General features: G+C 38.4%; 43 protein-coding genes, 2 tRNA genes and 1 rRNA gene. 42 read left to right on the top strand and 4 right to left on the bottom strand.

Translation table 11 applies throughout. From position 1 onward, the window contains the following. The 11 genes from rrf to rsmI all read left to right on the top strand — a co-directional run. Window positions 1–70, top strand: a 5S ribosomal RNA gene (gene rrf / locus AC4D4A_RS18750); the annotation flags it as partial. Window positions 71–952: 882 nt separating this feature from the next. Continuing rightward, complete coding sequence (locus tag AC4D4A_RS18745; RefSeq protein ID WP_490997224.1) at window positions 953–1,162, top strand: sigma factor G inhibitor Gin; 210 nt, start codon at window positions 953–955, stop codon at window positions 1,160–1,162. Between the two features lie 98 nt (window positions 1,163–1,260). Then, window positions 1,261–2,709 carry an aminotransferase class I/II-fold pyridoxal phosphate-dependent enzyme gene (locus AC4D4A_RS18740; RefSeq protein WP_490997223.1) on the top strand — a complete coding sequence of 483 codons (1,449 nt, stop codon included), beginning with the start codon at window positions 1,261–1,263 and terminating at the stop codon, window positions 2,707–2,709. A gap of 7 nt (window positions 2,710–2,716) precedes the next feature. After that, window positions 2,717–3,397 (top strand): dTMP kinase, encoded by a 681-nt coding sequence (gene tmk, locus AC4D4A_RS18735; protein ID WP_490997226.1) that lies wholly within the window; start codon window positions 2,717–2,719, stop codon window positions 3,395–3,397. Window positions 3,398–3,530: 133 nt separating this feature from the next. Next, window positions 3,531–3,860 (top strand): cyclic di-AMP receptor DarA, encoded by a 330-nt coding sequence (gene darA / locus AC4D4A_RS18730; protein WP_490997222.1) that lies wholly within the window; start codon window positions 3,531–3,533, stop codon window positions 3,858–3,860. Between the two features lie 38 nt (window positions 3,861–3,898). After that, window positions 3,899–4,903 carry a DNA polymerase III subunit delta' gene (gene holB / locus AC4D4A_RS18725; RefSeq protein ID WP_490997221.1) on the top strand — a complete coding sequence of 335 codons (1,005 nt, stop codon included), beginning with the start codon at window positions 3,899–3,901 and terminating at the stop codon, window positions 4,901–4,903. Beyond that, a complete protein-coding gene (locus AC4D4A_RS18720; RefSeq protein WP_066103211.1) occupies window positions 4,896–5,723 on the top strand; it encodes a PSP1 domain-containing protein in 828 nt (275 codons plus the stop codon). The genes holB and AC4D4A_RS18720 overlap by 8 nt, the downstream gene beginning before the upstream one ends. Window positions 5,724–5,740: 17 nt before the next feature. Continuing rightward, the gene (gene yabA / locus AC4D4A_RS18715) at window positions 5,741–6,097 is read left to right on the top strand and encodes a DNA replication initiation control protein YabA (protein WP_490997220.1); all 357 of its coding nucleotides are present in this window, start codon (window positions 5,741–5,743) and stop codon (window positions 6,095–6,097) included. A gap of 79 nt (window positions 6,098–6,176) precedes the next feature. After that, window positions 6,177–6,920, top strand: a complete 744-nt coding sequence (locus AC4D4A_RS18710; RefSeq protein ID WP_490997219.1) for a tRNA1(Val) (adenine(37)-N6)-methyltransferase — start codon at window positions 6,177–6,179, stop codon at window positions 6,918–6,920. Then, window positions 6,907–7,191, top strand: a complete 285-nt coding sequence (locus tag AC4D4A_RS18705; RefSeq protein ID WP_490997218.1) for a GIY-YIG nuclease family protein — start codon at window positions 6,907–6,909, stop codon at window positions 7,189–7,191. The genes AC4D4A_RS18710 and AC4D4A_RS18705 overlap by 14 nt, the downstream gene beginning before the upstream one ends. Continuing rightward, entirely contained in the window at window positions 7,169–8,056 is an 888-nt protein-coding gene (gene rsmI, locus AC4D4A_RS18700; protein WP_490997217.1) for a 16S rRNA (cytidine(1402)-2'-O)-methyltransferase, read from the top strand. Before AC4D4A_RS18705 ends, rsmI begins: the two co-directional genes overlap by 23 nt. 38 nt (window positions 8,057–8,094) lie before the next feature. Here the strand turns inward: rsmI and abrB are convergent, their stop codons facing one another. After that, window positions 8,095–8,388: a transition state genes transcriptional regulator AbrB gene (gene abrB / locus AC4D4A_RS18695; protein WP_490997225.1), complete on the bottom strand. Its 294-nt coding sequence runs from the start codon at window positions 8,386–8,388 to the stop codon at window positions 8,095–8,097. A gap of 503 nt (window positions 8,389–8,891) precedes the next feature. Here abrB and metG point away from each other — a divergent pair. The 25 genes from metG (at window position 8,892) to AC4D4A_RS18570 (ending at window position 33,511) form a co-directional block, all read left to right on the top strand. After that, entirely contained in the window at window positions 8,892–10,859 is a 1,968-nt protein-coding gene (gene metG, locus AC4D4A_RS18690; protein WP_490997216.1) for a methionine--tRNA ligase, read from the top strand. A gap of 93 nt (window positions 10,860–10,952) precedes the next feature. Continuing rightward, window positions 10,953–11,720 (top strand): TatD family hydrolase, encoded by a 768-nt coding sequence (locus AC4D4A_RS18685; RefSeq protein WP_490997215.1) that lies wholly within the window; start codon window positions 10,953–10,955, stop codon window positions 11,718–11,720. Window positions 11,721–11,892: 172 nt separating this feature from the next. Continuing rightward, complete coding sequence (locus tag AC4D4A_RS18680) at window positions 11,893–13,110, top strand: resuscitation-promoting factor (protein ID WP_490997214.1); 1,218 nt, start codon at window positions 11,893–11,895, stop codon at window positions 13,108–13,110. 163 nt (window positions 13,111–13,273) lie between these two features. Next, window positions 13,274–13,834, top strand: a complete 561-nt coding sequence (gene rnmV, locus AC4D4A_RS18675) for a ribonuclease M5 (RefSeq protein WP_490997213.1) — start codon at window positions 13,274–13,276, stop codon at window positions 13,832–13,834. Further along, window positions 13,827–14,708: a 16S rRNA (adenine(1518)-N(6)/adenine(1519)-N(6))-dimethyltransferase RsmA gene (rsmA, locus tag AC4D4A_RS18670; RefSeq protein ID WP_490997212.1), complete on the top strand. Its 882-nt coding sequence runs from the start codon at window positions 13,827–13,829 to the stop codon at window positions 14,706–14,708. Before rnmV ends, rsmA begins: the two co-directional genes overlap by 8 nt. Before the next feature lie 131 nt (window positions 14,709–14,839). Further along, window positions 14,840–15,736, top strand: coding sequence for a sporulation peptidase YabG (yabG, locus tag AC4D4A_RS18665; protein ID WP_490997211.1), 897 nt, complete (start codon window positions 14,840–14,842; stop codon window positions 15,734–15,736). A gap of 485 nt (window positions 15,737–16,221) precedes the next feature. Further along, window positions 16,222–16,479 (top strand): biofilm formation stimulator Veg, encoded by a 258-nt coding sequence (gene veg / locus AC4D4A_RS18660; RefSeq protein WP_066103179.1) that lies wholly within the window; start codon window positions 16,222–16,224, stop codon window positions 16,477–16,479. Window positions 16,480–16,616: 137 nt separating this feature from the next. After that, on the top strand, window positions 16,617–16,772 hold the full coding sequence (locus AC4D4A_RS18655) for a small, acid-soluble spore protein, alpha/beta type (RefSeq protein WP_066103234.1): 156 nt from the start codon (window positions 16,617–16,619) through the stop codon (window positions 16,770–16,772). A gap of 188 nt (window positions 16,773–16,960) precedes the next feature. Next, entirely contained in the window at window positions 16,961–17,830 is an 870-nt protein-coding gene (gene ispE / locus AC4D4A_RS18650) for a 4-(cytidine 5'-diphospho)-2-C-methyl-D-erythritol kinase (protein ID WP_490997210.1), read from the top strand. A 53-nt stretch (window positions 17,831–17,883) separates the two neighbouring features. Next, window positions 17,884–18,705, top strand: coding sequence for a pur operon repressor (purR, locus tag AC4D4A_RS18645; protein WP_490997209.1), 822 nt, complete (start codon window positions 17,884–17,886; stop codon window positions 18,703–18,705). Between the two features lie 168 nt (window positions 18,706–18,873). Then, window positions 18,874–19,167, top strand: coding sequence for a septation regulator SpoVG (gene spoVG, locus AC4D4A_RS18640; RefSeq protein WP_066103170.1), 294 nt, complete (start codon window positions 18,874–18,876; stop codon window positions 19,165–19,167). A gap of 205 nt (window positions 19,168–19,372) precedes the next feature. Next, window positions 19,373–20,746, top strand: a complete 1,374-nt coding sequence (gene glmU, locus AC4D4A_RS18635; RefSeq protein ID WP_490997208.1) for a bifunctional UDP-N-acetylglucosamine diphosphorylase/glucosamine-1-phosphate N-acetyltransferase GlmU — start codon at window positions 19,373–19,375, stop codon at window positions 20,744–20,746. A gap of 15 nt (window positions 20,747–20,761) precedes the next feature. Further along, window positions 20,762–21,715 (top strand): ribose-phosphate diphosphokinase, encoded by a 954-nt coding sequence (locus AC4D4A_RS18630; RefSeq protein WP_066103164.1) that lies wholly within the window; start codon window positions 20,762–20,764, stop codon window positions 21,713–21,715. Window positions 21,716–21,857: 142 nt separating this feature from the next. Continuing rightward, window positions 21,858–22,466, top strand: a complete 609-nt coding sequence (locus tag AC4D4A_RS18625) for a 50S ribosomal protein L25/general stress protein Ctc (protein ID WP_490997207.1) — start codon at window positions 21,858–21,860, stop codon at window positions 22,464–22,466. Window positions 22,467–22,678: 212 nt separating this feature from the next. Beyond that, window positions 22,679–23,242, top strand: a complete 564-nt coding sequence (pth, locus tag AC4D4A_RS18620) for an aminoacyl-tRNA hydrolase (protein ID WP_490997206.1) — start codon at window positions 22,679–22,681, stop codon at window positions 23,240–23,242. 78 nt (window positions 23,243–23,320) lie between these two features. After that, on the top strand, window positions 23,321–23,551 hold the full coding sequence (locus AC4D4A_RS18615; protein WP_490997205.1) for an anti-sigma-F factor Fin: 231 nt from the start codon (window positions 23,321–23,323) through the stop codon (window positions 23,549–23,551). Between the two features lie 117 nt (window positions 23,552–23,668). After that, window positions 23,669–27,205, top strand: a complete 3,537-nt coding sequence (gene mfd / locus AC4D4A_RS18610; protein WP_490997204.1) for a transcription-repair coupling factor — start codon at window positions 23,669–23,671, stop codon at window positions 27,203–27,205. A gap of 199 nt (window positions 27,206–27,404) precedes the next feature. Then, window positions 27,405–27,941 (top strand): stage V sporulation protein T, encoded by a 537-nt coding sequence (gene spoVT / locus AC4D4A_RS18605; protein WP_490997203.1) that lies wholly within the window; start codon window positions 27,405–27,407, stop codon window positions 27,939–27,941. A 180-nt stretch (window positions 27,942–28,121) separates the two neighbouring features. Beyond that, the gene (locus AC4D4A_RS18600) at window positions 28,122–29,738 is read left to right on the top strand and encodes a putative polysaccharide biosynthesis protein (RefSeq protein WP_490997202.1); all 1,617 of its coding nucleotides are present in this window, start codon (window positions 28,122–28,124) and stop codon (window positions 29,736–29,738) included. A gap of 12 nt (window positions 29,739–29,750) precedes the next feature. After that, window positions 29,751–31,214, top strand: coding sequence for a bifunctional methyltransferase/pyrophosphohydrolase YabN (yabN, locus tag AC4D4A_RS18595; RefSeq protein ID WP_490997201.1), 1,464 nt, complete (start codon window positions 29,751–29,753; stop codon window positions 31,212–31,214). A gap of 26 nt (window positions 31,215–31,240) precedes the next feature. Then, the gene (locus AC4D4A_RS18590; RefSeq protein ID WP_066103147.1) at window positions 31,241–31,507 is read left to right on the top strand and encodes an RNA-binding S4 domain-containing protein; all 267 of its coding nucleotides are present in this window, start codon (window positions 31,241–31,243) and stop codon (window positions 31,505–31,507) included. A 64-nt stretch (window positions 31,508–31,571) separates the two neighbouring features. Beyond that, window positions 31,572–31,877: a sporulation protein YabP gene (yabP, locus tag AC4D4A_RS18585; protein WP_490997200.1), complete on the top strand. Its 306-nt coding sequence runs from the start codon at window positions 31,572–31,574 to the stop codon at window positions 31,875–31,877. Continuing rightward, the gene (yabQ, locus tag AC4D4A_RS18580; RefSeq protein ID WP_490997199.1) at window positions 31,874–32,524 is read left to right on the top strand and encodes a spore cortex biosynthesis protein YabQ; all 651 of its coding nucleotides are present in this window, start codon (window positions 31,874–31,876) and stop codon (window positions 32,522–32,524) included. Before yabP ends, yabQ begins: the two co-directional genes overlap by 4 nt. 13 nt (window positions 32,525–32,537) lie before the next feature. Continuing rightward, entirely contained in the window at window positions 32,538–32,924 is a 387-nt protein-coding gene (locus AC4D4A_RS18575) for an FtsB family cell division protein (RefSeq protein WP_490997198.1), read from the top strand. A gap of 107 nt (window positions 32,925–33,031) precedes the next feature. Then, window positions 33,032–33,511 carry a S1 domain-containing RNA-binding protein gene (locus AC4D4A_RS18570; protein WP_490997197.1) on the top strand — a complete coding sequence of 160 codons (480 nt, stop codon included), beginning with the start codon at window positions 33,032–33,034 and terminating at the stop codon, window positions 33,509–33,511. Between the two features lie 331 nt (window positions 33,512–33,842). Here AC4D4A_RS18570 and AC4D4A_RS18565 read toward each other — a convergent pair. The 3 genes from AC4D4A_RS18565 to AC4D4A_RS18555 form a co-directional block, all read right to left on the bottom strand. After that, a tRNA-Glu gene (locus tag AC4D4A_RS18565) sits at window positions 33,843–33,914 on the bottom strand. Window positions 33,915–33,921: 7 nt separating this feature from the next. Further along, window positions 33,922–33,995: transfer RNA gene (locus AC4D4A_RS18560), tRNA-Met, on the bottom strand. Window positions 33,996–34,114: 119 nt separating this feature from the next. Beyond that, complete coding sequence (locus tag AC4D4A_RS18555; RefSeq protein ID WP_490997196.1) at window positions 34,115–34,240, bottom strand: hypothetical protein; 126 nt, start codon at window positions 34,238–34,240, stop codon at window positions 34,115–34,117. A gap of 72 nt (window positions 34,241–34,312) precedes the next feature. Here AC4D4A_RS18555 and spoIIE point away from each other — a divergent pair, with 72 nt between their 5' ends. From spoIIE to ftsH, 6 genes are all read left to right on the top strand, one after another. Then, complete coding sequence (spoIIE, locus tag AC4D4A_RS18550) at window positions 34,313–36,793, top strand: stage II sporulation protein E (protein ID WP_490997195.1); 2,481 nt, start codon at window positions 34,313–34,315, stop codon at window positions 36,791–36,793. Window positions 36,794–36,872: 79 nt separating this feature from the next. Continuing rightward, the gene (locus AC4D4A_RS18545) at window positions 36,873–37,607 is read left to right on the top strand and encodes a VWA domain-containing protein (RefSeq protein ID WP_490997194.1); all 735 of its coding nucleotides are present in this window, start codon (window positions 36,873–36,875) and stop codon (window positions 37,605–37,607) included. Next, complete coding sequence (prkT, locus tag AC4D4A_RS18540) at window positions 37,579–38,547, top strand: serine/threonine protein kinase PrkT (RefSeq protein WP_490997193.1); 969 nt, start codon at window positions 37,579–37,581, stop codon at window positions 38,545–38,547. The genes AC4D4A_RS18545 and prkT overlap by 29 nt, the downstream gene beginning before the upstream one ends. Before the next feature lie 123 nt (window positions 38,548–38,670). Further along, complete coding sequence (gene tilS, locus AC4D4A_RS18535) at window positions 38,671–40,056, top strand: tRNA lysidine(34) synthetase TilS (protein WP_490997192.1); 1,386 nt, start codon at window positions 38,671–38,673, stop codon at window positions 40,054–40,056. 23 nt (window positions 40,057–40,079) lie between these two features. Next, a complete protein-coding gene (gene hpt / locus AC4D4A_RS18530; RefSeq protein WP_066103117.1) occupies window positions 40,080–40,631 on the top strand; it encodes a hypoxanthine phosphoribosyltransferase in 552 nt (183 codons plus the stop codon). Between the two features lie 126 nt (window positions 40,632–40,757). Next, window positions 40,758–42,743: an ATP-dependent zinc metalloprotease FtsH gene (ftsH, locus tag AC4D4A_RS18525; RefSeq protein ID WP_490997191.1), complete on the top strand. Its 1,986-nt coding sequence runs from the start codon at window positions 40,758–40,760 to the stop codon at window positions 42,741–42,743. Window positions 42,744–42,974 lie beyond the last annotated feature (231 nt).

The following is a 42,974-nucleotide window of genomic DNA, read 5'->3' as shown; positions in this document are numbered from 1 at the left end:
GGAAGTTAAGCTCTTCAGCGCCGATGGTAGTTGGGACGCGAGTCCCTGTGAGAGTAGGACGTTGCCGGGCAATACAGAAACCAGTTCAGTTTATGAGCTGGTTTTTTTGTGCGGTTTTTTAGGGGTCAAGAGAGATCATGGATACTTGTTAGGGCTGGATGGATGAGGACTCGGGAGAGATTAGACTTGTCGTCAAGGGGACTACCCTAACGACGTGCGAAAGCTATGAGACAGCTGCGCTATTTTGAGTCTATCCAATACCTATGGTAAATCTATGCCCAGTCTACACCCGGGTAAAGTTACATGGAAGGTAGGAGAAGTGTGCGGGAAAGTAAAACTATCCTCGACCTATGAAGCACCTATGCCGGACCTATACCCGGGTAAAGGTGGCTGAAAGGTAGGTGAAGTGTGGAGGAAAGCAGCTATCCCCCGCCTATGAGCTACCTATGCCTGATCTATACCGGGGTAAAGGTGCTTCATAGGTGTGTGAAGTATGGAGGAAAGCAGCTATCCCCCACCTATGAGCTACCTATGCCTGATCTATACCGGGGTAAAGGTGCCTGAAAGGTGTGTGAAGTATGGAGGAAAGCAGCTATGCTCCACCTATGAGGCAGCTATGCCCGACCTATCACCTACCCACTCCCCACTTATCCCCGGAGTAAAGATACGACAAATACCAATGGTATGCCTTTACCACGGATTAGGTAATTAAAGCTACAAATAGTTGAGCCAGGCCAATTTCAAGAAACGCACCCTAGGATTTTGCTACAACATACCACCCATGAATTGCAAAGGTTTCTATATGAATTATTCCTCAAAGATATTTATATGTTGGACATTTTGAAAGACATACAACGAAATTCAGATATGGGCATACAATGATATATGAATTTTAAATATTGTATACAATTTGAGGCCGGGGGCGATACTAAGAGGTATGGAGGTGTAGTAAATGGCCAACTGCGAGCGTGAAACAAATAATCATCTTGAAGAAGAATGTGCAATCTGTGAATCGACGAAAAAAAAGGGAATGCATCTATATAATATTTTTATTTGCTCGGAATGTGAGGATGTGTTAATTCATACAGAAACAAATGACCCTTTGTATAATGAACATGTAGAGAAGTTGAAAAAAATGAACATTTCCAGTATTTACTCATAAAACTTGAATACCGATATACTCCATCCTTATAATATAGTCAGCTGGCCCCTTCAACCGGAAGGAGCCTTTTTATTTGTTGGAAGAGGAGGCGTGTATGAGTGGGGGAAAAAGTAATTAAAGTACCAATATTAGATATGCTGGAGAAACACCGAAATAAGAAGTCCATATCCATGCATGTTCCAGGCCATAAAAATGGTGTTGTTCTGCCTATTGAAGCGCCTCAGAGTTTTAGTTCAGTCCTGTCATGGGATGTGACAGAACTTGCAGGATTAGATGATCTACATGAACCAGAAGAAGGTATTAAAGAGGCTGAAGTATTATTAGCGAAGTTTTATCAGACTAAAAAAAGTTACTTTCTTGTGAATGGAACCACTGTCGGTAATCTTGCGATGATCTTGGCTAGTATTGAGCCTGGAGATAAGGTACTTGTACAAAGGAATTGCCATAAATCCGTGATGAATGGATTAAAACTAGCTAAAGCTAACCCAGTATTTCTGACGCCGGTTATAGAATCTGGTATTTCAATTGGTGTTCCATATGAAACAATTTATAATAGTTTGAATGATCATTTGGATGTGAAAGCAATTATTCTTACATATCCTAATTATTATGGGTTGGGAGCAGATCTGGCATCTTTCATTAAGCAAGCTCATGAAAAGGGTATTCTAGTTTTAGTTGATGAAGCACACGGTGCCCACTTTGCGGCTGGTTCTCCTTTTCCACCATCAGCTGTCAGTATGGGAGCAGATATAGTTGTTCACTCAGCTCACAAAACACTGCCTGCGATGACAATGGGCTCCTATTTACATATAAACAGTGAATTGGTAAACCAATATCGTGTAGAAGAGTACTTAAGAGTGCTGCAATCAAGCAGCCCATCTTATCCAATTATGTTGTCTCTTGATTTAGCGAGAGCTTATTTAGAGAGCTATTCTGAAAAGGATAAGGAATATTTAATCGAACAAATTATGTCTTTTAAACAGTATTTACGGAAGCATGAGGAACTGTGCATTTTCGAATCAGAAAACAGCGATATTCAGGATCCATTAAAGCTTGTTCTCTATCATAAAAATGGACTATCAGGCTTTGAATTGCAAAAATTAATGGAGCGAGCAGGCATTTATTCAGAGCTCGCAGATGAGCGGCATGTATTGCTTGTTCTGCCTTTATTAAAGAAGGATCAACCATATTCTTTTGAGGAGATCATACAAAGGCTAGAAAGGATAAATTGGATTACAGGAGAACGAACACTGGTAAGCCTGGCCAGTAATCCACCGAAGAATGATCAACAACATATAGAGACTGTCTTGGCAATGTCTTATGAGGAAATGGATAGAATGCCGCGGAAAAGAATTTCTCTTGCTCATGCCTGTGGAGAAATCTCAGCAGAAACGATTATTCCATATCCTCCTGGTGTTCCGCTCATTCAAAAGGGAGAGATTATTACCTATGACATGGTTCAGGCATGCACATCTTTACTAAATCAGGGGGCTAAAATCCAAGGAGGAGTTTATTTAAAGCAACAGCAAATTGAGGTCTTTGCGTAAGTCACATATGATATACTATCTAGTAGTTACAATATTGGAGGTTACTGCCTTGAAACGTGGAGTTTTTATATCTGTAGAGGGTCCTGAAGGGGCTGGGAAAACGACCGTACTAGCAAAAGTGGGAGAGCAGCTTGAAAAGGAAGGCTACTCAATTGTACTGACAAGAGAACCTGGTGGAATTCCTATAGCAGAACAGATCCGACAGGTCATCTTAAATCCTGATCATACTGAAATGGATTCCAGGACAGAAGCACTGTTATATGCAGCAGCGCGCAGACAGCATCTTATGGAGAAGGTGGTACCTGCATTAGATAAAGGCTGTATTGTCTTATGTGATCGCTTTGTAGATAGCTCATTAGCTTATCAGGGGTATGCAAGAGGTCTTGGGATAGAGGAAGTCAGAGAGATCAATCGCTTTGCTATACAGGATACCATGCCAGAACTTACATTGTTCTTTATGATTGATCCTGAAATTGGCTTGAAGAGAATTGAAAATCATAAAAGTCGGGAAATAAATCGTTTGGATCTTGAGAAGCTCAATTTCCACCAAAAAGTATACGAGGGCTATCAACTATTAATAAAAAATGAACCTGATAGAATAAAGGTAATTGATGCAAATCAAAGCTTTGAAGAAGTTTATCAAGAAACTCTTCAACAAATTCGGACATATATTGACAGGAGACCTTAAGGCAAATGCTTTAAGGTTTTATATTTATCACTTGAATTGCTTTATGGTTACAGAATAACTGGTATAATGGATAAGTAAAGCTTAAATACGCACCGCCATTTTTTCTTTATAATCCTTATGGGAGGTTTTAGCCATGAAACTTATAATAGCAGTAGTACAAGATAAAGATAGTACTAAATTATTAGGTGATTTGGTCGACAATAACTTCCGAGCAACTAAGTTGGCCACAACTGGAGGATTTTTAAAATCCGGTAATACTACTTTTTTGATAGGTACCGAGGAATTAAGGGTGAATAAGGCTCTTGAAATCATAAAGAAGAACTGCAAATCCAGAGAGCAGTTTGTAGCACCAGTTACTCCAATGGGTGGTAATACAGACTCTTATGTACCTTATCCAGTAGAGGTTGAGGTAGGAGGAGCAACAGTTTTTGTAATGCCGGTAGATAAGTTTTACCAATTTTAACAATTGTTACAGTCAGTGAGGATTGAGAGGAAATAAGCATGATAAACACGTGGGATCAATTAGCCAATCAACAACCAAGAGTATCAACAATGCTCAAAAATAGCCTAATGAAGAATCGTGTGGCCCATGCTTATCTTTTTGAAGGAGAGCGTGGTACCGGTAAAAAGGATACAAGTATTCTTCTGGCTAAATCTTTATTTTGCCTTAACCGAGAAGACGGTTTTCTTCCCTGTGAGGAATGTACAAATTGTAAAAAAATTGACCATAAAAACCATGCGGATGTCCATGTTATTGAACCGGATGGTTTATCGATAAAAAAGGAACAAATTCGATTGCTTCATGAGGAGTTTCAAAAGAAGGCAGTTGAGTCATCACAAAAAGTATACATTATTACGCATGCACATAAAATGACTGCTTCTGCGGCTAATAGTTTATTGAAATTTTTAGAAGAACCTCATGCAGGGACAACAATTATTTTGCTTACAGATCAAATTCACCGCATGCTTTCAACCATCCTATCCCGTTGCCAAACGTTATCCTTTATGCCGTTAAATCCCAAGGAATTAAGTAAGCAGTTAATACAGGCAGGAGTACCTGTCACGAAGGCTCCCTTGATTGCGAGTTTGACGAATAGTGTCGAGGAAGGTTTGTCGTTAAATGAGGATGAGTGGTTTGCACAAGCTCAAAAAATAGTGGTAAAATTATTTGAAGCAATGAAAAATCCTGTGGATGGTATTATGGTCATTCAGGAGAGTTGGCTTTCGCATTTTAAAGAAAGAGAACAGACAGAAATAGGCTTAATGCTCCTATTGAATATATATCGTGATCTCCTTTATATACAGCTGGATAAGCCGGAAGAGATTGTATACAAAGATATGGAGGAAAGGCTTCGCCAATTGGCCATTCAGCATTCCCAAAAAAAATTGGCGTATCAAATGAATCAAATATTAGAGTCAAAACGAAAAATTTCGGCTAATATAAACCCACAGCTGTTAATGGAGCAGCTTGTGCTTAACCTTCAGGAGGGGTTTACACTTGTATGATGTTGTAGGAGTCCGCTTTAAAAAGGCGGGTAAAATATATTATTTTGACCCAGGTGATTTGGAAATAGCCAAGGATGAATACATCATAGTTGAGACAGTACGCGGAGTTGAGTTTGGAAAAGCTGTTATACCTAGAAAGCAGGTTGGGGAAAATGATGTAGTTCTGCCCCTGAAAAAAGTTATTCGAATAGCTGATGAAAAAGACCGGCTGATTGTGGATGAAAATAAACAAATCGCTGAACAGGCATTTCAAGTATGCAGTGAAAAAGTGGTTGAGCATCGTTTGGAAATGAAGCTTGTAGATGTTGAATATACTTTTGATCGTAATAAAGTTATTTTTTATTTCACAGCAGATGGACGAGTTGATTTTCGTGAGCTGGTTAAGGATCTGGCAGCTATTTTCCGAACACGTATTGAATTAAGACAGATTGGTGTCAGGGATGAGGCGAAAATGCTTGGAGGCATTGGACCTTGTGGAAGGATGTTATGTTGTTCTACATTTCTTGGAGACTTTGAACCAGTCTCCATTAAAATGGCTAAAGACCAAAACTTATCATTGAATCCAACGAAAATCTCGGGTCTATGCGGGCGCTTGATGTGCTGTTTAAAATATGAGAATGATGAATATGAGAGCGCAAAAGAGCAGCTTCCAGATTTGGGAGAGTACGTGGTTACACCAGTGGGTCGCGGTAAAGTAATCGGTCTTAACATTCTTGAAAAAATCATGCAAATAGAATTGCAGGGTAAGGAACGAGTAGTTGAATATACGCTGGATGAGATGATGGAGGAAGGCACCTTCTCGATTCAAGCCACAGATTAATAAGGTGGTGGGTGTTGATGAATAAAAAGGAAATTTTCGATTCGGTTAGCAGTATGGAAGCTCAAATTGGAGATTTGTATAAGCAACTTGGAGAGTTAAAAGAACATCTCGCAGAAATATTAGAAGAAAATAATTCCCTCAAGTTAGAAAATGAAAATGTTAGACGCCGCTTGCTGGATTTGGAAAAGACAAAGCCTGCGATTTCTCAGAAAAAGCAAGCAAAAAAAGGCAATAAGCTAATGGATGTCGGAGAGGGCTACGATAATTTAGCGAGACTATATCAAGAAGGTTTCCATATTTGTAATCTGCACTTTGGAAGTCCACGTAAAGATGGGGATTGCCTGTTTTGTCTTTCATTTTTAAATAAGAAGTAAAGATAGTCTTTCCTATCGATAGGAAAGACTATTTTTATAATTGATTTTTTACTGTATATAGGTAGGAGCGGATTGTAGAGTGTATATATTAAAAGATGATGAGCGTCTGGATTATTTATTGGGAGAGCCACTTAGGATTATTCAAAGCCCGAGTGTCTTTTCTTTTTCATTGGATGCTGTTTTATTATCTAAATTTGTATATGTTCCCATTCAAAAAGGGAATTTAGTTGATTTATGTTCTGGAAATGGTGTCATTCCACTCTTGCTCAGTACACGCACCAAGGGTCGTATATACGGAGTGGAGATACAGGAGCGTCTATATGATATGGCCGTCAGGAGTATAGGCTACAATAAGCTGGATGATAGAATTGAAATGTACCATGAGGATCTAAATAACATCATTCCGATCCTCGGCCATGATAAATACGATGTTGTCACCTGTAATCCACCGTATTTTTTGACGCCTGCGAAGGAAATTCAAAATGAGAATGAACATTTCGCGATAGCCAGGCATGAAATTAAATGTACATTGGAGGATGTAATCAGAGTGAGCAGCCAGCTTTTAAAGAATGGCGGTAAAGCAGCCTTTGTTCATAGACCCGGTAGGCTGCTTGATATTTTAACGTTAATGAGAAAGTATAGATTAGAACCAAAACGTCTTCAATTTGTGTATCCAAAGGCAAATAAAGAGGCAAATACAATTCTAATTGAAGGAATAAAAGGCGGTAATCCTGACTTAAAATTATTGCCCCCATTAATTGTGTATGATGAAAATAATGAGTATACAAAAGAGCTGAGAACAATCATCAATGGACAAGAATAATCACTACTTTTATGTACTTGAATGTGCGGACGGCAGTTATTATGCTGGGTATACAAATGATTTATATAAGAGAGTGAATACACATAATGATGGGAAAGGTGCCAAATATACACGAGGGAGAAGGCCTGTGGTGCTTCGCTATGTCGAGGAGTATCAGACAAAGACAGAGGCTATGCAGGCTGAGTATCGCTTTAAACAGCTAAGCAGGAGCGCCAAGGAAAGGATCGTACAAATGGGAGGAACAGACAATGAAGGCCCAAAAAAGTTTTGAAAAGGAGAATGAAGCAGTTCTCTATTTAGTACCAACACCAATCGGTAATTTAGATGATATGACATTTCGCACAATAAATATCCTCAAGCAGGCAGATTTAATTGCGGCAGAGGATACTAGGAATACCAAAAAACTGTGTAATCACTTTGATATTCAGACACCGTTAGTCAGTTATCACGAGCATAATATGAATCAGAGCGGGGAATCCTTGATTGAGAAAATGAAAAGTGGAAAACAAATTGCCCTCGTAAGCGATGCTGGAATGCCTGCCATTTCAGATCCTGGTTATGAATTAGTCCAGTCCTGCATAGAGGAGGACATAAAGGTCGTATCATTACCAGGTGCAAATGCGGCCTTAACGGCACTGATTGCTTCAGGTATAGTCCCGCAGCCATTTTATTTCTATGGATTTTTAAATCGAAGCCGTAAAGAGAAAAAGAAAGAGCTGGAGCGATTAAAAATAAAGGATTCAACCATAATCTTCTATGAATCTCCCCACCGATTAAAGGAAACACTTACGATAATGTATGAGTTTTTTGGAAATCGAAAAATAGTATTGGCAAGAGAGCTGACAAAAAAGTTCGAGGAATATATTCGAGGGACACTGTCAGAGATTATAGAATGGGCTAATGAACATGAAATACGCGGTGAGTTTGTGATTATAACCGAGGGATCTGATAGGCAAGAGGCAGATGATCAAGGAACAGCCTGGTGGACAGAGATGGAATTGAAAGAGCATGTCGATTTTTATATTGAATCTGAGAACCGCAAACCGAATGATGCGATAAAGATGGTAGCAAAAGACAGGAATCTTCAAAAAAGAGAAGTTTATCAAGCTTACCATGTTGATAAAAATGAAGAATAAAAACAATTAAAAAGCTCCCCATTAGGGAAGCTTTTTAATTAGTTGCTTACAACATGCAAGTTGTCTTGGATTTCTTTAAGAAGCTGTTCTGCTCCTTCACGGCTAAGGATTAATTTACCGTCAGCAAGAGTGAAGTTGTTGTCGGATACTTCACCTGTAACTTGGCAAGTCATATTCGGCTTATATTTTTTTAGAATAATTTTTTCATCGTCAACATAAATTTCTAAAGCATCTTTTTCAGCGATTCCTAAAGTACGACGAAGCTCAATTGGAATTACCACCCGTCCAAGCTCATCTACTTTACGTACAATACCTGTGGATTTCATAAAAATACTCCTCTCATAGTAAAATATTTTTTTAATAAAATTCGTCATTATTCGACAAAATTTAAGGATGTTTTCATAATACCAAGCATTCCCAAAACCGTCAATGTTTTTGGATTGCATAATAATAGTAGTTTATTCCATATTTAGTGAGGTTTTATGAAAAAAACAGTAAAAAAACGATATAAATTTACATAAATATACATTAAATGAATCATTTACATGGATAAATTGACGATAAATTATAAAAGATTCAAAATAAAACAAATATATTTTGTGCTCAATTGTATTTTTATTACAAAATTAAATATATTCATATAATTAATACACCTTGTCTACAATAATTAATTGTGAAAAAGCTTTCAATATATATGTGTAATAAAATTTTCCAAAAGCGCCCTAGGTTCATATGTATAAAAATAATTGAAATTCCTTTATAATGTACTATTATGTAATGCATTTATAGGCAAATCTTACGTACTTTATTGCAAGGCCTTTAAGGAGTGGAAAAGATGAAGGAAAAATTAAATACTTTTTATATTACTACCCCAATCTACTATCCAAGTGGAAATCTTCATATTGGACATGCATATACGACAGTTGCAGGAGATGCAATGGCTCGTTATAAGAGAATGCGCGGATATGATGTTATGTACCTAACTGGTACAGATGAACATGGGCAAAAGATTCAGCAAAAGGCAGAAGAAAAAGGAATTAGCCCGCAGGAATATGTTGATGGTATGATCAGAGACATCAAAATACTATGGAACAAGCTTGATATTTCTTATGATGATTTCATTAGAACCACTGAAGAAAGACATAAGAAGGTTGTTGAGAAGATTTTTAAACGCTTGCTTGATCAGGGCGATATTTATCTTGATCAATATGAAGGCTGGTATTGCACTCCATGTGAATCATTTTTCACAGATCGTCAGGTAGAAGAGGGCAATTGTCCTGATTGTGGACGTCCAGTTGAAAAGGTAAAAGAAGAATCCTACTTCTTTAAAATGAGTAAATATGCTGACCGATTATTAAAGTTTTACGAAGAGAACCCTGAGTTCATTCAACCGGAGTCACGCAAAAATGAGATGATTAACAACTTCTTAAAGCCTGGTTTAGAGGATTTAGCTGTTTCCAGAACAACTTTTGACTGGGGCATAAAGGTGCCGGGTGATCCTAAGCATGTTATCTATGTTTGGATTGATGCATTATCTAATTATATTACGGCTTTAGGTTACGGTACTGATGATGACTCCAAGTACATGAATTATTGGCCGGCAGATGTCCATTTGGTTGGTAAGGAAATCGTTCGTTTCCATACTATTTACTGGCCAATCATGTTAATGGCACTTGATCTACCTCTTCCTAAAAAAGTATTTGCACATGGCTGGCTATTAATGAAAGACGGCAAAATGTCCAAATCTAAAGGGAATGTTGTAGATCCTGTAACGCTCATAGATCGATATGGTTTGGATGCCCTTCGTTATTACTTATTGCGTGAGGTTCCATTCGGAGCGGATGGCGTATTTACTCCAGAAGGCTTCGTTGAAAGAATTAACTTTGATTTAGCCAATGACCTTGGAAACTTATTGAACAGAACTGTTGCGATGATTAATAAGTACTTTGATGGAAAAATACCAGCTTATAAAGGGTCAGAGCGTGAATTTGATCAGCAGCTGCTGCAGGCTAATAAGGAAACGGTAGTAAAATATGAAGAGGCAATGGATGATATGCAATTCTCTGTTGCGTTGTCTACTATATGGCAATTGGTAAGCCGCACAAATAAATACATTGATGAAACTCAACCATGGGCCTTAGCGAAAGATGAAGCTAAAGTTGACGAGTTGGCATCTGTAATGGTTCATTTAGCAGAATCCTTAAGAAGAGTTGCTATCATGCTGAAGCCATTCCTAACTGTAACTCCTGAAAAGATTTTTGAACAATTGGATTGTCAGGATCCTTTGTTACAAAGCTGGGATAGCTTGAAAGAGTTCGGATTGATCTCTGAAAATTCAACTGTTAAAAAAGGACAGCCTATCTTCCCTCGACTGGATATGGAGGAAGAAGTAACTTATATTAAGGAAGCGATGCAGAGTACTGCACCAGCCGCACCGGTCCAAGAAGCGAAAAAGGAAATCGCACAACCTAAAGAGGTAGAAGAGATTACGATTGATGATTTCAAAAAGGTAGAGCTCAGAGTAGCTCAAGTAATAAAGGCTGAGCCCGTACCAAAAGCAGACAAACTGTTAAAACTTCAATTAGATCTTGGATATGAGCAGCGTCAGGTTGTTTCTGGCATTGCGGAGCATTACAAACCAGAAGAATTGACTGGTAAGAAAGTTATTTGCGTAACGAATTTAAAACCGGTTAAACTTCGTGGTGTATTATCTCAAGGGATGATTTTAGCAGGAAGTCTTGATGGTCAATTGGCATTGGCCTCTATTGCAGAATCCTTACCAAATGGGGCACAGGTTAAATAATTTAATTTGAACGTAGGGATGTTACATGTGAAACATCCCTATTGTTTTGGGTATAGAGTGATATTCTAGGCAAATGGTAAAGGAGTGCTAACATTGTTATTTGATACACATGTGCATTTAAATGATGAGCAATTTGATAATGATTTGGAAGAAGTTATCAGTCGAGCCAAAGCGAATGGCGTGGAGAAGGTTATCGTTGTTGGTTTTGATGAGAAGACCATTAAACGAGCCATGGAGTTAATAGAGACTTATGACTTTATGTATGCAGCGATTGGTTGGCATCCGGTAGATGCAATCGATCTAACTGATGAATATCTTGAATGGATTGAAGAGCTGACCAAGCATCCAAAAGTGGTGGCAATTGGAGAAATAGGCTTAGACTATCATTGGGACAAATCACCGAAGGATATCCAAAAGGATGTATTCCGCCGTCAGATTCGTCTTGCTAAAAAACTTAAGCTTCCTATCATCATTCATAACAGGGATGCTACAGAGGACGTAGTAGAGATCCTTAAGGAAGAGCATGCAGAAGAAGTTGGCGGAATTATGCATTGCTTTAGCGGCAGTGTGGAAACGGCACAGGTATGCTTAGACATGAATTTTTATATTTCTTTAGGCGGACCGGTTACATTTAAAAATGCAGTTAAACCAAAAGAGGTTGCAAAGGCTGTGCCTTTAGAAAGATTATTGATTGAAACCGATTGTCCTTATTTGGCCCCTCATCCGTTTAGAGGGAAACGAAATGAACCAGGCTATGTCAAACTTGTTGCTGAGGAAATAGCAAGGCTGAAAGAGGTTTCTTATGAGGAAGTTGCTGAAGCAACAATGAATAATGCCAAAACGCTTTTTAAATTGATTTAAAGACAGATTTCCCCCATTTTACTGAGAAAATATATGTATATGGATAGGTAGATTGGATGTCATTAACTGCCTCGATGTAATACTTACTCTGATAAGCATGAGAGCGGTATTATTTGACAAGGCTATTTATATATTTATATAATGCATTCAGTGAAAAGGGGGTAATTTTTTCGTGAATAAATACATGAAAAACCTATTTTCCAGGCCGCGGCAAACGCCAAAGGTAATATTAATGATGACTAGTATCGCTGTATTTCTAATAGCTTCCGGAGTTTTATTTTTTGAAGGAACAAAGAAGACAGTGGCACTGAGCCTGGATGGAGAAAAGCAAAAGGTAAAAACCCATGCTGATACCATAAGTGAATTACTTGAAGAACATGACATATTAGTAGATTCGAGGGACTATCTCAGTATACCTGAAACGACTAAAATAAAAGATGATTTACACATTGTGTGGGAGCCTGCTGTTGATATAAAGGTCATAATAGATGGCAAAGAGCAGAGCTTTGCTACGACTGCGAAGACAGTTGAAGATGTTTTAAAAGAGGAAAATATACAGCTAAGGAACGAGGATTTCCTGTCCCATGATATGAATGATAAGATAGAAGCCGGTTTGATCATACATATTGAGAAGGCTTTTCCTGTTACCGTAATTGATGGAGAGAATGAAAAAATACTATGGACAGTCTCGACTCCTGTGAAGGACTTTTTAAATACTGCCAATATACATGTTGGTGATTTGGATCGTGTTGAACCTGGGATAAACGATCAGCTTAGTAAGAAAACATCCTTGTCTATTACACGTGTTGAAAAAGATACGGATGTAGTGGAAGAACCGATTGCATATGAGACTATCAAGCGAAATGATCCCGCATTAACCTCAGGAAAACAGAAAGTTACCACTGAAGGCGTTAACGGTCTCGTAAGTAAGAAATATGAGCTTATTAAAGAAAATGGGAAAGTTGTGTCCAAAAAGCTGATTTCAGAAAATGTTATCAAGGAAAAAACGGATCAGGTGATCTCTGTTGGAACAAAACAAAAACAACCTATAGCAAAGCCAATGTCTAATGTAAAAAAGAACGTACAAAAGGCTAGTGATAGTGATGAATATTATGTTACGGCTACTGCCTATACCGTTGACTGTGATGGCTGTTCGGGTAAAACTGCAGTTGGCATTGACCTGCGTGCAAATCCGAACAAAAAGGTTATCGCTGTTGACCCTAACCTAATACCGCTTGGATCAAGAGTATATGTAGAAGGCTATGGTTATGCAGTTGCAGGAGATACCGGTGGTGCCATAAACGGGAATAAAATTGACGTTTATGTTCCTACATCTGCTGAAGCCCATAACTGGGGTGTAAAAAAGGTCAAAATAAAAGTTATTCGTTAAATATTACGGTAATTTATACAGTGGATTTCGTATCCGCTGTTTTTTTGCGTTATAATAGGCAGGGTTAACCGTAAATAAATTAACATTACATTAATATTACAAAAATAACACAAATATATCAATTGTAAATTACAAATTTTAGATAAAATTTTTTGGAGGGAAAATGAAAATCAAAGAAATTATTGTCGTTGAAGGAAAAGACGACACCACGGCCATCAAACGCGCTTTAAATGCTGATACAATAGAAACGAATGGTTCAGCTATTAATCAGGAAACATTAAATCAAATTCGCTTGGCACAAAAGGTCAGGGGAGTGATTGTTTTTACTGATCCTGACTTTCCGGGAGAGAGAATAAGACAAATTATTTCACAGGAAGTACCCGGATGCCAGCATGCGTTTCTGCCAAAGCACTTGGCTATCCATAAGTCCGGGCGTGGGCTGGGTGTTGAACATGCGTCTGATGAAGCCATCAGAGAGGCATTGAAAAATGCGAAACTAATGGATTCGGAACTAAAAGAAGTGATCAGTAAGGATGATTTGGTCATATTCGGTTTAGTTGGCGGTCCAGGTTCTGCTGAGAAACGGGAAAAGTTAGGTCGACTCTTGAATATCGGCTATGCAAATGGCAAACAGCTATATACAAGATTGAAGATGTTTGGAATCTCAAAGGAAGAGTTCATGAAGGCAATCGAACATATAAATGGAGTGGAAATAAATGAATAAAGATATTGCAACCCCAATTAAAACTAGAGAAATACTGGATAAATACGGATTCTCCTTTAAGAAGAGTCTTGGCCAGAACTTCTTAATCGATACAAACATACTACGAAATATTGTTCACCATTCAGGTGTTCACTCAGAGAGCGGAGCAATAGAAATTGGGCCGGGGATTGGCGCGTTGACAGAACAATTAGCAAAGAACTGTAAGAAAGTTGTAGCCTTTGAAATAGATCAACGCCTTTTGCCGATCTTAAAAGATACCCTTTCAGCTTATGATAATATCCAAGTTATTCACGAGGATATATTAAAAGCAGACGTAGCAAAAGTGATTAAGGAGGAATTTACTGGTCAGGTAGATGATCTTCATATTGTGGCGAACTTGCCATATTACGTTACTACGCCGATTATCATGAAACTACTTGAAGAACGCCTGCCCCTTGAAAGTATAACGGTTATGCTTCAAAAGGAAGTTGCTGATCGTATGGCAGCAGCTCCAGGAACGAAAGAATATGGGTCATTGTCGATTGCGGTCCAGTACTACACAACAGCTGCAGTAGCCATGATTGTACCGAAAACGGTATTTGTGCCGCAGCCTAATGTAGATTCTGCTGTTATCCATCTAAAGGTCAGAGATAAACCGGCTGTAGATGTTGAAGACGAAGGTTTCTTTTTTGAAATTACGAGGGCAAGCTTTGCTCAAAGAAGAAAAACGATTTTAAATAATTTAGTTTCCCAGCTTCCTGATGGAAAAGCAAGAAAGGAACTCATTCTCCAAGGGCTGGAAGCTGCGGGTATAGATCCGATTAGAAGAGGAGAGACCTTATCTCTGCAAGAGTTTGCTGATTTAAGTAACGCTCTTAAACCTCATTTTAAATAAACATATAAAGCAAAAAAAGCCAGTTCAAGTTGATCTGGCTTTTTTCTGTTTTCACATCTAGCCCTTGATCTGCATAGCCTATGTTGAATCCATTGATTAGTTGCAGTGACATAATATGGAGTGAGGCTTTCATGATAAAGGTTAATGATATAGTTGGTCGAAAATCGTATGATTGCGATATCTATTTTCGTGTTATAGATATTTTGGAGCATGAGGGCAGAAAAATTGCAATTATATTTGGTGAAGATATACGTTTGGAAGCAGATGCACCTCTCTCGGATCTAAAAGTAATAGGCGAAGATGAGAGGGCTACGAGAAATATGTATACAGATACTTTGGTGAATCAATCAAATCATCTTATATCACAGGAATTTGAGCGACTGCGTCATAAAAAAGAATATGAAGTCACAGATGGGTATCGACAGCCTGTTGATTATTTTCAAATTCCTGGGAAGGTTCTGCATCTAGATGGCGATCCTAGTTATTTGGAGAAATGTCTGGACCTGTATAAGCGCATTGGCATTCCTGTACACGGAGAACATTGTAAGGAGCGTGAGATGCCTTATAAGGTTGGAGAATTATTGGACCAATACAGGCCTGATATCCTTGTCATCACAGGCCATGATTCCTATTCAAAGTCTAAGGGAGCCATTAATGATATAAATGCATACAGACATTCAAAGGACTTCGTGCTGGCCGTCAAAGAGGCCAGGAAAAAAATTCACCATTTAGACCACTTAGTTATCTTTGCAGGTGCTTGCCAATCTCATTTTGAATCATTAATCGTTGCTGGTGCTAATTTTGCCAGTTCTCCTTCCCGCGTGAATATCCATGCATTAGATCCGGTTTATATTGTTGGAAAGATTAGTCTTACGCCTTTTATGGATCATGTGAATGTATGGGAGGTTCTACGTAATACTTTGACAGGCGAGAAAGGGCTTGGAGGAGTTGAATCGAAGGGTGTTCTTAGAATCGGAATGCCTTATCATACAAACGAGGCGAAGGAAAAGCTTAATACAGATGACTAATTTTGTCTAATCCTTATCATATGGCTTTTTAAAAGGTCTTACTATCTCTCAACTCTTGAAATAGTACGATTTATAAGCAGAATCTTAACAGAATGATTACTAATGCTAAAAGTACCGATGGCTAATGATCGGTGCTTTTTTTGTATATCCACCAGATAAAGGGGAAAAGTCCGTATTGATCTCTATTAAAGTGAGTCTACTTACTGGTATTTAGTGAAGAGTAGAATGTTTTGTAGAAGTGCCTCTCCAAGATAGTTTTATTCAACAAAATAAATCATTTATCCCCTCTATAATCTTAAACATAATGTAATTGGAATTTACATACATATCTATCTGTCGAATAGGGTAGAATAAAAGAGAGAAAAAAACGGTATTTTTCTTGTGAAAAACATTGACAAACAAATTTGATCACTGATATAATTTATTATTTTATTTGACCGTCATTAGTCTATGTGATATACTACTTTTAGTGAGGTGGACGAAGCATGCCAAAAAGTTTGAATGATATTAAACAGATTTTGGATTCCCATTTGGGACAGAAGTTGCTACTCAAAGCGAATGGCGGTAGAAGAAAAACTATCGAACGTTCAGGTGTATTAGCTGAAACTTATCCCTCAGTATTCGTTGTCGAATTAGATCAGGATGAGAACTCTTTTGAAAGAGTTTCATACAGCTATGCAGATGTATTAACAGAAACGGTAGAATTAACATTTACTGAAGAGACATCAGGAAAAATGGCGTAACGGCAGTGAACAATAGTTCTCTGCTTTTTTATTTGCCTACATGAATATATTGGCTGTTTCGAAATTTAGTTTTAGATAAATGATATGAAGGTCGTACCGATAAAAAGGAGCTGTTAAACTTGGGCAGAAGAAGTATGATGTCTGAAAAGTTTAAAGAAGAGCTTGCTAAGGAACTTGGTTTCTGGGATGTAGTGCAGAAAGAAGGATGGGGCGGAATTAGAGCCGTTGATGCAGGGAATATGGTGAAAAGGGCAATTGAAATAGCAGAGCAGCAATTAGCCAATCGATCATAAATGCTGTGACATTCGACTTTCCGAAAACTAATACTTGTTCGGTACGGCAATTAAACCCCAGGGATTTATATCCTGGGGTTTTCTTGTTCGCCACAAATTAAAGAGAAAAATTTATACGAATAGTGGCGATTGGTGTTACGAAAATGTACAATGTGAGAAGGTAACAAAAGGATAAGTAGGTGAACAGAATGAAATGGATGGAGAAAGCACCTGCTAAGATTAACTTGGCACTGGATGTTTTATATAAAAGGGAAGATGGCTTCCATGAAGTTGAAATGGTTATGACTAATGTCGATTTAGCAGATAGAATTGAACTGATGGAACTAAATAGCAATGCCATAAAAATTAACTCGCATAATCGCTATGTGCCGGATGATAGTCGGAATTTGGCTTATCAGGCAGCAGCATTATTGAAAAAGAGATACGGGATTAATACAGGTATTGAGATAACTATTGATAAACATATCCCTGTGGCAGCAGGTCTTGCAGGTGGCAGCAGTGATGCTGCGGCAACATTAAGAGGGTTAAACCGTATTTGGAACCTTGGCCTTTCTATGGACCAGCTTGCAGAGCTTGGAGCCGAGATAGGATCAGATGTATCATTTTGTGTGCATGGTGGTACAGCAATCGCAAGGGGCAGGGGAGAAAGAATTGAGCATCTGCCAGCACCTCCAAACTGCTGGGTAGTTTTGGCGAAGCCAACAATAGGGGTATCTACAGCAGATGTCTATCGTAATTTGAAGATAAATGATTTGGCACACCCTAATATAAATTCAATGGTAGAGTCTATATATAATCAAAATTATGAGGCTATGTGTCAAAGCATGGGGAACGTTTTAGAGAGTGTAACGTTAAAAATGTATCCTGAAGTGAAAATGATTAAGGAACAAATGAGCAGATTTGGAGCTGATGCTGTGTTAATGAGTGGAAGCGGACCAACAGTATTTGGCTTGGTTGAACATGATTCGCGTATGCAAAGGATTTATAACGGGTTAATGGGTTTTTGTGAACATGTTTATGCAGTTCGCCTGCTTGGAAACAGGCTGGATATTGAATAAGTACGGACATTAATATAGAATCATAATAAAATATTCGTGTTCTGGGGGTAAAAATGAAATTGCGCAGAAGTGAACGTCTTGTAGATATGACAACCTATTTGATGGATCATCCCTCCACCCTTATTCCACTATCCTTTTTCTCGGAAAGATATCAATCTGCGAAGTCTTCTATCAGTGAGGATCTCGTGATTATTAAACAGACCTTGGAGGCAATGGGGAATGGAACGTTGGTTACAGTCCCTGGAGCGGCTGGCGGAGTAAAGTATATTGTTGGCGTGAGCATGGAGGAATCCAATCAAATTATCAAGGATTTATGTGCCCTGATGGAGACACCTGAAAGACTATTACCTGGTGGCTACCTTTATATGACTGATATTTTGGGGCAGCCAAAAATAATTAGTAATGTAGGAAAACTAATTGCTTCGCATTATGCAAACCAAAATATTGACGTTGTTATGACAGTAGCAACAAAAGGTATTCCTTTAGCATATTCAGTAGCTCACTATTTAAATGTTCCTGTGGTTATTGTCAGAAGAGATTCATTAGTAACAGAAGGTCCGACATTAAGCATTAATTATGTATCAGGCTCAAATAAAAGAATTCAAACAATGGTCTTGTCGAAAAAAAGTCTTAAAAGGGATTCGAAGGTTTTGATTGTGGATGACTTCATGAAAGCCGGCGGAACCGTAAACGGCATGATTAACTTAATTGAGGAATTTGATGCAAATGTAGCAGGGATTGCTGTGTTAGTTGAAGCTGAAAATTCTGAGGAGCGTCTTGTCGATGAGTACCTATCTTTGATTAAATTGACGGATGTGAATATGAAGGATAAAACAATTAAGGTGAATAAAGGTAATTTCTTCCGATCTAAGTAGGAGTAATCAGCATAACCGATTGGGTGTTCAGTGCCTTTTATACTGCGATTATATTCAGTTATTAAAAAATTTCACAAATAATTTCTATATTTTTCAAAAAAAAGAAGGAATATCATAATTTTTGTGGAAATAGTTTAGTAATTCGCATTATAAAAGGTGGTGACATAGATGGAAGTGACTGACGTAAGATTACGCCGCGTCAATACAGATGGTAGAATGAGGGCGATTGCATCCATTACTTTGGATAATGAATTTGTTGTTCATGATATTCGAGTTATAGATGGGAATAATGGCCTGTTTGTGGCAATGCCAAGCAAACGCACTCCAGATGGAGAGTTCCGTGATATCGCTCATCCAATCAATTCTGGAACGCGCGGTAAAATCCAGGAAGCTGTTCTTGCCGAGTATCACCGTATTGGTGAAATGGAAGAGGTAGAGTTAGAAGGAGCAGGAGCATCTTAATAAATAGAAAATTTTAAAATCAACATCTAGAGCCGACCATCTGAGAGGCTCTTTTTTATTTTTCTTCACAAATTCCTCCAATACTCTCCAGTGCATTTCTCTTCAAAAAATTATAAATTAATTCATGGTTTTAACTCCCCTTCTTGAAAAGAACATGGAGTTAAGGTATATTCGTAATGGATAAAAAGGTAAACGGAGGGCAATCATGACGAACCGAAATGCTGTAATACTGGCTGCGGGAAAAGGGACGAGAATGAAATCCAGCTTATATAAAGTATTACATCCCGTATGCGGCAAGCCGATGGTAGAACATGTTATAGATAACGTATCATCCATTAAGGCGGAAAAAATTGTAACGATTATTGGTCATGGCGCTGAAGAGGTTAAGTCAGTCTTAAAGGACAAGACTGAATATGCACTGCAAGCAGAACAATTAGGAACTGCCCATGCGGTTATGCAAGCACAGGACCTACTTGGTAGTGAAGAAGGCACAACTCTTGTGATTTGCGGAGATACACCTCTTATTACAGCAGAAACGTTAGATGCATTATTAAATCTGCACGCTGAGCAAAAAGCAAAAGCTACAATCCTCACGGCACGAACAACCAATCCTGCTGGTTATGGTCGTATCGTGCGAAACAAAGAGGGCTTGGTTGAGAAAATTGTAGAACATAAAGATGCAACTGAAGAAGAATTGCTTATTGAAGAGATTAACACTGGTACTTACTGTTTTGATAATAAGCTCTTATTTGATTGCTTAAAAAATGTTTCTAATCATAATGCACAGGGTGAATACTATTTACCGGATGTTATTGAGATACTAAAGAAACAGGGAGAAATTATTTCTGCATATGAGACACCTGATTTTGCAGAAACGCTAGGTATTAATGATCGAGTAGCACTGTCACAGGCAGAAACATATATGAAACGTCGTATTAATGAACAGCATATGCGTAATGGAGTCACTATTGTAGATCCGGAAAACACATATATCCATAAAGATGTACAAATAGGAACGGACTCATATATATATCCAGGTACGACTATTACTGGTCATACAGTAATAGGAAGCAACTGTAAAATAGGGCCGAATACGGAAATCGAAAATTGTAATATTGGAGATAATACGGTTATTCGCCAATCGGTTGCACATGATAGCCAAATTGGATCTGAGGTTCAAATAGGACCTTTCGCCCACATTCGTCCTCAATCCAATATTATGGACGATGTTAAAATTGGAAACTTTGTTGAAATCAAAAAAACCACCTTTGGTAAAGGAAGCAAGGCATCTCATTTAAGTTACTTAGGGGATGCAAATGTTGGAGAAGGTGTAAATGTTGGATGCGGAAGCATCACGGTAAATTATGATGGTAAAAATAAATTCCTGACTACGATTGAAGACGGAGCTTTTATCGGTTGTAACTCGAACCTGGTTGCTCCCGTAACTGTAGGCAAGGGAGCATATGTTGCCGCTGGTTCAACAATTACGAAAGATGTTCCAGGTGAGGCATTATCAGTTGCCCGTGCACGTCAGGTAAACAAAGAAAATTATGTAGGCAAGTTAAATCTTAAAAAATAGTCTTGGAGGCCCATAATGTCAAATCGATATTTAGATCCTAATTTAAAGGTTTTTTCTCTTAATTCGAATCCCGGATTAGCAGAAGAAATTGCAAAAGAGATTGGCGTTGAATTAGGAAAATGCACAGTGTCGCAATTTAGCGATGGTGAAGTACAAATCAATATTGAAGAAAGTATTCGCGGATGCGATGTTTATGTCATTCAATCAACAAGCCAGCCTGTAAATGAACATCTAATGGAGCTGCTAATTATGATTGATGCGCTGAAAAGAGCGTCTGCTAAGACCATTAATATTGTTATGCCTTATTATGGTTATGCGCGTCAGGATAGAAAAGCAAGAGCACGTGAACCTATTACAGCCAAGCTTGTAGCTAATTTATTGGAAACAGCAGGGGCATCCCGTGTCATTACGCTTGATCTTCATGCTCCTCAAATTCAGGGATTCTTTGATATTCTGATTGACCACTTAATGGGTGTGCCAATTCTTGCGGATTATTTCCAACAGAAGAATTTGGAGGATATCGTTATTGTATCTCCAGATCATGGCGGAGTAACAAGAGCCCGTAAAATGGCTGATCGCTTGAAAGCACCTATTGCGATAATTGATAAACGCCGTCCAAGACCAAATGTTGCAGAAGTAATGAATATTGTTGGCAACATTGAAGGAAAAACAGCTATCTTAATTGATGATATTATTGATACTGCCGGTACCATTACACTAGCTGCCAATGCGTTAATTGCAAATGGAGCAAAAGAAGTTTATGCCTGCTGTACACATCCAGTACTATCAGGTCCGGCAATCGAGAGAATTCAAAGCTCCAAAATTAAAGAACTGGCTGTTACAAACACCATTGCACTACCAGAAGAAAAAAGAATTGATAAGATCGTAAATCTATCAGTGGCTTCTTTAATTGGAGAGGCAATTATCCGTGTTCATGAGGAACAATCAGTAAGTACATTATTCGATTGATCAGAAGTCTGCCATAAGGCAGACTTCTTTTAGTTATCATTCAATGTAACTTACCCATAGTGATAAGTGAATTGTTTCGAGTTCGGGAGATTAGGGAATATGAAAGGGGGATATTTAAAATAGATTAGGATGGTGAAGCAAAATGGTTACAACTTTAACAGTAAGTGAAAGAACAGATTTAAGACACTCATCTTTAAGAGAATTAAGAGCAGAAGGTAATTTCCCTGCAGTAGTATATGGGAATCAAAAAGAAGCGAAGACAATATTTGTAGATGAAGGTAGCTTTTTAAAGGCGATCAAAGAAAGTGGACGCAATGGCGTACTATCGATTGAGATAAATGGTAGTAAAGAAAAGGTAATGCTTACAGAGTATCAACAAGATCCTATAAAAGGGAATATTATGCACGCTGACTTTTTAATCGTAAATATGTCGCAGGAAATCGATGTAGAGGTGCGAATTGATCTTGTTGGACAGGCAGAGGGAGTAAAATCCGGCGGTATGCTGCAACAAACTCTGCACACCGTAACAGTATCCTCTAAGCCTGATGATATTCCAGGCTCAATCGAATATGACGTTTCAGAATTAAAAATTGGTGACTCCATTATCGTCGCTGATTTAAATGTAGATGGTTCTTATACCATTTCACAGGATGAGGATGAAGTCGTTGCATCCATCCTTCCTCCTACAGTTGATACGGATGATGCTGAAGAAGAGGTAAGTGCCGAGACAGCGGATAATAAAGAAGATTAATATTATACCGATTAGCAATATAGAACTCGTAATAAGAAGGTTGTTGAGAATTGTCTTTTCTCAGCAGCCTTTTTTATCATGACAAAAAAGAGAAAGGGACATGCTAAAAAAATCACAAATTTTTGTTATCCTTATTTTCCTTTGAGGATGAAACAGTATAAAATGTTAAGAGGAAACTAATTAGTTTGATATTCACAAGGATGTGTAAAGGTATGAAGTTGATTGTAGGTCTTGGAAACCCAGGATCACAGTATGAGCGAACACGTCATAATATCGGGTTTTTAATCATTGATTATTTGGCTGAACGCTGGAATATTAAAATGAATCAAAGTAAATATAATGGCTTATATGGAACAGGAACCGTTAATGGAGAAAAGGTCGTTTTATTAAAGCCATTGACTTATATGAATCTTTCGGGGGAAGCCATTGCTCCGTTAGCCCGTTTTTATAAAATAGATTTGAATGATATTGCGATTATCTATGATGATCTTGATTTACCAAGGGGTAAAGTTCGACTCAGACAAAAGGGAAGTGCCGGGGGCCATAATGGGATGAAATCAACTATCCAGCATTTAGGCGGAGATAGTTTTAACCGTATAAGAGTTGGGATTGGCAGGCCGGAAGGAAGAATTCCAGTGCCTGATTACGTGCTGACCAATTTCAAAGATGATGAATGGGAAGTCATGAAGGAGGCTATTGATAAATCCTTAAAAGTTTGCGATCAATGGCTTAATGAGCCATTTTTAAAGGTTATGAACTCATTTAATGGACAATAATCATATCCTTCTACTAGACTGAATAAACAATAAGATAAAGGTGCATACTAGCGGTATATAATAAGCGGAGGGTATGATATGACGCTACATTATTGCTGCAGGCACTGTGGGCATACTTTAGGTGAGATTAGCGAACAGCAGGATGAAATATATCAATCGGTTTATGATTTTCTTTCAACCGAGGAAAGAAAAGAGATTATTGAATATGGAGAGAATGGAACTATTCGCATTCGATCGATTTGTGAAAGCTGCCAGAATACTCTGGATCAAAATCCAGACTATCATTTGCTCGAACACTTAATACAATAAGACAGTGGACTGCTTTGGATGAATAATTCCAAAGCGTTTTTCTGTTTATTATTTTCACATAGCAGACCAACTATAAATATATAAATTATGGAGAAGGCTGAAGGGAGGACGGATTATATGAATAAATTGCAGCAACTGCTTACAGATAACAAAGATATCCGATCAATTACAGACGGGCTACAAGAAGGTCTGAAGGAACAATTATTGGCCGGCTTAACAGGTTCTTCGCGTTCTCTCTATATGGCAGCGCTAAATGAACAAACAAATCGGCCCCTTTTAGTGGTGGTACCGAACCTTTTACATGCCCAAAAAGTATATGAAGACTTAACGTCGATTTTAAATAAAGATAAGGTATTTCTTTTTCCGGCAAATGAATTGATTGCTGCTGAATTAAGTGTTGCCAGTCCTGAACTGCGTACACAGAGAATAGAAACACTTAATTATCTTGCAAAAGAGGGAAATGGCGGAGTTATTATTGCTCCGATATCCGGTATTAAAAAGGTACTTCCACCTCGGTCTGTTTGGAAGGAATCTTTGATTGAATGGAATGTGGGCGATGATCTGAATATCGAGAGCGTATTAGAGAATTTAGTATCGCTTGGATATTCTAGAACAGATATGGTATCGACTCCAGGTGAGTTTTCTCTTAGAGGTGGAATATTGGATATCTATCCTCTGACAGAAGAAAACCCTTTCCGAATTGAATTGTTTGATACAGAGATTGATTCCATTCGTATATTTTCAGCTGAAGATCAAAAATCGCTAGAAAAGGTTAAAAAGGCATTGATCAGTCCGGTCAATGAAATTATTTTGAATAAGGGCAATGTAGCTCAAATAGCAGAGCGTTTAGAAGCCGGCTTAAGTCAATCCTTAAAAAGAATTAAAAATGCAGAGGCGCAAGAGCGGATGGTTCAGCAAATCGAGCATGAAATTGAAATGCTTAGAAGCGGGAATAAATTTGACCATATCACTCAATATATGTCACTGGCCTATGATAAACAGGCTAGTTTGCTAGATTATATTCCGACAGAGAGTATCGTCATTTTTGATGAAATCAGCAGGATTCAGGAAATGGGAGAACAGCTAGATAAGGAAGAGGCGGAATATTTTACAACTCTACTGGATGAGGGGAAAATTATTCATGATATTACTCTATCTCATTCACTCTCTTCACTTATGGGTCAACATAAATATCCGCATATTTATATGTCACTGTTTTTAAGGCATGTGCCTCAAACAAGCCCTCAAAACATCGTAAATATCAGCTGCAAGCAAATGCAGGATTTCCATGGGCAGATGAATTTATTTAAAGCTGAGGTAGAACGCTGGAAAAAAGGAAAATACACAGTTGTTCTTATGGGTGCCGATGAGGAGCGGGTCAAGAGAATAGAGCGTATCTTAGAGGATTATGAAGTGGACGCAAGCTTTGTACAAAATAAAGATGATATTAAGATAGAATCCCTGCAGATTATGGAGGGGCAGCTACTGACTGGATTCGAGCTTCCTATGCAGAGACTAGCCCTTATTACGGAAAAAGAACTGTTTAATAAGCGAACAAGGAAATCAGCCAGAAGGCAAAAAATGTCCAATGCAGAACGTATAAAAAATTATTCCGAATTAAAGCCAGGAGATTATGTTGTCCATGTAAATCACGGGATAGGGAAGTTTATTGGTATTGAAACATTAGAGATTAATGGAATTCATAAAGATTATCTTCATATTCGCTATCAGGGAACTGATAAGCTTTATGTGCCAGTAGATCAAATTGACCTGATTCAGAAATATGTTGGTTCAGAAGGCAAAGAACCTAAAATGTATAAGCTTGGCGGTAATGATTGGACGCGCGTAAAAAGCAAGGTTCAATCTACTGTTCAGGATATAGCTGACGATTTAATCAAATTATATGCGGAACGTGAGACGGCGAAGGGCTACGCTTTTATGCCGGATGGAGAAATGCAGAAGGATTTCGAAGCTTCTTTTCCATATAAGGAAACAGATGATCAGCTGAGATCTATAGTCGAGATCAAGAAGGATATGGAACGTGAACGTCCAATGGATCGTTTACTATGTGGCGATGTAGGATATGGGAAGACCGAGGTTGCCATTCGGGCTGTATTTAAAGCTGTTGCTGATGGTAAACAGGTTGCCTTTTTAGTGCCCACCACCATTCTTGCCCAGCAGCATTATGAGACAATGCGTGAAAGGTTTCAGGATTTCCCAATCAACATCGGCCTTTTAAGTAGATTCAGAACCAGAAAACAGCAGAATGAAACGATTAAAGGCCTGAAAAATGGAACAGTTGATGTGGTTATTGGAACACATAGAATTTTATCGAAGGATATCGTTTATCGAGATCTGGGCTTGCTTGTTGTAGATGAAGAGCAACGATTTGGTGTAACACATAAAGAAAAAATTAAACAATTAAAAACAAATGTAGATGTTCTGACTCTGACAGCTACCCCAATACCAAGAACCTTGCATATGTCCATGCTTGGTGTGCGGGATCTTTCGGTAATTGAAACACCTCCGGAGAATCGTTTCCCTGTGCAAACCTATGTAATGGAATATAATCCGATGCTAGCACGAGAAGCAATTGAACGGGAGATGGCAAGGGGAGGACAGGTATACTATTTGTATAACCGTGTAGAGGATATTGAAAGAAGAGCTGAAGAGCTGTCGATGCTAATCCCGGATGCCAAAATCGTGACCGCGCATGGAAAAATGACAGAAAGTGAGCTTGAATCTGTCATGTACAGTTTCCTTGAGGGTGAGGCTGATGTGTTGGTAAGTACTACCATAATTGAGACTGGAGTGGATATTCCTAATGTCAATACACTCATCGTTTATGATGCAGACAGGATGGGCTTATCCCAGTTATATCAACTACGGGGAAGGGTTGGAAGATCCAATCGTGTAGCATATGCGTATTTTACTTATCGGCAGGATAAGGTATTGACAGAGGTTGCAGAAAGAAGATTACAGGCAATAAAGGAATTTACAGAGTTGGGTTCAGGCTTTAAAATAGCAATGAGGGATCTGACCATTCGAGGTGCAGGTAATCTTTTGGGTGCGGAGCAGCATGGCTTTATCGATTCTGTTGGATTTGACCTTTATTCCCAGATGCTCAAAGAAGCAATTCAGGAACGAAAAGGGGATACCAATAAAGAAGTCCATAATCTGATTGAAATTGATCTTAAAGTTGATGCATATATTCCGGATTCTTATATTTCTGACGGTAATCAAAAAATCGAAATGTACAAACGTTTCAGAAGCATATCAACTTCTGAGGAATTGGATGAACTTCAGGAGGAAATGCTTGACCGATTTGGAGAATTCCCACAAGAAGTTACCTACCTATTTAAAATTGCAGAAATTAAAGTTCTTGCTATTCGGGCAGGTGTAGAATTAATTAAGCAGACAAAAGATGAAGTTACTATTATCACCTCTGAAAAAACAAGTAAAGAAATTGATGGACATGTATTATTCAGATCTGCTTCAAAGTTTGGCCGTATGGTCGGACTGGGTATGGAGGCTAATCGCTTGAAAATGGTTTTATACGTAAAGAAAGTACCGGTTCAGGACTGGCTCAATGCTGCCTTTGAATTAGTTTCTGAATTGGAACGTAACAAAAAGGTTAAAGAAAAGACTGAATAGTAAAAGTGAACTATGCGCTTTTTAAAGCAATCAAGTGTACCAATGCCCTCCTTTTTATGGTGATACATAAAGAAAAAATTTTCTTTATGTATAGAAGTTACCATTAGAAAAATACTATGTACAACATCGGCGGCATAGTCGATTTGGGCAGCAGGATGTGTCGCAAAAAATCAACCCGATGAAAGAGAGGCAACATAGAATGAAAGCAACTGGTATTGTTCGTCGTATAGATGATCTAGGACGCGTTGTTATTCCAAAAGAAATCAGAAGAACATTGAGAATCCGCGAGGGAGATCCTTTAGAAATTTTCGTTGACAGAGATGGCGAAGTAATTTTAAAGAAATATTCTCCTATCAGCGAACTTGGAGACTTCTCTAAAGAATATGCAGAGGCACTTTATGATAGCTTAGGAAACCCAGTTTTAATCTGTGACCGTGATACATATATCGCAGTAGCAGGAAGCTCTAAAAAAGAATTCCTAAATAAAGCAATCAGTGACTCTGTAGAGAAAATTATGGAGGATCGTAACTCAGTTCTACATACTCAAAAAGGTTCTTTTTCACTTGTAGATGGCGTTGATGAAGAAGTAGCTTCCTACACAGTGGCTCCAATTGTTGCAAACGGCGATCCAATCGGCGCTGTTGTGATTTTTGCTAAAGAAGCTACAGTTGGTGAAATTGAATTAAAAGCAATCGAAACAGCTGCAAGCTTCCTTGCGAAGCAAATGGAACAATAATAATATATTATTGTTTAACGGTTAATTGTGAAAACTCCAAGGAGTTTCCAATTAACCTTTTTTTTGTATCCTGAAAATAATCCTTTAACTATGAAAAGGAGCTAAGCATTGCACCAAATAGCCATTATATTCGCTTATGTTATAATGTTTTGGAAATAGATAGAGAGGTGCTTTATTTGGATGAGCCGTCAGAATGATTCTTCACACAAAGTTTTAAAAGGCGCTGTTATTCTGACAGCAGCAGCTTTAATCGTAAAAATATTGAGTGCTATATACCGAGTTCCTTTTCAGAATATGGCTGGGGACACGGGTTTTTATATTTATCAACAGGTGTATCCTTTTTACGGAATAGCTGTTGTTCTGGCTACTTATGGATTCCCGGTTGGTATTTCTAAGCTGCTGATTGAATTTAACAGGTCGGGTACTGTAAATAGAGAAAAGAAAAAAATAATAGCAGCTTCTTTTATATGGGTTGCTCTCTTTGGAATTATATTGTTTGTGTTGCTATATTTAGGAGCCGATTTGATAGCTAAGGTTATGAATGATATTCAACTTGCCCCTTTAATTCGCATAGTGGCCTTTTCCTTTTTGCTAATGCCCTTTATTTCCATTGTAAGGGGTACTTATCAGGCAGAGGGAAATATGCTTCCAACAGCGCTTTCCCAAACCTTTGAGCAGCTATTTAGGGTTGCCTTTATTTTGATTGGTACATATTTGCTTATGAAATTTGAGTATTCTTTATACACCGTTGGTGAAAATGCGATAGCAGGGTCCTTAATTGGAGGTGTTGCAGCTATTGTTGTCCTGGGTCTTTATTTATGGAGAGAACGCCATGATTATTTTCCAGCACTGATGCCAGAAAAGGAAGTACTAATCAAAACGGGAGCAGTCCTTTTATTTCAGGGGCTAGGTTTTTGTTTAAGTAATATGTACTTGCTACTACTTCAATTAATTGACTCCTTCCAACTGTATACGAATCTCCTTGCACAAGGGATACCTGCAGAGGAAGCAAAAGCGATGAAGGGTGTTTATGACCGAGGGCAACCGTTGATACAGGTAGGGCTTGTTGTAGCCACTTCACTTTCTTTATCCATTGTCCCCGTATTAACCAACTTGCAAAAAAGTAAAGCAATCGAAGAAATTAAGAAAATGTGCAGATTGGCTATTAAAATCAGTTCTGCTATTGGAGTTGGAGCAGCTATTGGGTTATTAGGAATTATCCAGTCAGTGAATATTATGCTTTTTAAAGATGATGAAGGGATTGGGGCATTAAGTGTACTCGCTATCCTAATATTATTCGCATCCCTCCTGGTGACATGCTCAACTATTTTGCAAACAATGGGGTTTTGGAAATCATCAGTTGTGGTTATTCTACTATCGATAGGGATTAAAGTCTTTTTAAATCCTTGGTTGATTGCGGGAAGCGGAATAAAAGGGGCTGCGTACGCAAGTCTTCTTGCAATGATGGCTGCTTGCATCCTGCTGCTTTATCTGATAGAAAAACGAATAACTGGTAGGAATATGGAAATTTATCATATAGCAAGCTTGGTGATAGCCGGTATTGTCATGTATATTGTATTAAAAGGCTATTCAGCTTTATTTTCCTTTTTTGTGGGTGAACTTGGTCAGTCAAGAATACTGGCCTCCATACATGCATTAAGTTCCGTTGCAATCGGAGGAATGATTTATCTGTATATGCTGCTTAAAATGAAACTATTTAAAAATGATGAACTGGCCCATCTACCGGGAGGACATCATTTGATAAGAATTATGCACAAAGAGAAATTCAAACGTTAGGAGAGCTGAAGTGTGACTAACCAAATCACAATTATAGGTTTAGGGGCAGGAGAGCTTGATCAAATGCCTTTGGGCATTTATAAATTATTGAAAAACGCAGAGTTTGTATATGCGAGAACTATTGAACACCCGGTATTGAAAGAATTGGCGGCTGAGGGTCTAGAGGTTGAGAGCTTTGACTCCATCTATGAGAAGCATGATCAGTTCGAAGCAGTTTATGAGGAGATTGCAGAAGTGCTAATTCAGAAGGCTAAGGTCCAGGATGTAATCTATAGTGTGCCGGGGCATCCGCTAATTGCTGAAAAGACAGTCCAAATCTTGCTTTCGGAAGGTGAAAAGAGAGGGATACCTGTACATATTAAAGGTGGCCAAAGCTTCCTCGATGCCATGTTCACATCCATTAAAGTGGACCCAGTTGAGGGTTTTCAATTTCTAGATGGTACGGACCTTTCCTTGAGGGATGTCAATATCACTCAGCATATAATTGTAAGTCAGGTTTATGATGCCTTTGTTGCTTCCGAAGTGAAGCTGACCTTAATGGAAAAATATCCGGATGATCATGAGGTTTATTTAGTGACCGGTGCAGGGATGAGCTCTGAATCAGTTGAACGTATGCGGCTTTATGAGTTGGATCGTGCTATGCAATTAAGCAATTTAACTTCAGTTTATGTACCTCCGATTCAGAAGGAAGAATATCAATATAAGGAGTTTTGGAAGCTGCGAGAGATCATTGATAAACTCAGATCTCCGGAGGGGTGCCCATGGGACAGGGAACAGACTCATGAATCACTAAGAAAGTATTTACTTGAAGAAGCTTATGAACTGATTGATGCAATTAATGAAGGTGATATTGATCACATAATTGAGGAGCTTGGTGATGTATTGCTTCAGGTGATGTTGCATGCCAGAATCGGAGAAGATGAAGGATACTTTTCCATTGATGATGTCATTCAAGGTATATCTGAAAAAATGGTGCGCAGACATCCCCATGTTTTTGGTGATGAAAGGGCAGAATCCGCAAGAGATGTAGAGGAAACCTGGCAGAGGATTAAAAAGGAAGAAGGTTCAAATTCTCCTGATTCCATCTTGGATGTCAGCACTCATTTGCCGAATCTTATGCAGGCTTTTGATATTCAGAGGCAAGCCTCTAAATTTGGCTTTGATTGGAATGATGTTTCACCTGCCTGGGAAAAGGTTTTTGAAGAGCTTGATGAATTTAAAGCAGAGTGGAATGGGAATAAAACAGACACCCATTATATAGAATCTGAATTTGGAGATGTTCTGTTTGCCCTTGTAAATGTGGCCAGATTGTTAAAAATCAACCCTGAAGAGGCACTGCATCGGACAAATCAAAAATTCAGAAAGAGATTTTTGTTTGTAAATGAATGTGTAAGGGAATCAGGAAAAGCATGGAGCGATTATACACTGAATGAGCTTGATGAGTTTTGGGAACAGGCCAAAAAGTCAGGTATATAAAGGAATAAATGGAGGTTGAATACATAATGAGATTAGATAAGTTTTTAAAGGTTTCCCGGATTATTAAAAGGAGAACGATTGCAAAAGAAGTAGCAGATCAAGGAAGAATTAAAATAAATGGTAAAGAATCCAAAGCTTCAGCCGATGTAAAGATTGGAGATATTTTAGATATCAGATTGGGGCAAAAAGTACTGACTGTCCGTGTAGATAAACTTCTGGAGACAACGAAGAAGGATGAGGCGGCAGGAATGTATACCCTCATAAAAGAAGCAAAACTATCAGAGTCTTTTTAAGCATGGTCTAATTCCTATCATCCTATCATACACTTGTACAAATGTTTGATAATGGGGGATTAGGATGAACCAATACTATGATACAAACCAAACGAGTAAATCAGCTGGACCTGATCACGATATTAGCATGAAGGGTAGAAGGCTTCTCGATATATCAGGTGTTAAGCAGGTAGAGAGCTTTGACAATGAGGAGTTCCTTCTCGAAACTGTGATGGGGTTTCTTTCTGTCAGAGGGCAAAATCTACAAATGAAGAATCTGGATGTTGATAAAGGAATTGTATCAATTAAAGGAAAAATAATTGAAATCAATTACCTGGACGAACATAGTGGGGAGAAAGCTAAAGGATTCTTTGGCAAACTGTTCAGATGAGTCTGGACACCCAGTTTGTAACTCTTTTATCCATGATTGGCATGGGTATTTACTTTGGAGCGGCATTTGATACCTACAACCGTTTTTTAGTTAGAGCAAAGAGAAAAGTATGGTTTGTTTTTATTAACGACATCTTATTTTGGTGCATTCAGGCCTTGCTCATTTTCTATGTTTTGTACGAATCCAATCAGGGAGAATGGCGCTTTTATATCATATTGGCGCTGCTATGCGGGTATTCCGCCTATCAAGCCCTTCTTAGAAATTTATATAAAAGATTGCTGGAAATGACTATTTATTGGACTCATCAATCCGGTAAATTCCTTGCTAAATTGGGAGCTCTCTTATTCATTCGACCAATAAAAGGGTTAATTACGTTAATTATTACTATTATATTGTTTATATTTCAATTGTTGCTAAAGTTTGGCAATCCTCTATTATGGCTTGCCAAGTATCTTTTAAAGGCATTAATATCGATAGTAAGGATACTCTTCTATCCCTTTACTAGTACGGTGGCATGGCTGTGGAAGAGAATTCCTGGCCGTGTGCGAGCACCTGTCGAAAAGTTTTTTGATAATCTAGCAGGAATTGGAAAAAAGTTGAAGAATACTATCAATAAAATTATTAAAAAATGGACAAATAAGTCTTAAAGGGGGAAAGGAAATGGGATCGCTTGATAAAAAGAAGGAAAATATCAAACAAATCGATACGCCATATGTCCAATATCAAGAGAAACGAACCCAGTCCTTTGAGAAAAAGAAATTAGGATTGACAAGAAGGCTAGTATTATTTGCACTTTTTGCCATCATAACAACTGGGATCGTTCTTACAACACTCTTTTCTCAACATTCCGCTTTGAAGGACAAAGAAGAAACTAAAATTGAATTGAAAGCGAAATTGTCAGATCTTCAAAAGGATGAAGCAAGATTAAAAGAAGAAATCATTAAATTGAATGATGATGAATATATAGCAAAGTTTGCGCGTAAGGAATATTTTCTATCAGATGATGGAGAAATAATATTCAATCTTCCCGAAAATGAGGGCAAGTAGATATCCCTCACGTTGACACATATTTTTTTCAGTGATTATAATATAAGGGGAAGCTATAACTTCCATTATTTTATTTTTTTAATTTCTTAAGGAGGAGCAATTTTTTTATGTCAATCGAAGTAGGCAGCAAGTTACAAGGTAAGGTAACAGGAATCACTAATTTCGGAGCATTTGTTGAGCTGCCCGAGGGTTCAACAGGACTTGTCCACATCAGTGAGGTTGCTGATAATTATGTAAAAGATATTAATGATCACCTAAAAGTGGGAGATCAAGTTGAAGTAAAAGTCATAAATGTAGAGAAAGATGGCAAAATCGGTCTTTCTATAAAAAAAGCTGTTGAGAAGAAGGAGAGCGAACAACCTGCGCAATCATCTTATCAACAACGACCTCGTTATAACAGAGGAAACGATTCTCGTGCTGGAAGAAATGACTCTCGGGGAGGAAGAGGAGGACATGATTCCAGACCGCCAAGAGAAAGCTTCGAACAAAAAATGGCCCGCTTCTTGAAAGATAGTGAAGAGCGTATGTCATCTCTTAAGAGGAACACAGAATCCAAACGAGGTGGCAGAGGCGGAAGACGCGGCTAAACCTTGCTGCTGAAACAAAATGGCAATTTATATAACAGACCAGCATCAGTTGTTGGTCTGTTTTTTGTTTTTTTCATTTGATTATCAATGGATATAGGGATTATATGGTATAGATAGGGTAGTGTAATCCTGCAGTTTATAGGATTTTACTAGAAGGAGCATGTCGGGAAACGTTGTTTATATAAAGATCAATAAAGCCGTCATATTAAAAAATGTTTGATTGTTGAGTGTTTTTATAGATGGAATAGTAAGAAGTGATAAATACTGAAGAGTTATATTCTTTATAAACACAAAAAAAACCAGAGATATATCCCTGGTTTTTTTGTATGGATGACCCCTACGGGATTCGAACCCGTGTTACCGCCGTGAAAGGGCGGTGTCTTAACCGCTTGACCAAGGGGCCAAATAAATAGCGGCGGAGGGGATCGAACCCCCGACCTTACGGGTATGAACCGTACGCTCTAGCCAGCTGAGCTACACCGCCATAATCAAATGCGCTTTTGAACACAAAAATTATCTTACAATCTAGTAAATACTTTGTCAATGGTTTAAATATTTTAGCCAATAATTAGAATATTACATTTAAATAAGTATCTATTTCTTCTATCTTCTAGCCTTTCCTACAAAGTAGTTTAATAAAATATTCTTCTTTATGATTCCTTCGATAACCTTTGTGCTTTCTTCTGCCCATTCACATGGAATGCCGTCGAACACTTTATAAAAACTCATCCTCCGTTCTGACAAATTTAGGATTATATCCCCTTTATAATGAGAGACAATCACCTGTTAGGGAGTGGTAATGTGGATAAAACACAAAGTACAATGTATGGATCAGTAACGGATGTTCAATATGATGCAGGCAAATGGAATCCTTCTCAATTAGTGGACAAGTATGTAACGAAGCTGGAAGATTACTTCGTGAAACAAGGATATATATTAGTAGTATTGGGATTTCTCCTGGGAAGGGCGCTTATCCTTTCACAATTAGCTCCATTTTCTCTTCCATTCTTTGCGGCTGTATATATGATGAGACGGGAACGTTCGCCGCTTGTTATGGTCGCCTCAATAGGAGGAGCCTTAACAATCTCCTGGTCAGCAGGTTTAAGTTTATTTGCTTCATGTGCCTTATTCCTCCTCTTATATAAGCTGAGACAGCCATCAGTGGAGAACCAATTTAAAGTTGTTGGTGTATATGTTTTAATAGCCATGGGAATTGCAGGAGCAACGGAACGCTATTTGAGATATATGAAGTTTGAAATATACGATGCCATGATGATCGGTGTTGAAGCAGGTTTAGCTCTTATTCTTACCATGATTTTCATTCAATGTATCCCACTGATTGCCATGAAAAAAAGTCCACAGGGACTAAGGACAGAAGAGGTTATCAGTTTGATAATCATGCTGGCCTCTGTTATGACCGGTACGATCGGCTGGTCGATTTATCATATTTCCCTTGATCATACATTAAGCAGGTACTTAGTTCTTCTTTTTGCAGTCTCCGGAGGAGCCTCTATTGGATCGACAGTAGGAGTGGTAACAGGTTTAATATTTAGTCTGGCCAATCTCAGTAACCTTTTTCAGATGAGCTTATTGGCCTTCTCTGGTTTACTAGGGGGCCTCCTTAAGGAAGGGAAAAAAATAGGGGCATCATTAGGTTTAATTATTGCCACATTACTAATTGGCCTTTATGGGGAAGGGAGTCAAAATATATCAATAACGCTATATGAATCTTTATTGGCTATTGCTTTATTTTTTATGACCCCTGCTACCCTTATTTCAAAAGTAGCCAAACATATTCCTGGAACAGCAGAGCATACGAATGAACAGCAACGTTATGTCAGGAGGGTCAGGGATGTTACTGCACAAAGAGTGAATCAATTTTCTTCTGTTTTCCAGGCTTTATCGAATAGTTTTTCACAGATGGAGGAACAAACAACGAAGGAGGTAGAAAAGGAACGTGAGTTGGATTATTTTTTGAGCAATGTGACTGAAAAAACATGCCAGACATGCTTCAAAAAGGATCATTGCTGGGCGAAGAATTTCGAATATACGTATGGAATGATGGGAGATTTGGTTGAGACTTTACAAGATGAGTCAGGGCAAGTTCCGCAGGCCACTCAAAGAGAATGGAAACGGTTCTGTACAAGATATGATAAAGTGACGGAGGCGATGCTTCAGGAAATCTCTTATTATAATGCAAATCAAAAATTAAAAAAACAAGTGAGAGAAAGTAGAAAGCTTGTGGCAGATCAACTCCAGGGAGTTTCAAAGGTAATGGAGGATTTCGCCAAGGAGATTACAAAAGAACGTGAAAATCTCCATATACATGAAGAACAGTTACTGGATTCCATTCGGGGGTTCGGCTTGGATATCCACCAAATTGAAATTTATTCCCTGGAACAGGGGAATGTTGATATAGATATGCAAATCCCGGATTGCGAGGGAAGTGGTGTAGGTGAGAAATTAATTGCACCCATGCTCTCAGATATATTGGAAGAGCACATTATTGTTTACAAAGAAGAATGCAGTTCATTTCAGGGAGGTTTATGCCGCTTAACATTCCGTTCTGCCAAACGCTACACAGTAGAAACTGGTGTAGCCCATGCTGCAAAGGGAGGGGGACTTGTGTCAGGGGACAGTTACACCATGATTGACATTGGGAAAGGGAAGCATGCGATTGCCATTAGTGATGGTATGGGAAATGGAGAAAGGGCTCATAATGAAAGCTCGGAAACCTTAGGGTTACTGCAGAAAATACTTGAGTCTGGAATAGAGGAAAAGGTAGCTATTAAATCGATTAATTCGATCCTTTCATTGCGGACTACAGATGAGATTTTTTCAACACTTGACCTATCAATGATTGATTTACAGGATGCGAGTGTGAAATTTTTAAAGGTGGGTTCAACACCAAGCTTTATAAAGAGAGGGCAGCAGGTTACGAAAATCCAATCTAACAACTTGCCAATTGGTATTATCAAAGAATTTGATGTGGACGTGGTTCATGACCAATTAAAGGCCGGTGACCTTTTAATTATGATGAGTGATGGAATATTTGAAGGACCAAAGCATGTTGAGAATTATGAAGCATGGATGATTAGAAAGATTAGAGAAATCGGTACTGATAAGCCACAGGAAATAGCTGATATTATTCTCGAAGAGGTAATCAGGACAAGCTCAGGTAAAATTGAGGATGATATGACAATTGTTGTTGCACAAATAAACCATAATATTCCGAAATGGACAAGTATACCTGTCAGTACGAAGAAGAAAAAAGCTCAATAATAATATCCTCCTAATCGTATAAAGCGCCTATATATAGGCGAAGATGAAAATAAAAATAGCGGTATAGGAGGATGATGAAATGAAGACAGGTACGGTTAAGCAAATATTATTGCTGACAGACGGCTGCTCCAATCAGGGAGAGAGCCCGACAGCGATGGCTGCACTGGCACGTGAGGAAGGAATTACAGTAAATGTAATTGGCGTTATGGATAAGGACATTATAGACGAAGGAGGAATGCGGGAAATTGAGAATATAGCATCATCTGGTGCTGGCATTCATCAAATCGTCTATGCTGAACAATTATCACAAACTGTACAAATGGTCACTAGGAAGGCGATGAACCAAACGATACAGGGTGTGGTGAATAAGGAGCTACAGCAAATACTTGGAAATCATATCACTATGGAAGAATTACCACCTGATAAACGCGGGGAGGTAATGGAGGTAGTGGAGGATCTGGGAGAAAAGGTAAAAATGGAGGTTCTTGTATTGGTTGATACAAGTGCCAGTATGAAACATAAGCTGCCAACGGTTAAAGAGGCGCTTATAGATTTATCTATTAGTCTAAATGCGAGAAGTGGTGAAAATCAGTTCTCAGTTTTTATATTTCCCGGGAAAAGAACCGAAGTGGAAAGAGTGATGGATTGGAGCCCTAGACTTGAATCCCTTTCTAAAATTTTCGCTAAATTAACCACTGGAGGAATTACCCCGACTGGTCCAGCTATTCGTGAAGCCATTAAGTATTTTAATAAAGAGTCTTCTATAAGGAGAATAGTAGGCGACGATGATCAATACTTCGAAGAAACCATGTAGCTTTCCAATTGGATCAGTAATCAGGGGCAAATGGCATCATAAGAGTTATATCATTCGAAAAGAATTAGGGTATGGCGCGAATGGAATTGTTTATCTTGCAGATTCTTCAGATGGATCCGTAGCAATCAAATTTAGTGATAACAGTGCTACTATTGCCGCAGAAGTAAATGTATTAAAATCATTTGCAAAGGTCCAGGGAATATCCCTAGGACCTTATTTGATAGATGTGGATGACTGTATAGGGAGCGGAAAGATCATTCCTTTCTACGTGATGGAGTATATTTCCGGAGATTCATTTCTTACCTTTGTGCAAAAAAGAGGTGCAGATTGGATTGGTGTACTTATGTTGCAGCTTTTAAACAGCCTTGAAGAAATGCATAAACTCGGATGGGTTTTTGGGGATTTAAAACCTGAAAACTTGATTGTACAATTACCCGATTTTAAAGTCCGTTTTATAGATGTAGGAGGAACCACGCAAATTGGCCGTGCGATTAAAGAATACACTGAGTATTTTGATCGCGGATATTGGGAACTTGGGGGCAGAAGGGCAGAGCCTTCCTATGATTTATTTGCACTTGCTATGATAGTGATCAATGCAGCCTATCAAAAAAGGTTTAATAAAAATGGAGAGGGAATTAACCAATTAAAGGAATTAGTGAAAAACAATCAGGAACTCAGAGGGTTGGAGTCTATTCTTTTAAAAGCTTTGAAAGGCCAATACATAACGGCAACTGATATGAAAAAGGAAGTCATATCCCATTTACACGCAAAACAAACTGCTAACCGTACCGCCGTAAAAAGGAATGCTCCAGTAAACACTAGTCGGGTACAGATGAGGAAACGGAAATCCAGTGATAAAAGCAATTTCTTTGAAACGTTCTTTTTAGTTGCTATTATTACTTTGCTTTATGCATTTTATATGTTTGGTCAAGTTGTATAAGTTCACAAGAAATACAAACAATAACGCTGTCTCTACCGTTTTTTTGAAAGATAATTTTTGGATTCCATTTATAAGAGTGGTACGATAATAATTAATTGAAAGCAACGGTAGAAAGGAATATGTATGTTAGAGGCGAAAGTAACTGCTTATATTAATAAAAAACGATTGATTAATCATAATGACACGATTTTAGTAGGTGTTTCCGGAGGGCCGGATTCATTGGCATTGCTTGCTTTTTTTAATAGCATAAAAAAATCATATAATCTAACCCTTGTGGTTGCCCATGTAGATCATATGTTCAGAGGTGAAGAATCATTTGAGGAGTATTTATTTGTAGAAGGAATATGTAAGGAATGGGGAATCCTATTTGAAGGAAATCGGATAGATGTTCCAAAATATATTATAGATACAGGTAAAAATCCACAACAGGCATCCAGGGATTGTCGATATGCATTTTATAGGGATATAATGGAAAAGTATGCGGCGCAAAAATTAGCTCTTGCTCACCATAAGGATGATCAGGCAGAGTCAGTCTTAATGAACCTTATTAGGGGGACTTCAGGGATGGCCAGGATTGGAATTCCTCTGAAAAGATCCTTCGCGGGTGGATGGATCATACGTCCTTTTCTTGCTGTCACAAGAGAGGAAATCCTGGAATATTGCACAGAGATGGATCTCAAGCCACGCATGGATCCAAGTAATGAAAAGGATATTTATACCCGAAATCGATTCCGTAAATACATATTACCATTGATAAAAAAGGAAAATAGTAAAGCGCTTGATCATATTCAACGGTTTAGCGAGGATTTGGAACAAGATGAAGGATTTTTGATGATGTTAGCTGAAAAAGAGTATAATTCTCTTGAATTAACTGAAAAGGACGGGATTTTAAAAGTTCCCATATCTTCTCTCGGAAAGGTGCCAAAACCTTTACAAAGGAGGGTGATTCATCTAATATTAAACTATCTTTATCAAGTGAAACCTTATGTATTTTCATACGTACATATAGAGTGTATTCAGTCTTTATTGACAGAATCCAATCCTTCCATCTCCGTGCAATTACCTTCTGGGCTTCAAGTTACGAAAACATATGATCAGTTGCTTTTCCATTTTGGAAGGTTGCCATCAGTAACTTTTTCAAAAGAAATCCGTATACCGGGGAAGACGGCACTTGCGAATGGCGCTGTTATTGAAACGGTTTTGCTGGATACCTTATCTGAAAAATGGGAGCATGCATCTCGATATACATGTATTTTACCTTTAAGTGAAGAGGACTTACCATTAAGGGTACGGAATAAGCGGGATGGAGATCGATACCAGCCTAAAGGCTTTACAGGCCATAAAAAACTGAAAAAGCTGTTTCTTGAACACAAGATACCTGTGCATGAGCGGGAGAGTTGGCCAATTATTGTTAATAAGAATGATCAAATTGTTTGGATACCAGGTCTGCAAAAGATTAATCTAGAAAAGACCCCGACGCCAGCCATCATGATAAAGTATGTTGAATAATGCTCTTCTAGGAGGACTACCGAATGACGATTCATAATGATATTGAGAAAATTTTGATTTCAGAAGAAGAAATCCAAGGCAAAATTAAAGAACTCGGGGCTTTGCTTACAGAGGAATACAAGGATCTAAATCCATTAGTGATAGGTGTGCTGAAAGGTGCAATGCCTTTTATGAACGATTTATTAAAGCATGTAGACAGCTATTTGGAAATGGATTTCATGGATGTTTCCAGCTATGGTACTTCTACGGTTTCAAGCGGTGAAGTTAAAATCATTAAAGATTTAAACACATCTGTTGAAGGCAGAGATTTGCTGATCATTGAAGATATCATAGACAGCGGTCTTACCCTCTCTTATTTAGTGGATTTATTTAAATACAGAAAAGCTAAATCCATCAAGCTTGTCACATTATTGGATAAGCCATCCGGAAGAAAAGCTGATATACATGCGGATTACGCTTGCTTTAATGTACCTGATGAGTTTGTTGTTGGATACGGACTTGACTATATGGAAAAATACAGGAATATTCCATACATTGGCGTGTTAAAAAGGGAAGTTTACGAAACTGCCAAATAGGGATATAGATGATTAATAACCGTTCTATTCATATAATAGACTGTGCTATGATCTTTATATAAAATATATAAGTAACCTGATTGTAGATACGAATACTATATTTAGTTTTTTGGGAGGAGGTTAGGGATGAACCGTATTTTTAGAAATACCATATTCTATTTACTTATTTTTGTGGCGATTATCGGAGTAGTAAGTGTGTTTAACCAAAATTCCGAGCCAACTAAACATATTTCTAATAATGAGTTTATTGAAAGTCTTGAAAAAGGTGAGGTTAAATCCGCTGATTTACAGGTGGAACGCGGAGTATATTCTGTTAAGGGTCAATTAAAGGATGCTAAGGAAAATGAGTTTTATTTAACATATATCCTTGCAGAACAGGCTGAAGAGGTTACTGACTTAATTGATGAACAGGGTGTAAAATCTACAGTTGCTCCAGCAAAAGAAACAAGTGTATGGGTAACATTCTTAACTTCAATTATTCCGTTCGTCATTATTTTGCTATTGTTCTTCTTCTTGATGAATAGTGCGCAAGGTGGCGGAAACAAAGTAATGAGTTTTGGTAAAAGTAAAGCTAAGCTCTACAGTGAAGAAAAGAAAAAAGTACGCTTTAAAGATGTTGCGGGTGCTGATGAGGAAAAACAAGAACTGGTTGAAGTTGTGGAGTTCTTGAAGGACCCTCGTAAATTTGCTGAATTAGGTGCGAGAATTCCGAAAGGGGTACTTTTAGTAGGACCTCCGGGAACAGGGAAAACCTTGCTTGCAAGAGCAGTAGCTGGTGAAGCAGGTGTACCTTTCTTCTCTATCAGTGGTTCAGACTTTGTTGAAATGTTCGTGGGTGTGGGTGCTTCCCGTGTGCGTGACCTTTTTGAAAATGCGAAGAAGAATGCACCATGTATTATTTTTATCGATGAAATCGATGCAGTTGGACGTCAGCGTGGAGCTGGCCTTGGCGGGGGACACGATGAACGTGAGCAAACCCTGAACCAATTGCTTGTTGAAATGGATGGTTTCGGAGCAAATGAAGGTATCATTATCATTGCTGCTACAAACCGACCTGATATTCTTGACCCGGCTCTTTTACGTCCAGGCCGCTTTGACCGACAAATTACGGTTGACCGTCCTGACTTAATTGGAAGGGAAGCTGTACTTCGTGTACATGCACAAAACAAACCGCTTGATGAAAATGTGGATCTTAAAGCAATTGCGATGAGAACCCCAGGTTTCTCCGGTGCCGATTTAGAAAATCTCTTGAATGAAGCTGCTTTGGTAGCTGCAAGACAGGATAAGAAAAAAGTAGATATGAGCGACATTGATGAAGCAACGGATCGTGTGATTGCCGGTCCTGCTAAAAAAAGCCGTGTCATCTCTAAGAAAGAAAGAAATATTGTTGCCTTCCACGAATCCGGACATACGGTTATCGGGTTGGTACTTGACGAAGCAGATATGGTCCATAAGGTAACAATTGTTCCGCGTGGCCAGGCAGGCGGTTATGCTGTAATGCTTCCGCGTGAAGATCGTTACTTTATGACTAAGCCTGAATTGTTCGATAAGATTACCGGATTGTTAGGCGGACGTGTTGCTGAAGAAATCGTCTTTGGTGAAGTGAGTACTGGAGCTCATAATGACTTCCAACGTGCTACAAGCATTGCCCGCAAAATGGTGACTGAATACGGAATGAGTGATAAGCTCGGACCGATGCAGTTTGGCCAGGCTTCAGGAGGCCAAGTATTCTTAGGTCGCGATATTAATAGTGAGCAAAACTATTCTGATAAGATTGCTTATGAAATTGATATCGAAATCCAAAATATCATCAAAACGTGCTATGAACGTGCAAGAAAAATTCTTACTGAAAACCGCAGTAAGTTAGATCTGATTGCTAACACATTACTTGAAATTGAGACGTTAGATGCCGAACAAATTCGTCACCTGGCGGATCATGGAACATTGCCTGAGCGCAAGGTAGCAAGCGATGTAACAGTGAACGTATCAGCTAAAAAGGAAATTCTGTCTGAGGATTTATCCAAAGACAATACAATATCCGAGCGAAGAGAAGATGATCAAACTCCTCCTACACCACCGGATATGGAAACGAACGATCCTAATAAATTGTAAGAATTCTGAGTGTCCCATCATATGAATGGGGCACTTTTTTTGGAAAGGGATAGACCTTTGAAACTAAAAGGACCGGAGGCCTACAGGATATAGGTCATGAAGGCGTTGCCACAGGAAGTGGCGCTTTTAGTCTTCGTTCCATGTTACAGTCGTCTCAGCTTTTTGATTAATCCAGCTTCAACGGCTAGAAGCTCAGGACATAAGCATGACCTCTGCGGGAGGGAAGGGCAC

This window comes from Pradoshia sp. Z5_111 (assembly GCF_058267535.1).
Note: the sequence above shows the minus strand (reverse complement) of the source record. Positions and strands in the feature narration are given on the sequence as shown.

Bases quoted from the DNA above. Each gene is read 5' to 3' on its own strand.
- AC4D4A_RS18745 (WP_490997224.1), top strand. From the start codon at position 953: ATGGCCAACTGCGAGCGTGAAACAAATAATCATCTTGAAGAAGAATGT.
- tmk (WP_490997226.1), top strand. From the start codon at position 2,717: ATGATATACTATCTAGTAGTTACAATATTGGAGGTTACTGCCTTGAAA.
- darA (WP_490997222.1), top strand. From the start codon at position 3,531: ATGAAACTTATAATAGCAGTAGTACAAGATAAAGATAGTACTAAATTA.
- holB (WP_490997221.1), top strand. From the start codon at position 3,899: ATGATAAACACGTGGGATCAATTAGCCAATCAACAACCAAGAGTATCA.
- yabA (WP_490997220.1), top strand. From the start codon at position 5,741: ATGAATAAAAAGGAAATTTTCGATTCGGTTAGCAGTATGGAAGCTCAA.
- AC4D4A_RS18705 (WP_490997218.1), top strand. From the start codon at position 6,907: ATGGACAAGAATAATCACTACTTTTATGTACTTGAATGTGCGGACGGC.
- rsmI (WP_490997217.1), top strand. From the start codon at position 7,169: ATGAAGGCCCAAAAAAGTTTTGAAAAGGAGAATGAAGCAGTTCTCTAT.
- metG (WP_490997216.1), top strand. From the start codon at position 8,892: ATGAAGGAAAAATTAAATACTTTTTATATTACTACCCCAATCTACTAT.
- rnmV (WP_490997213.1), top strand. From the start codon at position 13,274: ATGAAAATCAAAGAAATTATTGTCGTTGAAGGAAAAGACGACACCACG.
- rsmA (WP_490997212.1), top strand. From the start codon at position 13,827: ATGAATAAAGATATTGCAACCCCAATTAAAACTAGAGAAATACTGGAT.
- yabG (WP_490997211.1), top strand. From the start codon at position 14,840: ATGATAAAGGTTAATGATATAGTTGGTCGAAAATCGTATGATTGCGAT.
- veg (WP_066103179.1), top strand. From the start codon at position 16,222: ATGCCAAAAAGTTTGAATGATATTAAACAGATTTTGGATTCCCATTTG.
- AC4D4A_RS18655 (WP_066103234.1), top strand. From the start codon at position 16,617: ATGTCTGAAAAGTTTAAAGAAGAGCTTGCTAAGGAACTTGGTTTCTGG.
- ispE (WP_490997210.1), top strand. From the start codon at position 16,961: ATGAAATGGATGGAGAAAGCACCTGCTAAGATTAACTTGGCACTGGAT.
- purR (WP_490997209.1), top strand. From the start codon at position 17,884: ATGAAATTGCGCAGAAGTGAACGTCTTGTAGATATGACAACCTATTTG.
- spoVG (WP_066103170.1), top strand. From the start codon at position 18,874: ATGGAAGTGACTGACGTAAGATTACGCCGCGTCAATACAGATGGTAGA.
- glmU (WP_490997208.1), top strand. From the start codon at position 19,373: ATGACGAACCGAAATGCTGTAATACTGGCTGCGGGAAAAGGGACGAGA.
- AC4D4A_RS18630 (WP_066103164.1), top strand. From the start codon at position 20,762: ATGTCAAATCGATATTTAGATCCTAATTTAAAGGTTTTTTCTCTTAAT.
- AC4D4A_RS18625 (WP_490997207.1), top strand. From the start codon at position 21,858: ATGGTTACAACTTTAACAGTAAGTGAAAGAACAGATTTAAGACACTCA.
- pth (WP_490997206.1), top strand. From the start codon at position 22,679: ATGAAGTTGATTGTAGGTCTTGGAAACCCAGGATCACAGTATGAGCGA.
- AC4D4A_RS18615 (WP_490997205.1), top strand. From the start codon at position 23,321: ATGACGCTACATTATTGCTGCAGGCACTGTGGGCATACTTTAGGTGAG.
- mfd (WP_490997204.1), top strand. From the start codon at position 23,669: ATGAATAAATTGCAGCAACTGCTTACAGATAACAAAGATATCCGATCA.
- spoVT (WP_490997203.1), top strand. From the start codon at position 27,405: ATGAAAGCAACTGGTATTGTTCGTCGTATAGATGATCTAGGACGCGTT.
- AC4D4A_RS18600 (WP_490997202.1), top strand. From the start codon at position 28,122: ATGAGCCGTCAGAATGATTCTTCACACAAAGTTTTAAAAGGCGCTGTT.
- AC4D4A_RS18590 (WP_066103147.1), top strand. From the start codon at position 31,241: ATGAGATTAGATAAGTTTTTAAAGGTTTCCCGGATTATTAAAAGGAGA.
- yabP (WP_490997200.1), top strand. From the start codon at position 31,572: ATGAACCAATACTATGATACAAACCAAACGAGTAAATCAGCTGGACCT.
- yabQ (WP_490997199.1), top strand. From the start codon at position 31,874: ATGAGTCTGGACACCCAGTTTGTAACTCTTTTATCCATGATTGGCATG.
- AC4D4A_RS18575 (WP_490997198.1), top strand. From the start codon at position 32,538: ATGGGATCGCTTGATAAAAAGAAGGAAAATATCAAACAAATCGATACG.
- AC4D4A_RS18570 (WP_490997197.1), top strand. From the start codon at position 33,032: ATGTCAATCGAAGTAGGCAGCAAGTTACAAGGTAAGGTAACAGGAATC.
- AC4D4A_RS18555 (WP_490997196.1), bottom strand. From the start codon at position 34,240: ATGAGTTTTTATAAAGTGTTCGACGGCATTCCATGTGAATGGGCAGAA.
- AC4D4A_RS18545 (WP_490997194.1), top strand. From the start codon at position 36,873: ATGAAGACAGGTACGGTTAAGCAAATATTATTGCTGACAGACGGCTGC.
- prkT (WP_490997193.1), top strand. From the start codon at position 37,579: ATGATCAATACTTCGAAGAAACCATGTAGCTTTCCAATTGGATCAGTA.
- tilS (WP_490997192.1), top strand. From the start codon at position 38,671: ATGTTAGAGGCGAAAGTAACTGCTTATATTAATAAAAAACGATTGATT.
- hpt (WP_066103117.1), top strand. From the start codon at position 40,080: ATGACGATTCATAATGATATTGAGAAAATTTTGATTTCAGAAGAAGAA.
- ftsH (WP_490997191.1), top strand. From the start codon at position 40,758: ATGAACCGTATTTTTAGAAATACCATATTCTATTTACTTATTTTTGTG.